The sequence below is a fragment of the Streptomyces hydrogenans genome, assembly GCF_014656075.1.
GTDB classification, from domain to species: domain Bacteria; phylum Actinomycetota; class Actinomycetes; order Streptomycetales; family Streptomycetaceae; genus Streptomyces; species Streptomyces hydrogenans.
Map to the genome: position 1 here is coordinate 1 of NZ_BNBS01000016.1, position 57671 is coordinate 57671.

A 57671-nucleotide genomic window follows, 5' to 3' on the forward strand; every position below is an offset into this window, starting at 1 on the left:
GGCGCGGCGGCGGCCGCGCCGGTCGCCCCGGCCGCCGCGCAGGACGCGCGGCAGACCGGCGTGGCGTTCCCGCGCGACGCGGACGTCGTCGGCGCGGGCCCGAGCGGCTTCCTGTCGAAGACCCGCGGCTCGGCACCGGTGTTCCGCTGGACCCGGTACGCGGACGGGACCTCGACCGTGCTGCCCGGGGCCTCCGCCGCCGGCGGCGGCACGGACCTCGTCGTCACCGGAGACCGGGCGATGCTCACCGTCAGCTCCGTGCTGACGGTCCGCGACATGGCGAAGCCGGACGCGGCGCCGGTCGCCCTCGACCTCGACGCGCTCGGCGACTACCTGTACACGGGGCTGGCCGGCGACACGCTGCTGCTCGGCCGCCACGAGGGCGAGGACGACGTGCAGTACGCCGTCACGCTCGACGCCGAGACGCTCGCCGGGGGCGCGCCGAAGCTCCGCAAGCTGGTCGGAGGGGCCGGGGTCAGCTGCCAGGGCGCCGACGGCGGCTGGACCGACACGGGCTCCGCGCTCTACGACTGCGCGATCGACACGGCCGGGACGAGCGCCAAAATTCTCGTCGATCCCGCCACCGGGAAGGACACCTGGTTCGTCCAGGGACCGGACGAACTGCCCTGGTGGGGGGCCGCCTCCGCCACGCACGCCGCCTGGCGCGAGTCGCGGCGCGGAGGCAGCGGGATCGTCGCCGTCCGCCGGGACGCGCCCACCCAGCAGGTGTGGATCCCGGACGCCGCCGCGTGGACCGACCCGCTGTACCTGGTCGGCGGCTGGCTGGCCTCCGGCGAGCGGGCCCGCATCGAGCAGTCCACGTACCTCCCCGGCACCGACAACCCGACGAAGCGGCCCTTCACCCTCCGGTCGGTCGCCAAGCCCGGCGAGACGTTCACCGCCCTCACCGCCTACTCCTCCGCCGTCGCCGGCCCCGGCGGCTCGCTGCTCGTCCGCGGCGGCACGCCCGAGCACGGCGAAGGGCTGTACCGGATCGCGCCGCGCGCCGACGGCGGCCGCCCCACGGTCGAACTCGTCGCGTCGACGGGGCAGTCGACCCTCGTCACCCTCCTCGGCTCCTCGACGCCGAACGAGATGACCGGCGAGCGGGTCGCGCGCGGCGTCGACCTCGCCTGGGACCTGTCCCGGGGGGACAGCCACGTGTGGCTGACCCTCACCCACCTGCCCAGCCGGACCACCGTGTACGGCGGTTGGGACCCCGATGACTCCTCCACCGGCGAGCCGCGCCGGATCACCTGGCACTGGGACGGCAAGGACCTGGAGTCCCGGGCCTGGGGCGCACCCGCCCGCAACGGCGCGTACGAGTGGAAGATCACCGCCCGCCCGGACGAGGGCATCGGGCCGGAGCTCGTCGCCACCGGCCGCTTCTACGTGACCCGCCCCGCCGCCGCGCACGACTACGACGACGACGGCACCGCCGACCTCCTCACCCGGGACCCCGAGGGCGTGCTGTGGCGCTACGGCACCCGGCCCGCCGCGACCGGCGGCTCCCTCACCGACACCGGCGGCACGCGGGTGGGCGGCGGCTGGAAGGCGTACGACCGGCTCGTCTCCGTCGGGAACGTGGCGGGCGGCTCCGCCCCCGACACAGTCGCCCGCGACCGCTCCGGCGTGCTGTGGCTGTACCAGGGCACCGGACTCAGGAACGCGCCGCTCGCCGCCCGGACGTCGATCGGCGGCGGCTGGCAGGCGTACGACCGGATCACCGGCGGCAGCGACGTGACGGGCGACGGCCGGCCCGACCTGCTCGCCGCCGACAAGTCCGGCGTGCTGTGGCTGTACCCGGGCACGGGCAACGCCAGGGCGCCGTTCGCCGCGCGCAAGCGGATCGGGGCCGGCTGGGGCGTCTACAACGAGCTGACGGCCGCCGGGAACCTCGGCGGCGCCAAGACCGGCGACCTCCTCGCCCGGGACCGCGCGGGCGTGCTCTGGCTGTACCTCGGCAAGGGCGACGGCACCTTCGCGGCCCGCAAGCAGGTCGGCGGCGGGTGGGGCGCCTTCAAGGGGCTCACCGCCGTCGGCGACGCCAACGGCGACGGCCGCGCCGACCTCGTCGCCTGGAACGGCGACGAGACCTTCTACGCCGGCACCGGCGACTGGGCGGCCCCCTTCAAGCGGGGTGCCAGGGCGAGCCTGACGCAGGACTCGACGTACGACTCCGCTTTCTGAGCCGTCACTCCGCCGGGGCCCAGGGAGCGGCCAGCAGCTCGTCGACGCCGCGCCGCTCCCGGGTCTCCGGCGGGGCGTCGGCCGCCCGCCCCAGCGCCACCATCGACACGACGGCCCAGCCCGGTGCGGGGTCCAGCTCCTTGGTGAGCCCCTCCAGGTCGAAGGCCCGGAACTGGTGGGCGGCCAGGCCCATCGCCTGCGCCTGCACCGTCATGTGGGCGACGGCCTGCCCGAGGTCGTAGTCCGCGAACTCGGAGTACAGCAGCTCCGTGGCGCCGACGTGCCGCCGCGCCAGGGTGACGACGAGCAGCCCCGCGTCCACCGCCCACCGCGCCGCACTGGGCGCGAGGTACGGCACCACCCGCGCGTGCCCCGGCTCCCCGGGCCGCCCGGTGAAGAACCCCCACGGCTGCGCGTTCCCCGCCGAAGGCGCCCACCGCGCCGCCTCCAGCAACAGCCGCAGCGCCTCGTCCCCGACGCCCCCCGCCGGATCGAACCGGTACGGGCTGAACCGCCCCGCCAGCAGGGGATGAAGACCGCCGAGCGGTTCCGGGCCACGTCGCATGTGACGGGGCAACTCCCCTCGTACCAGGGCTATTCCCGGTCCTCCCCCGACACCTCCTTCAGCACCGGGAAGCGGCGGGGGGCCAGGGTGAGGAGGGCCAGGAGGGCGAGGGCGGCCGCGGCGGCGGCGCCGAGGTAGACGTAGTCGACGGCGGCGGCCACCGCCCGGCGGAGGTGGTCGGCCGCCTCGGCCGTGAGGGTGGCGGGGGCCTCCAGGGCGCGGGCCACGGCGTCGAGGTCGCCGCCGCCGAGGCGGGCGGCGAGGACGGCGTTGGCCACGGCGCCGAAGAGGGCCGCGCCGGTGCTCTGGCCGACCTGGCGGCAGAAGAGGACGGAGGCGGTGGTGGTGCCGCGCTCCTCGTAGGGGACCGTCGACTGGACGCCGACCATCAGGGGGAGCTGGAAGAGGCCCAGGCAGGCGCCGAGGAGGAGCATCAGGAGGGCGGGCTGCCAGGCTTCGCCGGGGTAGGGGAGGAGCGGGAAGGCGAGGAGCAGGGCGAGGGCGCCGGAGATGCCGAGGACGGCCGTCAGGCGGAAGCCGATGCGGCTGTAGACGCGGTTGGAGAACGCGGCGCTGATCGGCCAGCTCAGCGTCCAGGAGGAGAGGACGAGGCCGGCGGCGATCGGGCCGAGGCCGAGGACCGACTGGGCGTAGGTCGGGAGGAAGACGGTCGGGGCGACCATGAGGAGGCCCAGCGCCCCGAGCGCGAGGTTCACGGCGGCGATGGTGCGCCGGCGCCAGACCCAGCCGGGGATCATCGGCTCCGCCGCCCGGCGCTCCACGACGACGGTGCCCGCGGCGAGGAGCGCCGCGCCGCCCAGCAGGCCCAGGGACGGCGCCGAGAGCCACGGCCAGGCCACCCCGCCCTGCACGAGCGCGGTCAGCAGCAGCGCGCCGGTCGCGAAGACGCCGAGCGCGCCCGCCCAGTCGATGCGGACCGGGGCCGTACGGGCGGGCCTGGCGGGCTCCTTGAGGTGCCGCAGGATCATCCAGAGGGCGAGGGCGCCGACCGGCAGGTTGATCAGGAAGATCCAGCGCCAGTCCGCGTACCCGGCGAGCAGGCCGCCGACCACCGGTCCGGCGATGGACGCCGTGGCCCACACGGAGGACAGCCGCGCCTGGATCCTGGGGCGCTCCTTGAGCGGGTACAGGTCGGCGGCGATCGTCTGGACGGTGCCCTGGAGGGCGCCGCCGCCCAGGCCCTGGACGACGCGGAAGGCGATGAGCGCGGCCATGTTCCACGCGGCGGCGCAGAGCAGCGAGCCGAGCAGGAAGAGGATCGTGCCGGCGACGAGGACCGGTTTGCGGCCGAAGGTGTCGCTGAGCTTGCCGTACACGGGGAGGGTGACGGTGACGGCGAGGAGGTAGCCGGAGAAGAGCCAGGAGAAGACGGAGAGCCCGCCGAGGTCGCCGACGATCTGGGGGACGGCGGTGGCGACGATGGTGCCGTCGAGGGCGGCGAGCGCCATGCAGAGCATGAGGGCGGCGACGACGGCGCCGCGGCGGCGGTCTGCGGGCGGGGCGTCGTGCGGGGCCCGCGGCGAGGCGGTTCTGCCGTCGGTCACTCTGCCGCCTTTCTCTTTCTTCGTACACCTAAATGTGCGCGGACAGAGTCTCACTCCGACCACGGGCTGAGGAACCCCTAGGGGGAGCTCCCCCATGCGAGCCAGGGGACGGTCGTCCCGGCGGAGGACGAGAAGCGGCTTCCCCGCTTCTTAACTTGAACTTACAAACCACCGCATCTGCGAGGAGAAGACCGTGACTTCGGCTGTGACCGTCCCCAGGCACGGGGGTACCGGAGGGAAGACGGCCGTCGCCGCGCGGGCGCGACAGGTCGTCAAGGCGTACGGCGCGGGGGAGACCGAGGTCCTCGCCCTCGACCACGTCGACGTGGACATCGCCCGCGGGCGCTTCACCGCGATCATGGGGCCCTCGGGGTCCGGCAAGTCGACCCTGATGCACTGCCTCGCCGGCCTCGACACCGTGACCGGCGGGCAGATCTACCTGGACGAGACCGAGATCACCGGGCTCAAGGACAAGAAGCTCACCCGGCTGCGCCGGGACCGGATCGGCTTCATCTTCCAGGCGTTCAACCTGCTGCCGACGCTGACCGCGCTGGAGAACATCACGCTGCCGATGGACATCGCGGGCCGCAAGCCCGACCGGGAGTGGCTGGACCGGGTCGTCGAGACCGTCGGCCTCGCCGGCCGCCTCAAGCACCGCCCGACGGAGCTGTCCGGCGGCCAGCAGCAGCGGGTGGCCGTCGCGCGGGCGCTCGCCGCCCGGCCGGAGATCATCTTCGGCGACGAGCCGACCGGAAACCTCGACTCGCGCGCCGGTGCCGAGGTCCTCGGCTTCCTGCGCCGGTCCGTGGACGAGCTGGGCCAGACGATCGTCATGGTCACCCACGACCCGGTCGCCGCCTCCTACGCGGACCGGGTGCTGTACCTCGCGGACGGGCGGATCGTGGACGAGATGGAGCGGCCGACCGCCGACGCCGTCCTCGACCGGATGAAGGACTTCGACGCGCGCGGGCGGACGTCATGACCGTCTTCAGAACCTCGTTGCGGAACCTCCTCGCGCACAAGGGGCGGATGGCGCTCTCCGCCGTCGCCGTGCTCCTGTCCGTCGCGTTCGTGTCCGGGACCCTGGTCTTCACCGACACGATGAACACCACCTTCGACAAGCTGTTCGCGGTCACCGCGTCCGACGTCACGGTCTCGCCGCGGGAGGCGGACCCGACGGACGAGAGCCCGGACACCGGCCGGCCCGAGTCCCTCCCCGCCTCCGTCGTCGCCGAGGTCCGCGGCGCGAAGGGCGTCGCCGACGCGCAGGGCTCCGTCAGCTCGATGGGCGTCACCGTCGTCGACCGGGACAACAAGAACGTCGGGCCCACCAGCGGCGCCCCGACGATCGCCGTCAACTGGAGCCCGTACGAGCTCCGCTCGGTGGAGCTGGTCGAGGGCCACGAACCGCGCGGCCCCACCGACGTCGTCGTCGACCGCGGCACCGCGGACAAGCACGGCCTCGAACTCGGCACCCCGCTCCGCACGATCTCCGCCGACGGCGACTTCACCGCCGCCGTCTCCGGCATCGTCGAGTTCAAGGTCACCAACCCGGGCGCCACCCTCGTCTACTTCGACACCGCCACCGCGCAGCGCCAACTGCTCGGCAAGGAGGGCCTGTTCACGCAGGTCATGGTGGACGGTGAGCCGGGCGTCGCCGACACCGCGCTCAAGGCGGACGTCGCCGCCGCGCTCGGCGACGGGTTCAAGGTCCAGACGGCGGCCGAGGTCGCCGACGAGGGCAGCGAGGACCTGGCCGGCTTCCTCGACGTCATGAAGTACGCGATGCTCGGCTTCGCCGGGATCGCCTTCCTCGTCGGCATCTTCCTCATCGTCAACACCTTCTCCATGCTGGTCGCCCAGCGCACCCGGGAGATCGGCCTGCTGCGGGCCATCGGCTCCAGCCGCCGGCAGATCAACCGCTCCGTCCTCGTCGAGGCCGTCCTGCTCGGCCTGATCGGCTCGGTCGCCGGCGTCGCCGCCGGCGTGGGCCTCGCCGTCGGCCTGATGAAGCTCATGTCGTCCATGGGCATGGAGCTGTCCACCCGCGACCTCACCGTCGCCTGGACGACGCCCGTCGTCGGCCTCGCCCTCGGCGTCCTCGTCACCGTCCTCGCCGCCTACGTCCCGGCCCGCCGGGCCGGCAAGATCTCCCCGATGGCCGCCCTCCGCGACGCCGGCACCCCCGCCGACGGCCGCGCCGGACGGGTCCGCGCCGTCATCGGCCTGCTCCTCACGCTCGCCGGCGGCGGCGCGCTGTGGGCCGCGACCCAGGCCGACAAGGCCGGGACGGGCTCGCTGTGGCTCGGCGCCGGGATCGTGCTGTCGCTGCTCGGCTTCGTCGTCATCGGCCCGGTCCTCGCGGGCGGCGTCGTCCGGGTCCTCGGCGTCGTCGTCCTGCGGGTCTTCGGCCCCGTCGGCCGGATGGCCGAGCGGAACGCGCTCCGCAACCCGCGCCGCACCGGCGCGACCGGCGCCGCCCTGATGATCGGGCTCGCGCTCGTCGCCTGCCTCTCCGTCGTCGGCTCCTCCATGGTCGCCTCGGCCACCGACGAGCTCGACCGGTCCGTCGGCGCCGACTACATCGTGCAGAACCAGATGGGCGCGCCGATCGTGCCGCAGGCGCAGGCCGCCGTGGAGAAGGTCGCGGGCCTCGACCACGTCACCGAGTACCGGCCGGTCGACGTCCGGATCACCGACCCGCGCGGCACCACCTCCAAGGAGTGGCTGGCCGCGACCGAGCCGTCCTACCCGGGCGACCTGCGGCGCGAGGTCACCTCCGGAGACCTGGCCGCCGCGTACGCCCCCGGCGCGATGTCCGTCGGCAGCGACTACGCCACCGGGCACGGCGTGAAGGTCGGCGACACCCTCACCGTCGCCTTCGCCCACGGCTCGACGGCCAGGCTCAAGGTCGCGGCGATCACGGCGGACACCGGCAACGTCGACAACGGCGCCATGTACACCAACGTCACCACCGCCGCCGCGCACCTGCCGGCCGAGCGGATGCCGGCCAGCGCGCTGCTCCTCGCGAGCGCGCGGGACGGGCAGGAGGAGGCGGCGTACGCCTCCCTGAAGGAGGCGCTGGCCCCGTATCCCCAGTACAAGGTCTCCAACCAGGCCGACTACAAGGAGGACCTGAAGGACCAGGTCGGCCAGCTCCTCAACATCGTCTACGGCCTGCTGGCGCTGGCGATCGTCGTCGCGATCCTCGGCGTGGTCAACACCCTGGCCCTGTCGGTGGTGGAGCGCACCCGCGAGATCGGCCTCATGCGGGCCATCGGCCTCTCCCGCCGCCAGCTGCGCAGGATGATCCGCCTGGAGTCGGTGGTCATCGCCCTCTTCGGCGCGCTGCTCGGCCTCGGCCTCGGCATGGGCTGGGGCACGGCCGCCCAGAAGCTCCTCGCGCTGGAGGGGCTCGGCGTCCTGGAGATCCCCTGGACGACGATCCTCACGGTCTTCGTCGGCTCCGCCTTCGTCGGCCTCTTCGCGGCGCTGGTCCCGGCCTTCCGGGCGGGCCGCATGAACGTCCTGAACGCGATCGCGAGCGAGTGACCTCGTGACGCACGCGGTACGGCCCCGGCGCGGACCCCGCACCGGGGCCGTACCGCGTGCGGAGGGGGAGGGGGACGGGTGGTGCGCGGGGCCCGGGCGGGCGGTGGGCGGGTGCGGCGGGGGATGCTCTCCGCGTCGCGGTCGGGTGGTGCGCGGGTTCGGCCGGAAGGCCGCCGTCGGGCGTCCGGCGGTGTGATCCCCCGCGTCGCGGCCGGGCGGTTCGTGGGTTCGACAGGAAGGCCGCCGTCGGGTGTCCGGCGGTGTGTTTCTCCGCGTCGCGGGCGGGCGGTTCGTGGGTTCGGCCGGAAGACGTCCGGCGGGTGTGATCCCCCGCGCCGCGGGCGGGCGGGCGTCGTAGGGTGGAGGCCCCCGGCCCGTGCGACGTGTCGGGCCGTTCGCGTTGTCCGCTCGCCCGGGTGTCCGCCTGTCCGTTCACCCTCGTACGTACCGGGATGGAAGCTCCATGAGCCTGCACGGTCTGCTCGACCTCGTCGTCAAGGACGCGGCCCTCGCGGAGGCGGTGACGGCCGCGTCGGACGGGAACCGTCCGCACGTGGACCTGGTCGGCCCCGCCGCCGCCCGCCCCTTCGCCGTGGCCGCGCTGGCCCGGGACTCGGGGCGCCCGGTGCTCGCCGTGACCGCGACCGGCCGGGAGGCCGAGGACCTGGCGGCGGCGCTGCGGTCCCTGCTCGATCCGGACTCCGTCGTCGAGTACCCCGCCTGGGAGACCCTGCCGCACGAGCGGCTCTCGCCCCGCTCCGACACCGTCGGCCGCCGGCTCGCCGTGCTGCGCCGCCTCGCCCACCCGAACCCGGACGACCCGGCGACGGGGCCGGTCAGCGTCGTCGTCGCGCCGATCCGTTCCGTGCTCCAGCCGCAGGTCAAGGGGCTGGGGGACCTGGAGCCGGTGGCGCTGCGCAGCGGGCGGACGGCCGACCTCGGGGAGGTCGTCGAGGGGCTCGCGGCCGCCGCGTACGCCCGGGTCGAGCTGGTCGAGAAGCGCGGCGAGTTCGCCGTGCGCGGCGGCATCCTGGACGTCTTCCCGCCGACCGAGGAGCACCCGCTCCGGGTCGAGTTCTGGGGCGACGACGTCGAGGAGATCCGTTACTTCAAGGTGGCGGACCAGCGCTCCCTGGAGGTCGCCGAGCACGGTCTGTGGGCGCCGCCCTGCCGCGAGCTGCTGCTGACGGACGAGGTGCGGGGGAGGGCCGCGGCCCTTGCAGAGGAGCACCCGGAGCTCGGCGAGATGCTGAACAAGATCGCCGAGGGCATCGCCGTCGAGGGCATGGAGTCGCTGGCTCCGGTCCTCGTGGACGACATGGAGCTGCTGCTCGACGTGCTGCCGGCCGGTGCGATGGCCGTCGTCTGCGACCCCGAGCGGGTGCGGACCCGGGCCGCCGACCTCGTCGCCACCAGCCAGGAGTTCCTCCAGGCGTCGTGGGCGGCGACGGCCGGCGGCGGCGAGGCGCCGATCGACGTCGGCGCGGCCTCCCTGTGGGGGATCGCGGACGTCCGGGACCGGGCGCGGGAGCTGGGGATGATGTGGTGGTCGGTGTCGCCGTTCGCCGCCGACGTGGACCGCGAGGCCGACACCCTCACGCTGGGCATGCACGCCCCGGAGTCGTACCGCGGCGACACGGCCCGCGCGCTCGCCGACACCAAGGGCTGGCTGGCCGACGGCTGGCGCACGGTGTACGTGACGGAGGCGCACGGCCCGGCCTCGCGGACCGTGGAGGTGCTGGGCGGCGAGGGCATCGCGGCCCGGCTGACGGCCGACCTGGCGGAGGTGGACCCGGCCGTCGTGCACGTGGCCTGCGGCTCGATCGACTTCGGCTTCGTGGACCCGGCGCTGAAGCTCGCCGTGCTGACCGAGACCGACCTGTCCGGCCAGAAGGCGGCGGGCAAGGACGGGCAGCGGATGCCGGCCAAGCGCCGCAAGACGATCGACCCGCTGACCCTGGAGGTCGGCGACTACATCGTGCACGAGCAGCACGGCGTCGGCCGCTACCTGGAGATGGTGCAGCGCACGGTGCAGGGCGCGACCCGCGAGTACCTGCTCGTCGAGTACGCCCCCGCCAAGCGCGGCCAGCCCGGCGACCGCCTCTACATCCCGACGGACCAGCTGGAGCAGGTCACCAAGTACGTCGGCGGCGAGGCGCCCACCCTGCACCGGCTCGGCGGCGCGGACTGGACGAAGACGAAGCAGCGGGCGAAGAAGGCGGTCAAGGAGATCGCCGCCGACCTGATCAGGCTGTACAGCGCCCGGATGGCGGCCCCCGGGCACGCCTTCGGCCCCGACACCCCGTGGCAGCGGGAGCTGGAGGACGCCTTCCCGTACGCGGAGACGCCCGACCAGCTCTCCACGATCGCCGAGGTGAAGGAGGACATGGAGAAGACGGTCCCGATGGACCGGCTGATCTGCGGCGACGTCGGCTACGGCAAGACGGAGATCGCGGTACGGGCCGCGTTCAAGGCGGTCCAGGACGGCAAGCAGGTCGCCGTCCTGGTGCCGACGACGCTGCTGGTGCAGCAGCACTTCGGCACCTTCAGCGAGCGGTACGGGCAGTTCCCGGTCAACGTCCGCGCGCTGTCCCGCTTCCAGACGGACACCGAGTCGAAGGCGACCCTGGAGGGCCTGAAGGAGGGCTCGGTCGACGTCGTCATCGGGACCCACCGCCTCTTCTCCTCCGAGACGAAGTTCAAGGACCTCGGCCTGGTCATCGTCGACGAGGAGCAGCGCTTCGGCGTCGAGCACAAGGAGCAGCTGAAGAAGCTCCGGGCCAACGTCGACGTCCTGACGATGTCCGCGACGCCGATCCCCCGGACGCTGGAGATGGCGGTGACGGGCATCCGCGAGATGTCCACGATCACCACCCCGCCGGAGGAGCGGCACCCGGTGCTCACCTTCGTCGGCCCGTACGAGGAGAAGCAGATCGGCGCGGCCATCCGCCGCGAACTGCTCCGCGAGGGGCAGGTGTTCTACATCCACAACCGGGTCGACTCCATCGACCGGGCGGCGGCCAGGCTCCGCGAGATCGTCCCGGAGGCGCGGATCGCGACGGCCCACGGCCAGATGTCGGAGTCGGCCCTGGAGCAGGTCGTCGTGGACTTCTGGGAGAAGAAGTTCGACGTGCTCGTCTCGACCACGATCGTCGAGTCCGGCATCGACATCTCCAACGCGAACACGCTGATCGTGGAGCGCGGCGACAACTTCGGCCTGAGCCAGCTCCACCAGCTGCGCGGCCGGGTCGGCCGGGGCCGCGAGCGCGGCTACGCCTACTTCCTCTACCCGCCGGAGAAGCCCCTCACGGAGACCGCGCACGAGCGGCTGGCGACCATCGCCCAGCACACCGAGATGGGCGCCGGCATGTACGTGGCGATGAAGGACCTGGAGATCCGCGGCGCGGGCAACCTCCTGGGCGGCGAGCAGTCCGGCCACATCGCGGGCGTCGGCTTCGACCTGTACGTCCGCATGGTCGGCGAGGCGGTCGCGGACTACCGCGCCTCGCTGGAGGGCGGTGTCGAGGAGGAGGCGCCGCTGGAGGTCAAGATCGAGCTGCCGGTCGACGCGCACGTCCCGCACGACTACGCGCCCGGCGAGCGGCTGCGCCTCCAGGCGTACCGGGCGATCGCCTCGGCGAACTCGGAGGAGGACGTGAAGGCCGTACGGGAGGAGCTGACCGACCGCTACGGCAAGCTCCCGGAGCCGGTCGAGAACCTCCTCCTGGTCGCCGGGCTGCGCATGCTGGCCCGCGCCTGCGGGGTCGGCGAGATCGTCCTCCAGGGCCCGAACATCCGCTTCGCCCCGGTGGAGCTGCGCGAGTCCCAGGAGCTGCGCCTCAAGCGCCTGCACCCGAAGTCGGTGATCAAGCCGGCCGTCCACCAGATCCTGGTGCCGCGCCCGGCGACCCGCCCGATCGGCGGCAAGCCGCTCGTCGGCCGCGAACTCCTCGCCTGGACCGGGGAGTTCCTGACGACGATCCTGGACTGAGGGGTCAGGTCCCCGGGGTCCCGTCCGCGCGGTCGGTGAGGAAGCCCGTCAGGAGGTCGAAGTAGTCCTCCGGCGGGAGCGGGCCCACGGCGTCCGTCACGTTGTGCGTCAGGTACAGGGTGGCGAAGCCGTGGGCGAGGGACCAGGCGGCGATGCCGGTGGTGCGGGCGTCGCGGCCGGGCAGGGTGGTGACGCCCGCGCGGAGTTCGGCGCCGGCGCGGGCGCGGGCGGCGGTGAGCTCGGGGTCGTCCGCGCGGAGCAGGTCGGGGGCGAACATGACCTGGAAGTGGGCCGGGTGGGCGGTCGCGAAGCGGACGTAGCGGCGGCCCCGGTCCGCGAGGCCGGTACCGCCCGCGAGGGTGTCCGCGAGCAGGCCGAAGCCCTGGGCGGCGATGGCGGTCAGGAGTCCGGTGCGGTCGCCGAAGTGGTGGGCGGGGGCGGCGTGGGAGACGCCGGCCCGGCGGGCGAGGTCCCGCAGGCTCAGGGCGGCGGGGCCGTCGGCCGCGATCACGTCGAGGGCGGCCGTGAGGACGGCCTGGCGTAGGTCGCCGTGGTGGTAGGTGCTCCGGTCCGTCTTCCCAGGTGTCATGGGAGCAGCCTAGCCCTCATCTAGTCATTGACAAGTTGTCCTCCCGGGCGCAGTCTTGTCAGTGGCTAGATTCGCGTCCGCCGCTCCGGAGGTTCCCCATGGACACCGCTCGCGTACGACAGATGTGGCACCTGCTCGAACCGCTGCACGCCCTGCACTACTACGCCCCCGAGGCGTTCGAGGAGGCCGCCGCGCTCGGCTACGACACCCGGGAGCGGTGGCCCTCCTACTTCGCCTGGCGGGCCGCGCCGCTCGGGGCCGTGGGGGCGGGGAGGGTCGCGTCCGCGTTCTACAGCTTCAGCCCGGCCATGGTCGCGCGGTACGTGCCCGGCGCCTGGGGCACGGCCGCGCCCGCGGAGGTGGTGGCCGCGCGACTGCGGGCGGTGGACCGGACGTACCGCGCGCTGTTCGACGTGACCGGGGTCGAGGAGGCCGCCGGCCGCGCCCGCCGGGCCGCCGAGGCCGCCGACCCGGCCGGGCGGCCGCTCGCCGCCGCCCACGCCGAGCTGCCCTGGGCCGGCGAACCGCACCTCGTGCTCTGGCAGGCCGCGACCCTGCTGCGCGAGCACCGGGGCGACGGCCACCTCGCGGCGCTGCTGGGCGCCGGGCTCGACCCCGTCGAGGCGCTGGTGTCCTTCGCCGCCGTCGGGGCCGCGCCCGAGGCCGTCTTCGCGAGCCGGGGGTGGAGCGCCGAGGAGTGGGCGGCCGCGCGGGAGCGGCTGGCCGGCCGGGGTCTCGTGGACGCCGACGGGGGCGCGACGCCGGCCGGGCGGGAGCTGCGGGCCGCGGTGGAGCGGCGCACGGACGAGCTGGCCGCGGCGCCCTGGGTGGCACTCGGTCCGGACGCCACCGGGCGGCTCGCGGAGCTGCTCGGCGGGCCCTGGCTCGCCGCGATCGGCTCGGGACTGCTGCCCGCCGACAACACGCTCGGGATCGGCAAGATCTGATGAAATGATCGCAATCGGCGCGTTCCCGCCTAGGATTCCCGAGTGCTGACACGTCGAAGGTTCCTCCCCGCCGCCGCGCTCTGCGGGCTCGTCGTCCTCTCCGGGTGCACGCTCCCCGTCGACGGCGGCCAGGAGTCGTCCGGCGGTTCCGCGCCCGGCGCCCGGGCCGCGAGCCCCTTCCGGAACCCGGACGGCACCGAGCCGGGACTCGCGCCGGTGACGGCGGAGGGCGAGCGGGCGCGGGCCCGCACCCTCATCGACGGGCTCGCCACCAAGGGCCGCGGCCCGCGCACCGGGTACGAGCGCGACGCCTTCGGGCACGCCTGGCTCGACAAGGCCGACGGCGTGCCCTTCGCCCGCAACGGCTGCGACACCCGCAACGACCTGCTCCGCCGCGACGGCCGGGAACTCCGCTTCCGGGACGGCTCGGACTGCGTGGTGGTGGCGATGACCCTGGACGACCCCTACACCGGCACCACCATCGACTGGCGCAAGCAGAAGGCCGCCGAGGTCCAGATCGACCACGTCGTGCCGCTCTCGTACGCCTGGCAGATGGGCGCCTCCCGCTGGTCCGACGCGAAGCGGAAGCGGCTCGCCAACGATCCGCTGAACCTGCTCCCGGTCCAGGGCCGGGCCAACTCCGCCAAGGGCGACTCCGGTCCGGCCTCCTGGCTGCCGCCGGCCAAGGGGATCCGCTGCGCCTACGCGGTCCGCTTCGCGCAGGTGGCGGAGAAGTACGAGCTGCCGGTGACCGCCCCGGACCGCACGGCGATGCTGGGGCAGTGCGGCGGCTGAGAGGCCGGGGTCGGGGGCGGGGCGGGGTGGCTCGGCGGGGGCGAGAACCGGGATCGAGACCGGGGAGCGTGGTCCGATAATCGGTTGGTCGGTGATCGAAAGGCTTCTAACCTGCGCGCATGGACCAGGAACTGACGATCACCACGCTCGCCGAGCGGCCCGAGCTCGAAGGGCCGATGTGGTCCATGAAGGACCTCTGGCCCGAGTTCATGATGTACGACCCGATCGGCTGGTCGCACATGGGCCGGATCGTGCGGGACTTCCCCGAGTACGTGCTCGTGGCCACCGACCCCTCCGGCGCGGTCGTCGCCCGCGGCTTCAGCGTGCCCTTCCGGCTCGACGCGGACGGCCGGCGGACGCTGCCCGACCGGGGCTGGGACGAGGTGCTGCTGTGGGCGTTCTCGGACCGGCGGCACGGCAGGACGCCCGACACGGTCAGCGCCATCGAGATCACCGTGGACACCGGCGCCCTCGGGCGCGGGATCTCGCACCGGATGCTCGCCGCGATGCGGGAGAACGCGCGCCGGCTCGGCTTCGGCGCACTCGTCGCGCCGGTCCGGCCCAACGGCAAGCACCTGGAGGCCGGCGCCTCCATCCACGAGTACGCCTTCCGCGTCCGGGAGTCCGACGGGCTGCCGCACGACCCGTGGCTGCGGGTGCACGTCCGCGCGGGCGGTCGGATCGAGGCGGTCGCACCCGCGTCGATGACCGTCTCCGGCTCCCTGGAGCAGTGGCGGGCGTGGACGGGTCTCGCCTTCGACACGGACGGACCGGTCGAGGTCCCGGGCGCGCTCGTGCCCGTCCACTGCGAGGCCGCGCGCGGCTACGCGGTCTACGTCGAGCCCAACGTGTGGGTCCGCCACACCGTCTCGGCCGGCTGACCCCCGGCTGACCCCGCGGCCGGGCCGGAGCCCGTGCCGCGTCGGGTGCCGCGGCGGCGTCAGGACGTCTTGGTCCAGTCGCCGCAGCCGACCGACTTGAAGTAGCCGTCCTTGGCGGTGATCTTGACGATCGCGGTGCCCGTCACGTTGTCGTTCGCGAGGATCGCGTCCATGCCGTGGCCCGCGTCCTTCGAGCGCTCCCAGTAGCAGCCCGCGTCCTTGTTGCCCGTCGACTTGTAGGTGCCCGGCGCCACGTCGACGCCGACCTTGAACATGCCGCCGTCGCCCTTGAGCGTGTCCTTCGGGGTGCCGGCGGCCTTGGCGTCCACGGCCTCCCACGTCTCGCAGCCGGTGGACTTGAAGAACTTGTCGCTCTTCTTGATCTCTACGTAGGCCGTGCCCGTCACGTTGTCGTTCGCGAGGATCGAGTCGAGCTCGCCGGTCGCGTCCTTCGAACGCTCCCAGTAGCACATGGCGTCCTCGTTGCCCGTCGTGCGGTAGAGGCCCGGCTTGAGGTCGGAGCCGACCTCGAAGTCGCCGTCCCCGTCGATCGTGACGGCCTTCTTCTCCTCCGGGGCCTTGGACTCCGGGGCCTTGGAGTCGGCGTCCGACCCCTTCCCGCCCGAGGTCGCCGGGGCCGAGGACTTCGCCTCGGGGGTGGTGCCCTCGTCCCCGCCCCCGCCCATCGCCGCGCCGATGGCGACGACGACCACGACCGCGCCGGCGGCGGTGAGGACCTTGTGGCGGGCGAACCAGCTGCGCTGCGTCTGAGACATGGCTGTGAACACCTTTCGGGTGTCGAGGGATTCCTGTGGACTCCGCGTTTCGATGTCGTAATCACAGCAGCTTCTGTGAACCGAGTCAACCACGTTCACGAGGTTCGACTCGGATCACGCCGTGAACCCCTTCGGTCGGTATGCTCGTCGTGCACAGGTCGTACGAGCGGGAGGACGGAGGGTCCAGGTGCCCGAGGACAGCGCCACAGAGGTCACCGCCGCCGGAATCGCCCGGCTCGCCGGCGTCGGCAGGGCCGCCGTCAGCAACTGGCGCCGCCGCCACGCGGACTTCCCCAAGCCCGTGGGCGGCACCGAGACCAGTCCCTCCTTCGCCCTCCCCGAGGTCGAGCGGTGGCTCCGCGCGCAGGGCAAGCTCGCCGAGGTCCCGCTCCGCGAGCGCGTCTGGCAGCAGCTCGCCGGCCACCCCGCCGGCACCCTCACCGGCCTCGTCCACACCGGAGCCGTCCTGCTGCTCCTGCGCGAGCGGCCCCCCGGCCTCGCCGCGCTCGCGGCCCTCCCCGACCCCCGCTTCACCGACGCCCTGCCCGGCGCCCTGGAAGAGGTCCTGACCGTCCGCTTCGGCGTCCCCAGGGCCGTGTCCACCCCCACCGCCGGCCAGCTCGCCCCCGCCGCCCCGCTGCTCCGCGCCGCCGTCGAGCTCGCGGCCGAACTGGGCGGCCCCCGCCAGGCGTTCGAGTTCCTGCTCGGCCGCCACCTGGACGCGAACCCCCGCCAGTACACGCTCACCCCGCCGCCGCTCGCCGAACTCATGGCCGCCCTCGCCGCGGCCGCGACCGCGAGCGCCGGGGACCCGCCCGCGACCGTCCTCCTCGACCCGGCCTCCGGCACCGGCGGCCTCCTGCGCGCCGCCGCCCACCCCGGCACCCTCGCCGTCCAGGACGCCGACCCCGAGCTGGCCGCCCTCTCCGCGCTCCGCCTCGCCCTCCACGGCGACGCGGACATCCGCTCCGCCGCGGGCGACACCCTCCGCGCCGACGCCTTCCCCGAGCTGCGCGCCGACACGGTCCTCACCCACCCGCCGTTCAACGAGCGCGCCTGGGGCCACGACGAGCTGGCCTACGACTCCCGCTGGGAGTACGGCTTCCCCGCCCGCACCGAGTCCGAGCTGGCCTGGGTCCAGCACGCCCTGGCCCGGCTCCGCGACGGCGGCACCGCCGTCCTCCTCATGCCCCCCGCCGTCGCCTCCCGCCGCTCCGGCCGCCGCATCCGCGCCGACCTCCTGCGCCGCGGCGCCCTGCGGGCCGTCATCGCCCTCCCGGCCGGCGCCGCGCCGCCGTACGGCATCCCGCTCCACCTCTGGGTCCTGGCCCGCCCCGCCGCCGACCGCCGCCCCCCGGCCGAGGCCCTCTTCGTCGACACCGCAGGGCTCGTGCCCGACGCCGGCCGCGACAAGCTCCCCTGGACCACCCTGCAGAACGCGGTGCTCGACGCCTGGGCCGGCCGCTCCGGCGACGACACCCTGGCCCGCGCGGTCCCCGTCATCGAACTCCTCGACGACGAGGTCGACCTCGCCCCCGCCCGCTACCTCACCGCGCCCGACGCGGGCGGCTCCGCCGCCGAACTCGCCGCCGTCCGCGAGCGCCTGGACGCCACCCTGCGCCGCACCCTCACCCTCGCCCCGGACCCCGAGCCCGCCCGCCCCGCGCCCCGCCCCCTCACCACCGTCGGCGAGCTGGCCCGCACCGGCGCCCTCCAGCTCCGCACCGGCGGCGCCGGCACCGCCCCCGCCGGCGGCGAGGTCCCCGTCCTCACCGAGCACGACGTGCTCACCGGCGCCGCCCCCTCCGGGACCCTCCCCGAGGCGCCCCAGGGCCAGGCCGAGGAGCCGGTCCTGGTCCGCGAGGGCGACGTGATCGTGCCCGTCCTCGGCGGCGGCCCCTCCGCCCGCGTCGTCGACGCCGCCACCGCGGGCGCGGCCCTCGGCCGCGGCCTCCAGCTGCTGCGCCCCGACCCCGACGCCCTCGACCCCTGGTTCCTCGCCGGCTTCCTGCGCGGCACCGCCAACAACCGGCAGGCCAGCAGCTTCGCCTCCACCGCCACCCGGCTCGACGTCCGCCGCCTCCAGCTGCCCCGGCTGCCGCTCGCCGACCAGCGCCGGCACGGCGAGCGCTACCGCACCCTCGCCGAGTTCGAGGAGGCCCTCCGGCTCACCGCCCGCCTGGGCGAACAACTGCTCCAGGGCCTCTACGACGGCCTCGCGGACGGAAGCGTTCAACCGGGCTGAGGACGGGGCTAATCTCGTAGCCTGAACAGCCGTCCCTGGGGGGAATTCGCATGTACGGACAGATGCCTGCCGCTCCCGCGCCGAGACCCGGTGGCGGTCCGTCCGCCGGGACCGTCGCCGTCCGCGTGCTCGTGACGGCCGCCGTGGTGCTCTCCCTCGGGCTGCTCGCCTGGGTGGCGATGCTCCGGCTCGCGATCATGCGCCGCACGATCCTCGACTGGGCCCTCTTCTGGCTCCAGCTGGCCGCCACCATCGGCTGCTTCGTGCTGCTCCAGGAGGAGGACCAGAACTCCTGGCAGATCAACGTCGGCGCCGGCCTGGTCATCGCCATGGCCACCGCCGTGACCGCGCACTACCTGGCGGCCGACATCAAGCACCACCGGGCGTCCGCGCCGGCGGCACCGGGGCCGTACCCGTCGCTCCCCCCGCACCCGCACGCGCCCGCGTACGGCTACCCGCCGGTGAACCCGGCCACGGCCGTCACCCTCCCCGGCGGCTACCCCCCGCAGGGCCAGACGCCCAACCCGTACGCGACCCCGACGCCCCACCCGACCCCCACGCCCCACCCGACCCAGGCGCCGACCCCGGCACCGGGCCCGGCCGCCCCCGCCCACTCCCCCCGCATCGACCAGGTCCGCGCCGAGCTGGACGAACTCAGCGACCTGCTCCGCAAGGACGGCGAGAAGTGAACGGACGGGTCGTCGGAGGGCGCTACGAGATCGCCACCGTCATCGGCCAGGGCGGCATGGGCCAGGTGTGGACCGCCTACGACACCCGCCTCGACCGCAGGGTCGCCGTGAAGCTCCTCAGCCCGACCGCCCTCACCGGCCCCGCCACCGCCGCCGACGAACTGCGCCGCCGCTTCGTCCGCGAGTGCCGGGTCACCGCCCACGTCGACCACCCCGGCCTCGTCACCGTCCACGACGCCGGCAGCGACGGCGACGACCTCTACCTGGTCATGCAGTACCTCGACGGCGCCGACCTCGCCGACCACCTCGCCGAACACGACCCGTACCCCTGGGAGTGGGCGGTCTGCGTCGCCGCCCAGCTGTGCGCGGTGCTCGCCGCCGTCCACGCGGTGCCGATCGTCCACCGCGACCTCAAACCGCGGAACGTGATGATCCGCCCCGACGGCACCGTCACCGTCCTCGACCTCGGCATCGCCGCCGTCCTCGACTCCGACACCACCCGCCTCACCCACACCGGCGAACCCATCGGCAGCCCCGCCTACATGGCGCCCGAGCAGGCGATGGGCGGCGCCGTCGGCCCGCAGACCGACCTCTACGCCCTCGGCGTCCTGCTCCACGAACTCCTCTCGGGGAACGTGCCGTTCGCCGGCTCCACCGCCCTCGGCGTCCTCCACCGCCACCTCTACGAGCCGCCCCTCCCGCTCCGCCAGGTCCGCCCCGAGGTCCCCGAGACCCTGGAGGCCCTCGTCCTGCGCCTCCTCGCCAAGGACCCCGCCGCCCGTCCCTCCGGAGCGCACGAGGTGTACGAGGCGCTGCTGCCGCTGCTCCCCGCGCGCGGCGCCCCGTCCGGCCCCCTCGACCCCACCCGCCCGTTCCTGCGCCCGCACGCGCCCTGGCCGGCCGCGCCCCGCCCGGCTCCCCCGCCCGCCGCCGACCCCCGGGTCGCCGTCCCCGCCCAGCCCGCCGCGCCGCCCGCGCCGCCGCTCCCCGGGCAGCCGCCGCGGGGCGCGGACGTGGCCGGAGCCGTCGAGCAGGTGAAGCGGCTCCTCGGCGAGGGCGCGCTCACCCAGGCCGTCGACGTGCTCGGCGGGATCCTCCCGGCCGCCGCCGCCGAGCACGGCGAGGGCTCGCCGGTGGTCCGCATCCTGCGCAAGCAGTACGCGTCCACGCTGATGGACGACGGGCAGTACCGGCGCGCCCTGCCGGAGCTGCGCCGGCTCGCCGCCGACGACCCGGGCAACGTCCAGTTCGGCCACGACATCGCGCTCTGCCTGGAACAGCTCGGCGAGACCGCCGAGGCCCTCGCCGCCTTCCGCGCGGTCCTCCCCGCCTTCGAGCGGGGACCCGCGCAGGACCCCGGCCGGGCCTTCGACATCCGGCGCCGCGCCGCCCTGCTGCTCGTCGCGACGGGGCAGCACGCGGAGGGCCGGGCCGAGCTGAGCCGGCTCCTGCTCGACGCCGAGCGCCTCTACGGCCCGTACCACCCGCTGGCCGACGAACTGCGCCGGGCGCTGGAGCACCAGCGCCAACTCGGCCGCAGGGGCTGACGCTCCCCGCGGTCCCGGACGGGTGGGCCGGCCGGGAACACCGGCCGCCCCACTTGATCGTTTTGGCCGGAATGCGATGGTCGGCGGCGTGAACGGTCCCGTACGGTCGGAGGCGTGACCCTTCCTTCCGTCCAGCTCAACCACACCGTCGTCTACTCCTCCGACCGCGCCGCCTCCGCCCACTTCCTCGCCGGGATCCTCGGCCTCCGCGTGGGCGCCCCCTTCGGCCCCTTCCTCCCCGTCGACCTCGCCAACGGCGTGACGCTCGACTTCTACCAGGCGCCCGAAGGGCCCATCCAGGACCAGCACTACGCGTTCCTCGTCGAGGACCAGGACTTCGACGCGATGATCGACCGCCTGGAGGCGGCCGGGGTCACCTATTACGCGGACCCGGCCCACCGGCAGCCGCGTCAGGTGAACACCCTCTTCGGCGGCCGCGGCGCGTACTTCGCCGACCCGGACGGCCACAACATGGAGATCATGACGGTCCCGTACGCGCGCCCCTGATCCCGGGCCGGCGGCCGGGCGGACACCCCGTCAGCATCACGACTCCACAACGTGAGGGGAAAGGGAAACCCCGTCATCACGATTGTCCGATTTGCGGGTTGTAATGTTCGCGTCTGATCACGTCCACGCCAATCAAGGACCCTTCATGACGACGCCGCCCACCCCCTCCGTGCCCCAGCCCGCTTCCTCGCCCGAAGCCCCCAAGAGCAAGAAGGCCCTGAAGAAGATCGGCGGCATCGTCGTGGCGATCGTCGTCGCCGTGGCCCTGAAGCTCGGCCTTCCGTACCTCACCGGCGACGCGCCGGTGCACGCCAAGGTCGGCGAGTGCGTGGTCGTGACCGGCGCGGAGAACGACCCGAAGGTCGACACGGCGGACTGCTCCTCCGGCAAGGCCGACCTGTACAAGGTCGAGAAGGTCTTCGAGGACACCTTCGACCTGGAGAAGTGCGGCGCGGAGCTCTCCGCGCTGGCGCAGCAGCTCGACTCGGACAAGTTCGTCCTGTGCCTGTCCGAGGTCAAGAAGTAGCCCCCGTCCCACCGGGTGCGGCGAACGGCCGGGAGCGCGAGCTCCCGGCCGTTCGCCGTTTCCGCGCGCGTGACCCGGGGGAGCCGTACGACCCGCACCCGGCGGATCCGTACAACCTTCCGGTGCTCGAAGGGGTCTTGGCAGCGGCGCACGGGCATACGGTTCCGTTCGCCGTCCCCGTCCCGCGGGACCAGAACGGGAGTCCGCCTCGTGAGCCGTACCGCCACCGACGCCCTGCGCGCAGCCGCCTTCGGCTGCGCCACCGTCGCCCTCGTCCTCCTCCTGGCGCACGACCGGGCCGACGGGCCCCGCCGGGACGTCCTGGCGGCGCTCCTCGCCGGCGCGGCGTGCGCCGGGGCGTGGGCGTGGGCGACCCGGCGGGAGCCCGCTCCCGTCCGCGGCCCCTTGCCGTGGCGGGGCCTGCCGTCCGTCCTGCCCCGGAACCCGGTGGACTGGTACACGGTCGCCGGCACGCTGCTCGTGGCCCTCGCGCCCTTCGCGGCGTTCCGGTTCGCCGCCCTCGGCGAGGTGCACGAGGTGACCCTGGTCCTCGGGTGCCTGCCGCTGTTCTTCTGGGGCCTGGCCGTCCTGCCGGTGCTGGGGACGCTGCTGGTCCGCCGGCTGTCCGAGCGCCACCGGCTGCTCGCCCGGGACGCGAAGGCGGGCCGGGTCCCCGCCGTCCGCTTCGAGCTGGAGGACGGCCAGTGGGTGCGGATCATCGACGAGGAGAACCGCAGGCTCGTCGACCCCCGGCCGGACGTCACGCAGATGCTGAAGCTCCGTGACGCGCGCGGCGACTACTACGGCGTCCAGCTCCTGCGTCCGGGCATCCTCGGCCCGAGCCCGGTCGGCCAGTTCTCCCGCTTCACCGCCGAGTTCAGGGGCGGACCCGTCTGGGTCATGTGGCCGGACCGCTGGGAGGCGGTCCTCGCGGTCGCCCGCCGGGGCGGCCCCCTCGCCTACCCCGTGGTCGTCGTCTCCGAGACGGGCGCCATGATCTGGGGCTACTCCGCGATCAGCTGGAGCGACCGCTACCTCACCGACCCGGCGAACCGGCTGGCGACCGTCCCCGGCCTGGCGGCCCGCCCGCTCCGGCCCCGACCCGCCTTCCACGCGCCCGTGCACGGCCGTCTGTTCGCGGGCCTGGGCATCGCCCTGGCGGCCCTGACGCCGCTCCTCCTGGACCTGGTCTCCGGCGCGGCGAGCGCCGCCCTGGGCGGGCTGGCCGCCGTGGCCGTCGCCGTCACCCCCCTCGTCGTCGCCCACGCGACCGGCCGCCACCCCGACACCACCCGCTGGGACGTCCCGCCGGTCCAGGACTTCCGCGTCCCGAGCGCCGGGTCCCCCTGAGGGCGCGGCCCCGCTACTGCATTCGACGGCGGGGCCGGGCGTGTCAGGGGAGGGCGGTGGCGGGCCCGGCGCAATCTGCTCGTATGACGAAGAAGCCGTACCCACTGCTCGGGATCGCCGCCTGCACCGTCGCCGCCACGCTGGCCACCGGCGCCCGCCCCGCCGTCGCCGCGACCGTCGACATCGGCAACCCCGTCGCCGGCGGCAACGGCTTCGGCGTCGTCGTCGAGACCGACGCGCTCCTCGGGTCGACCGAGTCCGAGGGGCCCGTCGCCCTCGGCGGCGACCTCGCGTACGGCGCGGGGTACAACGTGGCGCTCAACCACCCGGGCACGTTCACCGTCGGCGACGACCCCCGCCCGACCTCGCTGCTGGTGGGCGGCCGGATCGACTACGCGGGCAGCAGCCCCGTCGGCGTCCTCAAGGTCCTCCAGAACGGCTACCTGAAGATCGGCGACCTCACCGGCAGCGACGTCGTCACCCAGGACGCGAACCAGGCCACGGTCAAGACCCGGGTCGTCGCCACCGGCACCGGCCACGACTCCACCCCGCGCGTCGAACTCGGCGTCGAGCAGCCCGCGCTCTCCGTCGGCCCCCACCCCGGCCTCATGGACTTCACCGGCCTCTTCGCCACCTACCGCGACCGCGCCGACGCGCTGACGGGCTGCGCGGCGAACGTCGAGGTCCAGGACCCCGGCCGCATCACCCTGGACGGCACCCGCACCAACGTCCTGAGGCTCACCGGCCGGCAGCTCGACGACCTGTCCGAACTGACCTTCCTCGACGCGCCGACGAAGTCGGGCCCGCTCGTCATCGACGTGGACACCACCGCCACCGGGGGCGTCTTCACCTGGAACGTCCCGAACCTGGCGGGCGTCAGCGGCGAGGACGCCCCGTACATCCTGTGGAACTTCGCCGACGCGACCGCGATCACCCTCGCCACCGGCGACTCGGTCGAGGGGACGATCTACGCGCCGCGCGCCCACCTCACCGACCTCGACCCCTCCAACATCGAGGGCGACGTCGTCGTCAAGGCCCTCACGGCCGGGCCGCTGGAGGCCACGAGGGCCGCCGACGTCAACGCCGGCGAGATCCACTACTTCCCCTTCGCGGCCGAACTGAGCTGCGAGGACACCTCGCCGACCCCCTCCCCGAGCCCCTCCACGACGGAGCCGTCCCCGGACCCGTCGACGACCGAGCCGTCCCCGGACCCGTCGACCACCGAGCCGTCCCCCGAGCCGTCCACGACCGAGCCGACGACCCCCGCCCCGGAACCCTCCACCACCGAGCCCGGCGGCTACGGCGACGACGGTGACGAACTCGCCGACAGCGGTGCCGGCCCCGCCGTCTACACGGCCGCCGCCCTCGCCGCGCTCTGCGCCGTCGGCGGAGTGCTGCTGGTCCGGCGGTCCCGGCGCCGCTGAACCGTCGCCAGGCCCGCGAGGGCCGCCACCGAGGCGCCCGCGACCGCCAGGCCGGGCAGGAGGCCCGGAGGGCGGAAGGCACAGGTCACAGTGGTGGCACCGGCGAGCGGGACGGCCAGCAGGCCGCCATACGGCTCCGGCCGCCGACCCTGGCAGGTCCAGCCGGGGATCGCGGGGGCGGCGACGACCGCCGTGCCCGTGACGGGCCCCGGGAAGCGGGCCGTGAGGCCCGAAGCGGTCGGCTCCACCGTGACGGCGGCCCGGAGCCGCAGGGCCGCCACCGCCGCGCGCAGCCGGCCCCGGTCCAGACAGCCGAGCGCGGCCGGGCCCCTGCCGGGCGGGACGCCGGGACGGACGCCGGGGGCGGGCTGGACGCCCAGGGAGGTCATCGCGGCCCGCCGCCTGGGGCCGCCACCGAGGAGCCGGACGGGCGGGGCGGCGCCGAGGCGGGCCTCGCCGGTGCGCTCGGGGGCCCAGAGGAAGACCTCGGTGCCGACCGGGCAGGCGCCCGCCGTGGGGGCGGCGTACACCCGGGCGCCCAGGAGGAGTTCCTGGTTGCGGAAGGGCGACGGGCCGAAGGCGGGCGCGGGGCCCGGGGGCCGCACCGTCACCAGCGGCAGGGCCGCCTCCGTACGTACGACCCCGCCGTCCCGCCGACGGGCGCCGACGCCGAACAGGGCGTCCACCACCGGGTTGTCGAGGCTCTGGAGGTTGCGGCCGCGCGATGTCCAGCCGCCGCCGAGGGCGGTCAGCAGCTCGGTGAGGACGGCGGGGGTGTGGCTGCTGTAGTAGGCGGCGCCCTGGCCGCCGAGGAGCAGCGGATCGTTGCCGGCGACCCGGGGGAGACCGGAGTCGGTGCGGTACGCGGGCCAGCCGTCGGCCGCCGCGAGGGCCGCCGCCAGGCGCTCCTGCTCCGGGCCGTACGGCGGGTAGTCGTCGAGGTGGGCCAGGCGCCCGCGGTCCGCGTACGCCGTCGTCGCGGCGGCCTGGCCGAGGAGCGTGCCGGTGACCAGCAGCGCGGCGAGGACGGCGTGGCGGCGCCGGCGGGGGAGGACCAGGGCGCCCGCCGTCGCGGCCCGGCCGGCGAGGCCGAGGAGGACGGCGGCGCGGGTGGCGAGCGGCAGCGGGACGGCGGCCGCGGTGAGGGCGGGGACCACCGCGCCGCCGCCCGCGAGCGCCCGGCGGCCGGGCAGGCCGTGGACGAGGCCCGCGTGCGCGGCGATCACCAGCAGCCCGGCGAGGACGAAGGTCTGGCGGTACGGGCTGCCGTTCGGCGTGGCGAAGAGGTGCCACACCAGGTGCGTGGGGCCCCACTGGAGGGAGAGCCCCACGCCCAGGACGAGCCCGGTCCACACCCACCGCTCCCGCCCCGGCACGTCCCGCCGGAAGGCGAGCGAGGCAGCCAGCAGCAGCACCGGCGTGGCGACGAACGCGGCGGGCGTGACGAAGCCGTACGTCCCCGGCAGCAGCCGCGCCAGCACGTCCGTCGCGCCCGCCGCCTCGAAGTCCCGTACGACCCCCGGGTACGCCTGCCGCGTCGACAGGAGGACGGGCGCGAGGACCGGCGCGGCGAGCCCCACCCCCAGGGCCGTGGTGACGGCGGCCCGCGCCAGGACCCGGGGGCGCGGGCCGCCGGTGGTCGCGAGGCGGGCGAGGAGGAAGAGGGCCGCGCCGAGGGTCGCCATGTAGGCGGTGTAGAAGTTCGCCGCCCAGCAGACCGCCACCGTCAGGACGGCCGGGAGCGGGCGGCGGCCCTCGCGGGCCCACTCCGCGACCAGGCAGAGCAGCGGGAAGGCGATCAGGCCGTCCAGCCACATCGGGTTGTAGGCGCCCTCCGTCACCGACCAGCCGCACAGGGCGTAGCCGGCGCCCAGGAGGGCGGGCCACCACCAGGCCGGGGCGGTGGAGAGCCGGCGCAGCAGACACGCGGTCGCGGCGGCCGCCAGGGCCGTCTTCAGGACGGTCAGGGCGTACACGGCGTACTCGATGTCGGCGCGCGGGGCCAGGGCCACCAGGGGGGCCAGCGGGCTCGACAGGTAGGTGCCGTAGTCGGGGAGGAAGCTCGTGCCCCAGCCCGCCCGCCAGTCCAGCAGGAGGCCGCCGTCGGCGCGGCCGCGCAGCAGGTCCCACAGGTGGGCGTGGAAGGGGACGAACTGGTTCGCCAGGTCGTTCACGGAGCGGTGGCGCGGGCCGAAGGGGAAGATCCGGGCCGCCGCGTCCCCGGCGCAGACGGCGGCGACGGCCAGGAGCCCGGCCAGGGCGGAGGCGGCGGTGGTGGCGCGGCGCGGGGCGGCGGGGGTCCCGGGGGCCTCGGCGCGCGGGGCGGTTCGCAGGGCAGTTCGCATGGCGGGTCCGAATATCGCAGCGCCGGAGGGGCCGGAGGCGGCGGGCGCGGGGCAGTTCACGCAATGGTCGCCCCGTCGTCACCCCGGTGGGGCGGGCGGGTCACCGGCCTGCCCTTGGGTGTCGGATGTGCTGCTCTCTCTCGTCGTCCCCTGCTTCAACGAGGAGGACGTCCTCGCCCGCTTCCACACCCATGTGACGAAGGAACTCGACGCCCTGGAAGGCGACTTCGAGATCGTCTACGTGGACGACGGAAGCCGCGACCGGACCCTCCCGATCCTGCGGGACCTCGCCGCCGCCGACCCCGCGCGGGTCCGCTTCGTCTCCTTCAGCCGCAACTTCGGCAAGGAGGCCGCGATGCTCGCCGGGCTCCGGCACGCGGCCGGCGACGCCGTCGTCATCATGGACGCGGACCTCCAGCACCCGCCCGAGCTGGTGCACCGCATGGTCGCGCTGCACGCCGAGGGGTACGACCAGGTCGTGGCCCGCCGCACCCGCGAGGGCGACCGGGTCACCCGCACCCTCACCGCCCGCCTCTACTACCGGGCGATCAACCGGCTGGTCGACGTCGAACTCGTCGACGGCGTCGGCGACTTCCGGCTGCTGTCCCGGCGCACCGTCGACGCGGTCCTCGGGCTCGGCGAGTACAACCGCTTCTCCAAGGGGCTGTTCTCCTGGGTCGGTTTCCGGACGACGACCTTCGCCTACGAGAACGCGGTGCGCGAGGAGGGCCGGTCCAAGTGGACCTTCGGAAAGCTCCTCAACTACGGCCTCGACGGCCTGCTCTCCTTCAACAACAAACCGCTGCGCGCCGCCGTCTACCTCGGCCTCCTCCTCGTCTCCCTCGCCCTCGCCTACGCCGGCTGGATCGTCGTCGACGCCCTCGCCCACGGCGTCGACACGCCCGGCTACGTCACCCTCCTCGTCGCCGTCACCGCCCTCGCCGGCGTCCAGATGGTCATGGTGGGCCTGATCGGCGAGTACGTCGGCCGCATCTACTACGAGGTGAAGCGCAGGCCGCACTACCTGGTCGCCGAGACGCACACGGGCCGCGAGAAGGAGGGAGCCCGGGCCGACACCCGGGCGGCGGGTGCCTCGTTGTGGGAGACGGTCGTCCGGAAGTGACCTCCGTGACGCGGTGACGCCCAAGTTGTCTCCGCGAAGTAGTGGCTACGGTCCCGGCGACTCCCTAACATCGATCACCGCAAGGTCGTCCAACTGACGCACGACCAGCCCGGGAGGCTCCTTTGCACCGCCGCGACCGCCGCCACGACAGCCCCGCACGCCGCCGCACCGCGCTTGCCCTCTCCGCCGCGCTCCTCGCCGCGGCCCCGCTGCTCACCGCGTGCGGCGGCGAGGCCCATCCGGGGGCGGCCGCCGTCGTCGGCGGCGAGCGGATCGACGTCTCCACCCTCCAGGCCCAGGTGAAGGCGGCCCGGGACGCGCAGTCCGCGTCCCCGCAGTCCGCCCAGCTGATCGCCGCCACCGGCGACCTCGGCCGGCAGAAGCTCAACGGCCTGATCTTCGACCGGATCCTCGGCAAGGTCGCCGCCGACCAGGGCGTCACCGCCAGCCGCGCCGAACTCCAGCAGACCCGCCAGGCGTTCGTCCGCGAGAACGGCGGCGAGGAGGGCCTGGAGGCCGTCCTGCTCCAGCAGCAGGGCGTCGCCCCCGCCCAGGTCGACGACGTCGTCCGGCGCAACGTCCTGATGACGAAGATCATCGAGAAGCAGGGGATCACCGAGACCCCCGAGGGCCAGCAGAAGCTCCAGGACCTCTTCACCGCCGCGTCGAAGTCCCTCGACATCGACGTGAACCCGCGCTACGGCGCCTGGGACGACACCAGGGTCCAGCTCGACACCGACGCCGACACCGCCCCCTGGCTCCTCAAGGTCAGCAAGGACCCGGCCGCCGCCGGCCCGGAGCAGCTTCCGGGCTGACCCCGCGCCCGGGGTAGGTTCGGAGGGTGACTTCCGAGAACCCCGGCCGCGTCGTCCTGCTCACCGCCAGCCACCGGGTGGCGCCCGGACTGCTGTCCTGGCCCGCCTGGCAGGCGCTGCGGGACGCCGACCGGGTCCTGTGCCCCGACGAGGACCACCCCCAGCTGCCGTACCTGCGGGAGGCGGGCGTCGCCGTCGAGCACGTCCGCCCCACCGCCGAGGAGCTGGTCGCCGCCTGCGCCGGAGGCCGCACGGTCCTCGTGCTGCCCTCCGGCGAGGGCGACCGGGCCCTCACCGACGGGCTCGCCCGGCTCGCCGGCTCCGGCCGCCTGTCCATGCCCGACCTGGAACTGCTGCCCGGCTCGTACGACCTCCCCGGCGCCCGCCTCCTCGACCTCGTCCAGGTCATGGACGTCATCCGCCGCCGGTGCCCCTGGTCCTCGCTCCAGACCCACCAGGGCCTCGCGAAGTACGCCATCGAGGAGTCGTACGAACTCGTCGAGGCGATCGAGGCCGGCGACCGGCACGAGCTGCGCGAGGAGCTGGGGGACGTCCTCCTCCAGGTGGTCTTCCACGCGCGGATCGCCGAGGAGGACGCCGAGGAGCCGTTCTCCGTCGACGACGTGGCCGCCACGCTCATCGAGAAGCTGATCCAGCGCCACCCGCACATCTTCGGCGACGAGACCGCCGAGACCCCCGAGGACGTCCGCGCCCACTGGCTGCGCACCAAGGCCGCCGAGAAGCGCCGGGAGTCCGTCACCGACGGCGTGCCCGTCGGCCAGCCCGGCCTCGCCCTCGCCGCCAAGCTGGCGAGCCGCGTCCGCACCGCCGGCCTCGACGCCCCCCTGCCCCGGGGCGAGGGCATCGGCTACGAACTGCTCGCCCTCGCGGTCCGCGCCGAGGCCGAGGGAGTCGACCCGGAGGCGGCGCTGCGCGCGGCGGCCCGGGCCTACCGGGACGCGATCCGGGCTGCGGAGGGCGTCCAGGGCGGCTAGAACGCGCCGGGGGCCCTCGCCGCCGGGTCGTGCCAGTGCACGGCGGGGGGCTCCAGGAGCCATTCGGCGCGGGAGGCGGGGCGGGTGGTGAAGCGGCCCACCCGGGGGAGGACGTCGTGGCGGGTGCGGGCCGGGTCGGCGCCCAGCTCGGCCAGGACCTCGGAGACCTCGGTGAGGAAGCCGGGCGGACCGGCCAGGTGGACGTCGTGGTCGGGCCAGCGGCCGCAGGCCCGCAGCGCGGTGAGGAGGCGTTCGGTCGCCTGGTCGCGCGGGTGGCGGGGGGCCGAGGTGATGTAGGTGACGCTCAGACCGGGGAGCCGCGCGGCCAGCGCGTCCAGCTCCTCGCGTCCGTACAGGTACTCCCGGGAGCGGGCCACCGCGAAGATCCGGCCCTCGGCCTCCGGGTCGGCGCCGGCCGCCTCCTCCAGGAGCGCCTTGACCGGCGCCCAGCCCGTACCGGCGCATATATAGGTGCGGAGCCCGCCCGGGGCGGTGGCGGCGACCGCCGCGCCGCCGGCCGCGCTCAGCCGCAGCGTCTCGCCCGGCCGGACCCCGGCGACCAGGGCCGTGGACATGGCCCCGCCGCGGATCCGGCTGACGTGCAGTTCGAGCGTGCCGTCCTCGCGGGGCGCGTTGCCGAGCGAGTACGTGCGCCACACCCGCGGGACCCGGAGCGAGCTGACGCCGGCGTACTGGCCGGGGAGGAAGGGGTACGGCCGCCGGGGGCGGAGGGTCAGCACGGCCAGGTCGTCGCCGTGCCGCTCGTGGCCGACGACGTCCGCGTCCCACCAGGCGGGCTCCCCGGCGGCGGCGGACTCGTCCGCGCCCCGCAGCATCAGGTCGGCCACCAGGCCGTACGCCTCCGACCACGACTTCTCCGCCTCCACCGTCCACGTCGACCCGGCGGCGTGCGCGAAGGCGGCGAGCAGGCTCTCGCCGACCGCCGCGTAGAGGGCGGGGGTGGCGAGGAACTTGCGGTGGTCGCGGCCGAGCCGCTCCAGATAGCCGGGCAGCGCCGGGTCGTCGAGCCGGGTGACCACGTGGGTGAGCGCGGCGAACAGCCGGTCGCGCTGCGGGACCATGTTCTCGGGGAAGAGCTCACGCACGCCGGGGTTGCGCCAGAAGAGGTGCGAGTAGAAGTACGTGACGGCGTGTTCGGCCCGTCTCTCGACGACCGCGAACGTGCTTCTGAGCAAGGGGAGGTCCACGCCGGAAATGTAGGGCACGGGCCGTCACGGGGTGATCACCGGGCGGTGATCACGTCAGGTCGGCGGGAGGTCGGCGGAGTGCCGGACGGTACGGTCGGGACGTGAGTGAAGGATCCGCCCCGATGCCCCCCGCACCCGATGTGCCGGGAAAGTCCGATACACCCCCTGTCGCCCCGGCCTCCTGCCCCGCCTCCGGGACCGCGGACGGACGCGGCGACGGCTCCGGCGACCGTGCGGACGGACCCGGCGGCGGCCTCGTGCCCGAGCTGTTCAGCTGGGAGTTCGCGAGCGACCCCTACCCGGCGTACGCCTGGCTGCGGGAGCACGCGCCGGTGCGTCGGACCACCCTGCCCAGCGGCGTCGAGGCGTGGCTCGTCACGCGGTACGCGGACGCCCGGCAGGCCCTCGCCGACCAGCGGCTCTCCAAGAACCCGGCGCACCACGCCGAGCCGGGCAAGACCGGCATCCCGGGCGAGCGCAGCGCCGGGCTGATGACCCACCTCCTCAACATCGACCCGCCGGACCACACCCGGCTGCGGCGGCTGGTGTCGAAGGCGTTCACCCCGCGCCGCGTCGCCGCCTTCGCGCCGCGCGTGCAGGAGCTGACGGACCGGCTCATCGACTCCTTCGCCGAGCGGGGCAGCGCCGACCTCATCCACGAGTTCGCCTTCCCGCTGCCCATCTACGCCATCTGCGACATGCTCGGGGTGCCCGCCGAGGACCAGGACGACTTCCGCGACTGGGCCGGGATGATGATCCGGCACGGCGGGGGCCCGCGCGGCGGCGTGGCGCGGTCGGTCAAGAAGATCCGCGGATACCTGGCGGAGCTGATCCACCGGAAGCGGGAGAGCCTGGGCGATGACGGGACGGAGGACGACCTCATCTCCGGGCTCATCAGGGCCTCCGACCACGGCGACCACCTCACCGAGGCCGAGGCCGTCGCCATGTGCTTCGTGCTGCTCTTCGCCGGCTTCGAGACGACCATCAACCTGATCGGCAACGGCACCTACGCCCTGCTGCGCGACCCGGAGCAGCGCGCCCTCCTCCAGTCCTCGCTCGCCGCCGGCGAGACCGGCCTCCTGGAGACCGGCGTCGAGGAGCTGCTCCGCTACGACGGGCCGGTCGAGCTGGCGACCTGGCGGTACGCGACGACCGGACTGACCATCGGCGGGCAGGTGATCCCGGCCGGCGACCCGGTCCTCGTGGTGCTCGCGGCGGCCGACCGCGACCCCGACCGCTTCGACGCCCCGGACACCCTCGACCTCGCCCGCGCGGACAACCAGCACCTCGGGTACGGCCACGGCATCCACTACTGCCTGGGCGCGCCGCTCGCCCGCCTGGAGGCGCAGACGGCGATCGCCACCCTGCTGACCCGCCTGCCCGACCTGCGACTTGGCGTCGATCCGGGCGAACTGCGGTGGCGCGGCGGGCTCATCATGAGGGGATTGCGCATGCTTCCGGTGGAGTTCACCCCTTCCGCACCCCCGCAGGACAGGTGACGACGGGTCAGAAATGTGATCTTCGCGTGATCGCGAAGCCATCGACTTGTGACGGACGTTCGAATGCGGCTAGTTTCGCGCCAACGTTCGGCCCCACCCCGGCCGTCCCTGCCGTCCCCGCCGTCACGCGAAAGGCCCCGACATGCTTTCCGGAAACGGACGACACCGTCGACCCCGTCAGGCTCCCGCGATCGTCGTCACCGCCGGAGTGACCGGATCCGCCCTGGCCCTGCCGCTGCTCGCCACCGGCTCCGCCTCCGCCGCCGACGCGGCCACCTGGGACCGGGTCGCCGCCTGCGAGTCCGGCGGCCAGTGGAGCGCCAACTTCGGCAACGGCGCCTACGGCGGCCTCCAGATGACCCAGGAGGCGTGGGAGCGGCACGGCGGACTCGCGTACGCCCCCAGCCCCGACCTCGCCAGCCGTGCCCAGCAGATCGCGATCGCCGACAAGGCGCTCGCCTCGGGCAGCACCGACTGGGCCACCTGCGCCCCCATCGCGGGCCTGGAGAACGACGGCCGGGCCACCGGCGTCCAGCCGGGCCCCGCCGTGCAGCAGGAGGACGAGGGCGGCCTGGCGCCGGAGTCGAACCGGACCGGCGGCACGACCGCCTCCTCCGCCGCGCCGGCCGAGGCACCCGCGACCGGGCACACCCCCGGGGCGCAGGAGAAGACGGAGAAGGCGGCGGAGAAGGCGGAGGCGGTCACCGCCCCGGCGAAGTCCGCCACGCCCTCCGTGCCCGCCACGAGCGCCACCCCGGCCCCCACGGGCACCGGCACGGCCACGCCGCCGGCGAGCACCGCCCCGACCGCTCCCGGCAGCACGGCGCCGGGCACCCCGGACGCCTCCACGGGCACGCCGGGCACCCCCGTCACGCCGCCGGACGCCTCGGAGTCCCCGCTGGCTCCCACCACCCCCGTGACCCCCGGTACGGACGCGACTGACGTGTCGTCGGCCACGCCCGGAACGGGCAAGCACCGGGGTGAGGCGGCGCCGGAGGAAACCGGCGTAACGGACACCGATGCCGAATCCGGTCGTCATGCCGCAGCTGAGGACAAGCTCGCCTCAACCCCCGTCAACGCGGACGCAAGCGACGCTTACACCGTGCGGCCGGGTGACAGCCTGTCGGAGATTGCGCGGGAGAACGATCTCGCCGGGGGCTGGGACGCCCTCTACGACGCCAACCGTCAGACGGTCGGGGCCGATCCGGATCTCATTCTCCCTGGTCAGAGCCTTGAGCTGACGACCCCTCCGTCGGAGAAGTGAGGACGTTTCAGGGGCGTATGTCCGATTTTGGGAAAGTGAGACATGGGTCTCTTCGTCCCAACTGGCGTGTCACGTCCGCAAACTTTGCTTCCGTCAGTCCTCACCTGCGCAAACGAGGCCTGACGGAGTGCAAGTAAGGGCGATTTGTCCGTCGTGAGCCTCTTTGAACTTCGAGCACCTGTGTGTCTACGGTCGACACCGCTCGCCACCGCGGGCCCCGTCGACCGAAACGCCGAGTCCTGCCGTCGGCCGCCGGGAATGTCGTCGCGAAAGCGCCGTAGGCAGGAGTGGGGGACCCAAGGTTTGTGCCGGTCCCGGCCGTTGAGACAGACGGCCGACGACCGGCTGGGGGTGAAGCCGCGTGCAAGGACACGCGGCCGGGCGAACTCTTCAAGCCCGAACCCGACAGCTCACCTCACAGGCGTCGGTGAAGAGGAAACTCCATGCTGTTCTCCGGCACGGGCAAGCGTCGTCGTCCCTCCAAGGCCACTCGCGTCGTCGCCCTCGTCGGCGTCACCGGTGCGGCCGTCGCCGCCCCGCTGATGGCCGCCGGCACCGCCTCGGCCGCCACCGCCTCCGAGTGGGACCGCGTCGCCCAGTGCGAGTCCGGCGGCAACTGGTCGATCAACACCGGCAACGGCTACTACGGCGGCCTCCAGTTCTCGGCCTCCACCTGGGCCGCGTACGGCGGCACCGCCTACGCCTCCACCGCCAACCAGGCCAGCAAGTCGCAGCAGATCGCCATCGCCGAGAAGGTCCTCGCGGGCCAGGGCAAGGGCGCGTGGCCGAGCTGTGGCGTGGGCCTCTCCGGCGCCTCCTACGACGGCGGCTCCGCCGAGGCGGCCGCCCCGCAGCAGCAGAGCGCCCCGAAGCAGAGCACCCGGCAGAGCGCCCCGAAGCGCACCACCGAGCAGCCCGCCAACCGCAGCGAGCAGCGCCAGGCCCCGAAGCAGAGCACCCAGGCCGCGCCGAAGGCCGCCGCCAAGAAGACCGTCACCACGCCGACCGGCAAGACGGTCAAGAAGGGCGACGGCGAGTACAAGGTCGCGGCCGGCGACACCCTCAGCAAGATCGCCCAGGCGCAGGGCGTCAAGGGCGGCTGGGCCGAGCTCTTCGAGCTCAACAAGGACGTCGTCGAGAACGCCGACCTGATCTACCCGGGCCAGCAGCTCCACCTGAAGTGAGCCCCGCGGCACCCGTGAGTCCGGCGGCTCACCGGTGCCCGACGACCCTCCCGCGGTGACCACCCCGGTTCCGAGCCCCTCCCCCGTGGCTCCGGACCGGGGTTCTGCCGTTACTGTCCAGTAGATTCCGGGTCTTTCGTCCCCTGCTGCATGCTCTTGGGCCCTTTTTCGTCCCAGGGGACGGGCGGTCGGCTGGCCGGAGCGCCGGAGCCGGTTAGGCTCTTGTCGCAAGGCGAACGAGACCTTGCGACCCATGCGTCACACCTAGCGTCACATCCCAGAAGGAGATGCTCGTGCCGTCCATCGACGTCGTCGTAGCCCGGGAAATCCTGGACTCCCGAGGCAACCCCACGGTCGAGGTCGAGGTCGGCCTCGACGACGGCAGCACCGGCCGTGCTGCCGTGCCGTCCGGTGCCTCCACCGGTGCGTTCGAGGCCCTGGAGCTTCGCGACGGTGACCAGAACCGCTACCTCGGCAAGGGTGTCGAGAAGGCCGTCCTCGCCGTCATCGAGCAGATCGGCCCGGAGCTCGTCGGCTACGACGCCACCGAGCAGCGCCTGATCGACCAGGCCATGTTCGACCTGGACGCCACCCCGGACAAGTCGTCGCTCGGCGCCAACGCCATCCTCGGCGTCTCCCTCGCCGTCGCGCACGCCGCCTCCGAGGCCAGCGACCTCCCCCTCTTCCGCTACCTGGGCGGCCCGAACGCGCACCTGCTGCCCGTTCCGATGATGAACATCCTCAACGGTGGGTCGCACGCCGACTCCAACGTCGACATCCAGGAGTTCATGATCGCCCCGATCGGCGCGGAGTCCTTCTCCGAGGCGCTGCGCTGGGGCACCGAGGTCTACCACACCCTCAAGTCCGTCCTGAAGACCAAGGGCCTCTCCACCGGCCTCGGCGACGAGGGCGGCTTCGCCCCGAACCTCGGCTCCAACCGTGAGGCGCTCGACCTCATCCTGGAGGCCATCAAGCAGGCCGGCTACGTGCCCGGCAAGGACGTCGCCCTCGCCCTGGACGTCGCCGCCTCCGAGTTCTACAAGGACGGCAAGTACCTCTTCGAGGGCAAGGAGCGCTCCGCCGCCGAGATGACGGAGTACTACGAGGAGCTCGTCTCCGCGTACCCGCTCGTCTCCATCGAGGACCCGCTGTTCGAGGACGACTGGGCCGGCTGGAACGTCATCACCGAGCGCCTCGGCGAGAAGGTCCAGCTCGTCGGCGACGACCTCTTCGTCACCAACCCGGAGCGCCTGGCCCGCGGCATCGAGGAGAAGTCCGCGAACGCCCTGCTCGTCAAGGTCAACCAGATCGGCTCGCTGACCGAGACCCTGGACGCCGTCGAGCTCGCCCAGCGCAGCGGCTTCAAGTGCATGATGTCCCACCGCTCCGGCGAGACCGAGGACGTCACCATCGCCGACCTCGCCGTCGCCACCAACTGCGGCCAGATCAAGACCGGCGCCCCGGCCCGCTCCGAGCGCGTCGCCAAGTACAACCAGCTGCTGCGCATCGAGGAGATCCTCGACGACGCCGCCGTCTACGCCGGCCGCAGCGCCTTCCCGCGCTTCAAGGGCTGACCTGCCCGGCACCTGTGGTTACGTACGTCCCCGCACCCGGTCCCGTACCGTGTGCGGGGACGTACGTGTGACCAGGGGAGGCGACACCGCATGGCCGTGAAGAACGGGGACCGGTTCTCCACCTCGACCCGGATCAGGCTGCTCGGTGAGCAGACCGCCGCCCGCGTCTACCGCTCCCAGACCCGCCGCCAGGCCCGGCGCTCCCGGCTCACCGGCCGCGCCGCCTTCCTCGCCCTCGTCGTCTGCTCCCTCGTCGTCGCCCTCGCCTATCCCATAAGGAGCTACGTCTCCCAGCAGGGCGAGATCGCCGACCAGGAGCGCAGGGCCGCCGAGGCCGCCCGGCGGGTCGAGGAGCTGCGGGACGAGAAGGCCCGCCTCCAGGACCCGGCCTACGTCCGCCGCCTCGCCCGCGAGCACCTCCACTACGTGCTCCCCGGCGAGACCGGCTTCACCGTGAACGACCCCGGGGCGGCCGACCGCCCCCGCGCCGACCAGGGCACGGCCGACCGGCCCTGGTACGACAACCTCTGGGACGGCGTCGACAACGCCGACCGCCACTGACCGACCCGACTCAGGATCCACGATGGAAACGCCCCCTCCGCAGACCGAACGCACCGAGCCCACCGAGGCGGACGTCGCCGCCTTCGAGGCCCAGCTGGGCCGGCCGCCGCGCGGCCTGCGCGCCATCGCGCACCGCTGCCCCTGCGGCAACCCGGACGTCGTCGAGACCGCGCCCCGGCTGCCCGACGGCACCCCCTTCCCGACCACGTACTACCTCACCTGCCCCCGGGCGGCCTCGGCCATCGGCACCCTGGAGGCCAACGGGGTCATGAAGGAGATGCAGGCCCGGCTGGCCACCGACCCCGAGCTGGCCGCCGCCTACCGCGCCGCGCACGAGGACTACCTCGCCCGCCGCGACGCCATCGAGGTCCTGGAGGGCTTCCCCAGCGCCGGCGGCATGCCCGACCGCGTGAAGTGCCTGCACGTCCTCGTCGGCCACTCGCTGGTCGCGGGTCCGGGCGTGAACCCGTTCGGCGACGAGGCCCTCGCGATGCTCCCCGAGTGGTGGGCCAAGGGCCCCTGCGTGAACCCGTGCGCGGACAAGGAAGAGGAGAAGGGCGAGTGACCCGGGTCGCCGGAATCGACTGCGGCACCAACTCCATCCGCCTCCTCGTCGCCGACGTGCACCCCGAGACCGGCGAGCTGGTCGAGCTGGACCGGCGGATGACGATCGTCCGGCTCGGCCAGGGCGTCGACCGGACCGGCCGGCTCGCCCCCGAGGCGCTGGAGCGCACCTTCGCCGCCTGCCGCGAGTACGCCGCCGTCATCGAGGAGCTCGGCGCGGAGCGGGTCCGCTTCGTCGCCACCTCCGCCTCCCGCGACGCCGAGAACCGGCAGGACTTCGTCGACGGCGTGGTGGCGATCCTGGGCGTCGAGCCCGAGGTCATCACCGGCGACCAGGAGGCCGCGTTCTCCTTCGCGGGCGCCACCGGCGAGCTGTCCGGCACGGAGACGTACCTCGTGGTGGACATCGGCGGCGGCTCGACCGAGTTCGTCACCGGGAACCGTCAGGTCGAGGCCGCCCGCTCGGTCGACATCGGCTGCGTCCGGCTCACCGAGCGGCACGTCCGGCACGACCCGCCGACCGCCGAGGAGGCCGAGGCGATCCGCGCCGACGTCCGCGCCGCCCTCGACCTGGCCGCCGAGACGGTGCCGATCACCGGGGCCGACACGCTGGTGGGCCTGGCCGGCTCGGTGACCACGGTCGCCGCCATCGCCCTCGGGCTGCCGGAGTACGACTCCGAGAAGGTCCACCACTCCCGCGTCTCCCGCGCGCAGGTCGACGAGGTGGTCGCCCGCCTGCTCGCCTCCACCCACGACGAGCGGGCCGCGATCCCGGTCGTCCACCCCGGCCGGGTGGACGTCATCGTGGCCGGCGCGCTGGTGCTCCAGGAGATCGTCGAGCGGGTCGGAGCGGCCGAGGTCGTGGTCAGCGAGCACGACATCCTCGATGGGATCGCCCTATCCGTGGCATAGCGGGCAGCTATCGAGGGGTCCGGCGGCACCCCGCCGGAGAAGCTTCGTGAAGTTCTTCACAAGGAAAAGGGTCCTGATGGCACCCGAGGGAGGTCTTTGGGGCTCCCGAGGGGGTCCTCAGGACCCTTTCGCAGGTGCGGAGGCCACTTCGCTCGAAGTTTCCATCGTGTGAACGCACCCCCTGGTTCAGCGTTACCGGGGGCTCTCCAGTCCAGTTCAGCAGCGGTGAACAACGTTCACCAGTGCACTCCGGTTCCTTTGCAGGACCATGACGTGGATCACGTGGGCGGCGGAGTGTAGCAGAGCACCCCGGAGAGCTTGTGAAGGGGCGCACGAGGTACCCCCCATCCGTGGGTGGATACTCGATGCCATGAGCACCACGGAGCGTCCCAGGATCCTCATCGTAGGCGGCGGGTACGTTGGCCTGTACGCCGCGCGGCGCATCCTCAAGAAGATGCGTTACGCCGAGGCGACCGTCACGGTCGTCGACCCCCGGTCGTACATGACCTATCAGCCCTTCCTCCCCGAAGCCGCCGCCGGCAGCATCTCGCCGCGCCACGTCGTCGTCCCGCTGCGACGCGTCGTGCGCGGAGCCGAGGTGCTCACCGGCCGGGTCACCACCATCGACCAGGACCGCAAGGTCGCCACGATCGCGCCGCTCGTCGGCGAGGCGTACGAGCTGCCCTTCGACTACCTGGTCATCTCGATGGGTGCCGTCTCCCGCACCTTCCCGATCCCCGGCCTCGCCGAGCAGGGCATCGGCATGAAGGGCATCGAGGAGGCCATCGGTCTGCGCAACCACGTCCTCGAGCAGCTGGACAAGGCCGATTCGACCACCGACGAGGAGGTCCGCCGCAAGGCCCTGACCTTCGTCTTCGTCGGTGGCGGCTTCGCCGGCGCCGAGACGATCGGCGAGGTCGAGGACATGGCCCGCGACGCGGCCAAGTACTACACGAACGTGTCCCGCGAGGACATGCGCTTCGTGCTGGTCGACGCCGCCGACAAGATCCTTCCCGAGGTGGGCCCCAAGCTCGGCCAGTACGGCAAGGAGCACCTGGAGAGCCGGGGCATCGAGATCTACCTCGAGACCTCGATGGACTCCTGCGTGGACGGCCACGTCGTGCTCAAGAACGGCCTCGAGGTCGACTCCAGCACCATCGTGTGGACCGCCGGCGTCAAGCCGAACCCGGCCCTCGCCCGCTTCGGTCTGCCGCTCGGCCCCCGCGGCCACGTGGACTGCAACGAGAAGCTCCAGGTCAACGGCATGGACTACGTCTGGGCCGCGGGCGACAACGCCCAGGTGCCGGACATGGCCGCGATCAAGGCCGGCGTCCCGGCCGAGCGCGCCTGGTGCCCGCCGAACGCCCAGCACGCCCTGCGCCAGGCCAAGGTCCTCGGTGACAACGTCGTGTCCGGCATGCGCGGCTTCCCGCAGAAGGAGTACAGCCACGCCAACAAGGGCGCGGTGGCCGGACTCGGTCTGCACAAGGGCGTCGCCATGATCGTCATGGGCAAGATGAAGATCAAGCTCAAGGGCCGTCTCGCCTGGTACATGCACCGTGGCTACCACGGCATGGCGATGCCGACCTTCAACCGCAAGATCCGCGTCTTCGCCGACTGGACCCTCGGCATGTTCCTCAAGCGCGAGGTCGTCTCGCTCGGCGCCATGGAGACGCCGCGCGAGGAGTTCTACGAGGCCGCCAAGCCCGCCCCGGCCCCCGCCGCGGCCGCCCCGGCCCCGGAGAAGGCCAAGGCGTCGTAACACCCCCGGCAGTACCGAAGGGCCGTCCGTCATCCGTGGTGCGGGCGGCCCTTCGGCGTGCTTTCGGCGCGTTTTGCCGAGTCCTTGCGTCGCGGCGGGATGGGAAACCCCTACCGACGGTGTTCCCTTGGTGACGGACAAGTCTGGGGCAAGGACCACGGAGGTGTTTCACCATGGCCGACGCCGCGACGCGGCTCGCGACGCTCACCGAGGATCTGCTGGGAAGTCCCCTCCCCCTCCGCCTGCGCGCCTGGGACGGCAGCGAGGCCGGCCCGGCGGACGGCGGCCCCGTCCTGGTGATCCGGGACCGCAGGGCGCTGCGCCGCATGATCTGGAAGCCCGGCGAACTCGGCCTGGCCCGCGCCTGGGTGGCCGGCGAGATCGACGTCGAGGGAGACCTCTACGAAGCCCTGGACCGGCTCTCCGGGCTGCTCTGGGAGCGCGGCGGGGAGGGCGTCGGTCTGCTCGCCGCCGCGCGGGGCCCGCGGGTGCGGGCCGCCGCCGGGGCGCTGCTGCGGCTGGCCGGACCGCTGCCGCCGCCGAAGCCGCCGGCCGAGGAGGCCCGCGGCCACGGCGCCCGGCACAGCAGGCGCAGTGACCGGCAGGCGATCAGTCACCACTACGACGTGGGCAACGACTTCTACGCCCTGGTCCTCGGCCCCTCGATGGTCTACTCGTGCGCCCGCTGGGCGGACGGCGGGACGTTGGAGGAGGCCCAGCGGGACAAGCTGGATCTGGTGGCCCGCAAGCTGGCCCTGAAGGAGGGCGACCGGCTGCTCGACGTGGGCTGCGGCTGGGGCTCGATGGCGATCCACGCGGCCCGTGAGTACGGCGCCCGGGTCGTCGGCATCACCCTCTCCCGCGAGCAGGCCGCCTTCGCCCGCAAGCGGATCGCCGAGGAGGGGCTGACCGACCGGATCGAGATCCGCGTCCAGGACTACCGCGACGTGGCCGACGGGCCGTTCGACGCGATCTCCTCCATCGGCATGGCCGAGCACGTCGGGGCCGTGCGGTACCGGGAGTACGCGGACCTGCTGTATGGCCTCCTGAAGCCCGGCGGACGGCTCCTGAACCATCAGATCTCGCGCCGCCCGGAGCCGGACGAGGAGGCGTACCACGTGGACGCCTTCATCGACGCGTACGTCTTCCCCGACGGGGAGCTCGCCCCGATGGGCCGCACCCTGACGACCCTGGAGGCCGCCGGCTTCGAGGTCCGGGACGTCGAGGCGCTGCGCGAGCACTACGCGCTGACGCTGCGCCGGTGGGTGGCGAACCTGGAGGGGGAGTGGGACCGGGCGGTCCGGCTCGTCTCCCCGGGCCGGGCGCGGATCTGGCGGCTCTACATGGCGGCCTCGGCGGTCTCCTTCGAGCGGAACCGGATCGGCGTGAACCAGTTCCTGGCGGTGCGGACGCCCGCGTCGGGGACGGGCGGGCTGCCGCTGCGGCCGCGGGAGTGGACGGAGTAGAGGGAGGGAAGGGGAGAGGGCCGGGGTTCCCGTGGGAACCCCGGCCCTCTGTCGTACCGCGGTGCCTACTCGGCCTTGATGGCGCTGAGCATGTTCAGGCGGGCGGCGCTGCGGGCCGGCCAGAGCGAGGCCAGGACGCCGACCAGGGCGGCCAGGAGGAGGAAGATCCCGACCCGGTCCCAGGGCACGACCAGGCCGTAGCCGGGCAGGCTCGCCTCGAAGGTCTTGCCGATGGCCCAGGCGAGGAAGGTGCCGAGGCCGATGCCGACGACCGCGCCGAAGACCGAGATCACGACGGCCTCCAGGCGGACCATGCGCTTCACCCGGCGCCGGTCGAGACCGATCGCGCGGATCATGCCGATCTCCTGCTGCCGCTCGAAGACGGACATCGCGAGGGTGTTGACGACGCCGAGGACGGCGATGATCAGGGCCATCGCGAGCAGCCCGTACATGATGTTCAGGAGCAGGTTGATCTGGCCGCCGAAGGTGTCGCGGATGTCCTTCTCGTCCATGACGGAGATGGCCGGGTTGTCGCCCATGGCCTTGGTCAGGGCCTGCTCGTGGGCGTCGCTCGGGCCGCCCTCGGTGGAGACGAAGATCTGCGGGATGTACTTCTCGGGGTCGTGCGCGTCGAGGACCTTCGTGTCCACGAGGACGGGGGAGAGGAACTCGCTGTCCTTGTAGATCGCGGCGACCTTCAGCTCGCCCTTCTTCTTGTCCAGGTACTCGACCGGGACGGTGGCGCCGACCTTCAGGCCGCGCTTGTCGGCGGTCTTGTCGGCGACGGCGATCTGGCCGTCGGCGAGCCCGCTCAGCGAGCCCTGCAGGACGTCGACCTTGAGGACCTTCTCGATGGCGCCGGGGGTGACGCCGGAGGCGGAGACGTAGGAGCCCTTGATGTCGAGGGCGCCGGCCTGCTGCGGGGAGACGGCGGTGACGCCGGGGGCCTTCTCCAGGGCGGCCAGGGCCTCCGGGGACAGGCCGCCGCCGCTGGCCATGGAGACCATGTAGTCGGCCTTGATCTGCTCGACGGTCATCTTGTCGAGGGCCTGTCCGGCGCTGACGCCGATGACGGTGAGGCCGGTGACCAGGGTGAGGCCGATGGCGAGCGCGGAGGCGGTGGCGCCGGTGCGGCGCGGGTTGCGGACCGCGTTGAGGCCGGCGAGCTTGCCGGAGATCCCGAACGCCTTCACGAAGAAGGGACGGATCAGGGCGATCACGGGCCGGGACAGGAACGGGATCAGGATGATGATGCCGATGAGGGTGGCGAAGGCGCCGCCCGCGATGGTCATCCGGCCCTCGTCGCCGCCGGCGTTGGCGCCGAGCACGATCAGGGCGGCGCCGAGGGCGGTGATCGCGGCACCGATCGAGTTCCGCACGACGAGCGACTTGGCGTTCGGGGTGGCGTGGACGCTGTTCATGGCGGCGACCGGCGGGATCTTCGCGGCGCGGCGGCCGGGCAGCCAGGCGGCCAGCATGGTGATGACGACGCCGACGCCGAAGGCGGCGAGCACCGGGGTGGTGCCGAGGACCAGGTCGCCGTCCGGGACCTTCATGTCGAAGGCGGCCATGCCGGAGCGCAGGCCCACGGCGAGCCCGATGCCGAGCAGGTAGCCGACCGCGGAGGCCACGATGCCGACGATGCCGGCCTCGGCCAGGACGGAGCGGGTGATCTGCTTGCGCGAGGCACCGACCGCGCGCATCAGGGCCAGTTCCTTGGTGCGCTGGGCGACCAGCATCGTGAAGGTGTTGGAGATCAGGAAGACGCCGACGAAGAGGGCGATGCCGGCGAAGCCGAGGAGCGTCTGGTTGAGGGCGCCGAGGCCGGACTCGATCTCCCGGGCCTGCTCGTCGGCGAGGGCCTGGCCGGTCTGGGCGGTGGCGGCCTTCGGGACGACCTTCAGGACCTCGTCGCGGAGCTTCTCGTCGTCGGCGCCGGGGGCGGCCGAGACGTTCAGGTCGGAGTAGTAGCCGGGCTTGAGGTACAGCTTCTGGGCGACCGGGGCGTCGAAGACGACGAGGCTGCCGCCGGCGTTGACGGCGCCGTCCTCGGTGGTGAAGACGCCGGAGAGGGTGTACTCCTTCACCGGGCCGTTGGTGGCCACGCGGACGCGCTCGCCGACCTGGTAGCCGCCCTTGTCGGCGGTCTCCTTGTCGAGGGCGATCTGGTCCGCCGCGGTGGGTCCGGCGCCGGTGGTGAACGCGAGCGCCGGGTCCTTGCCGTCGGGGCCGGGGGCGAAGTTGACGCCCTTGTTGGACCAGCCGGAGCCGATCAGCTTGCCCTTGGCGTCCGGCACGCCGGCGAAGCCGTCGACGCGGGGCTGGACGCCGGTGACGCCGTCGAGCTTCGCGACCTTGTCGACGGTCGCCTGGGAGAGGCCCGGGTTCTTGGCGGCCTCCTCCGGGTCCGGCCGCAGGCTGACGGCGACGGCCACGTCGTCGTAGCTCTTCGCGGACTGGCCGCGGAAGGCCTGGGAGAGGGTGTCGGTGAAGACGAGGGTGCCGGAGACGAAGGCGACGCCGAGCATCACGGCGAGCACGGTCATCAGCAGCCGCGCCTTGTGCGCGAGGACGTTGCGCAGGGCGGTACGGAACATGGGTGAGGTCCTGGAGGTCCGGGTGGCGGGGGATCGGGTACGAGGAGCGCGCCGGGCGCGTCAGCTCGTACGGCCCTTGGTGTCGAAGGCCTTCATCCGGTCGAGCACGCCGTCCGCCGTGGGCCGGAGCATCTCGTCGACGATCCGGCCGTCGGCCAGGAAGATCACGCGGTCGGCGTAGGAGGCGGCGACGGGGTCGTGGGTGACCATGACGACGGTCTGGCCGAGCTCGCGGACGGAGTTCCGGAGGAAGCCGAGGACCTCGGCGCCGGAGCGGGAGTCCAGGTTTCCGGTGGGCTCGTCGCCGAAGATGATCTCCGGCTGGGAGGCGAGGGCGCGGGCGACGGCGACGCGCTGCTGCTGGCCGCCGGAGAGCTCGGTCGGGCGGTGCTTGAGGCGGCCGGAGAGACCGAGCATGTCGATGACCTTCTGGACCCACGCCTGGTCGGCCTTGCGGCCGGCGATGTCCATGGGGAGCGTGATGTTCTCCATGGCGGTGAGGGTCGGCAGCAGGTTGAACGCCTGGAAGATGAAGCCGATCTTGTCCCGGCGGAGCTGGGTGAGCTGCTTGTCCTTGAGGGTGGACAGCTCGGTGTCGCCGATCCGGACCGAACCGGAGGAGAAGGAGTCGAGGCCGGCGACGCAGTGCATGAGCGTCGACTTGCCGGAGCCGGAGGGGCCCATGATCGCGGTGAACTCGCCCTGGCGGAAGTCCACGCTGACCCGGTCGAGCGCGACGACCTGCGTCTCGCCCGCTCCGTAGACCTTCGTGAGCTCCGCGGCGCGGGCGGCCACGGCGGTGACGCGGGGCACGGTGGGGGTGGTGGTCACGAGGGGACTCCTGTCAGGACGGTCGAGCGGATCGGCGGCAACCCGGTGTCCCGGGAACCACTCCATCGTTTCGAACGTTCTTGTCCAGGTCGTCCGCCCACGTGCCCGTTCCCGGGGCCCTCTCGGGTCGGACCGGGGGTCCCGCTCCTCCTCCTCTGGTATGACGGCGACCCTGACGGCGGACGTGACACACCTGCGGCGAGATCTGGTCAATCCGGGGGTGACCGCTTTGCGCCTGCGACCCCCGTCACAGTTCGGGAAAACCCCTCCCACCTGCACTGACGCACCCTCAGACGTCAATAAAATAAGACAACATCGGTCGCTCGTTCCGCTGAACGAGGGAAGGGCCCCGATAGGCTCCTGTGCCAACGCGGAGCTTCGCGGCAACGCCCGGATGGTGGAATAGCAGACACGGCGAGCTTAAACCTCGCTGGCCTTCGGGCCGTACCGGTTCAAGTCCGGTTCCGGGCACCACCCCGGGCCCAGGTGACCCCTGCGGCCCGGCGTTCCGCCCCTCTCCTCCCTCCCCTCCCTCCCGGGCTCCCGGTGGCCGGTTGAAGATCGAAAGTTGTCGCAAAAGATCCTCCCCGAGCACTAGAGAGTTTCTTTTGCCTACGCATTACCCTTGACGCAAGGCCGCGCAGTGCGGCCGTCCATGGAGGAGTGAGATGAGGAGCAGCAACCCGGTCTTCTCGCGACGGGGGTTCAGCCGCGACAACGGCTACGCGGGCTTCAACGCGCAGCAGCCGCAGGCCGGGGGCCCCGCCGTCGGAACGAACCCCTACGCGACCGGTAACCCGTACGCCGAGGGTGCGACGGCCAACCCGTACGCCACCAACCCCTACGCGCCGCAGGACGTCCAGACGGGCGCCCCGCAGCAGGCGCGCGGCAACGTGATGACGATCGACGACGTCGTGAGCCGTACGGCCATGACGCTCGGCACGGTCGTGCTCACCGCCGTCCTGTCCTGGCTGCTGCTGCCGGTCGACCCCGCGAACCTCGGCAAGTCCTACGGCATCGCCATCGGCGCCGCCCTGGTCGCGCTCGTCCTGTCGCTCGTGCAGTCCTTCAAGCGCAAGCCGTCGCCGGCGCTCATCCTGGGCTACGCGGCCTTCGAGGGCGTCTTCCTCGGCGTGATCTCCGCCGCCGTCTCGACGTACATCGCCGACGGCGTGGTCATCCAGGCGGTCCTCGGCACCATGGCGGTCTTCGCCGGCGTGCTGACCGCCTACAAGATGGGCTGGATCCGGGTCAACCGGCGCTTCACCGGCTTCGTGATGGCCGCCGCCATGGGCTTCATGCTGCTCATGGTGGTCAATCTGCTCTTCGCCGTCTTCGGCGGCGGTGACGGCCTCGGCTTCCGCAGCGGTGGCCTCGGCATCCTCTTCGGCGTCATCGGCATCATCCTCGGCGCCTGCTTCCTCGCCCTCGACTTCAAGCAGGTCGAGGACGGCATCACCTACGGTGCCCCCCGCGAGGAGGCGTGGCTGGCCGCCTTCGGTCTCACCATGACCCTGGTGTGGATCTACCTGGAGATGCTGCGTCTGCTGTCGATCCTCCAGGGCGACGACTGACGCACCCCGTGACTCGGGGGAAGGGCCCGTCCGGCACTCGCCGGGCGGGCCCTTCCGCGTCCCTCCCCGGCGCCCCCGGTAGGGTCGGCCGGGTGCTGGATACGAGTGAACTGACCGCCGCCGTGGAACGCTTCGCCGACCGGCTGCGGGTGGCCCCGCAGAGCCGCCTCCAGCGGGGCGCGGCCGCCGAGGGCCTGGCCCTGGCGAGGGACCTCGCGGTGCGCGCCCAGCGCGCGGAGTTCCCCGACCGGGAGCCGAGGACCATCCCCGACGCGGGCGTCTTCACCGTCGCCGACCAGCTGGCCGTCGCGGGCGCCGACCTCGCCGAGATCCTGAGAACGGCCCCGTCCCCCTCCCGCGAACGGGAGCTGGACGAGGCCGTGAGGCTGGTGCGGGAGGCGCGGGAGCGCGCGGGGCTGTGAAGGGCCCCGAGGGGGCTACAGCGAGGCGATGACGCGGTCCGCGAGGATGTAGACGTTCTCCTCGTCGGACTCGCCGTACGAGAACGTCAGGGCGAAGGCGCCGGAGACGCCCGAGCCGCCGAGGAGGACCGGGCTGCGGCCGGCCCGGAGGGCCTCCGCGAGGCGCTCCGCGGTCTCGCGGTGGCCCGGGGTCATGCAGAGCGTGGTGCCGTCGGCGAAGACGTACACGTCCAGAGTGCCGAGCGGTCCCGGGCGGACGTCCGTGAGGGCCGTGGCCGTGTCGGCCAGCTCCTCCAGGCGCGCCACCGTCCGCTCGTGGTCCGTGACCACCGGCGTCTGCACCGGCACGAAGTCCGGGTGCGAGGGGTGGCGGCGGCGGGCGGCGGCCAGCTCCGCGGAGTCCTCGGGGTACTCGGGGAAGTCGTCCACCGGGTCGACGACGCCGTCGAGCGCGGCGGCCTCGGCCTCCATGGCCTCCAGGGCCATCGCCTCCAGGCCCACGAAGTCCGTCTGGCGCGGCACGAAGAGGCCGGTGGACTCCTCGCCGCCCAGACCGCCGAGGAGGGCGGAGGGCGCGTCGGCCGCGTCCCGGGCCTCCTGCGCGGCCCAGAAGGCCCGCGCCTCGGCGAGCTCGCGCTCGCGCTCCTCGGCCAGCGCCTCCGCGACCGCGGCCCGTATCTCGGCGGCGGGCGTGGTGCGGGCCGCGGGGACCGTCACGCCGCGGCCGGCGGCCAGCTCGGTGCGCAGGGCGGTGACCTCCTGGCGGAGACCCCGCACGTGGTGCAGGGCAGCAGCGCCCACGGCCGTGGCAGCGGCCGTGGTCAGCAGCAGGGCAAGAGACATGGCGCTCACTGACGTACTCCCGATTCGAGTCGATCCCCCGACTTCCTACATCAGCTTGTCGCGGCCCGGGACCCCCTGTCAGTGCATTACGTCACGAAACGGACAGGTATTTCGGCCGGGTGTTTAGTCCCAGAACTACTCTGACCTGCGAAAACGAACTCCCCCGGGATGTATGTCACATCCTGGGGGAGATTCGGTCACGGCTTGGACGCGAGGAGGTTGACGCGTTCGGCCCGTGGAGAGCGGAGGCGGCTCGGCTCAGCTCGGTCACTCGATCCCGTGGCCACACTGAGCGTCGCTTCCGCCGCGGCTCGGCTCAGTCGCTCGATCCCGTGGTCGCACTGAGCGTCGCCTCCGCTGTGGGCAGGTGCCGCCCTCGTTCCTCGGGCGGCCCCTACCCTCCGCCGCGGCTCAGCTCAGTCGCTCGATGACCATCGCCATGCCCTGGCCGCCGCCGACGCACATGGTCTCCAGGCCGAACTGCTTGTCGTGGAACTGGAGGCTGTTGATCAGGGTGCCGGTGATGCGCGCGCCCGTCATGCCGAAGGGGTGGCCGACGGCGATGGCGCCGCCGTTGACGTTCACCTTGTCCAGGTCCAGGCCGAGGTCCTGGTAGGAGGGGATGACCTGGGCGGCGAACGCCTCGTTGATCTCGGCGAGGTCGATGTCGCCGATCGTCAGGCCGGCGCGCTTCAGGGCCTGCTTCGACGCCTCGACCGGGCCGAGGCCCATGATCTCGGGGGAGAGGCCGGAGACGCCGGTGGAGACGATCCGGGCCAGCGGGGTCAGGCCCAGCTCGCGCGCCTTGGTGTCGGACATGATCACGAGCGCGGCGGCGCCGTCGTTCAGCGGGCAGCAGTTGCCGGCGGTGACCAGGCCGTCGGGGCGGAAGACCGGCTTGAGGCCGGAGACGCCCTCCAGGGTGACGCCCGCGCGCGGGCCGTCGTCGGTGGCGACGACGGTGCCGTCCGGGGTCGTCACCGGGGTGATCTCGCGCTCCCAGAAGCCGTTCTTGATGGCCTGCTCGGCGAGGTTCTGCGAGCGGACGCCGAACTCGTCCATCTCCCGGCGGCTGATGCCCTTCATCCGGGCGAGGTTCTCCGCGGTCTGGCCCATCGCGATGTACGCGTCGGGGACCAGGCCGTCCTGGCGCGGGTCGTGCCAGGAGGAGCCCTCGGACGCGGCGACCTCGGCGGTGCGGGCCTCGGCGTCGGCGAAGAACGGGTTGTGGGTGTCCGGCAGCGAGTCCGAGTTGCCCTTCACGAAGGAGGACACCATCTCGACGCCCGCCGAGATGAAGACGTCGCCCTCGCCCGCCTTGATCGCGTGCAGCGCCATCCGGGAGGTCTGGAGCGAGGAGGAGCAGTAGCGGGTGATCGTGCAGCCCGGCAGGTGGTCCATGCCCATCTGCACGGCCACGATGCGGCCCAGGTTGTTGCCCTGCTCGCCGCCGGGGAGGCCGCAGCCCAGCATCAGGTCGTCGATGTCGCGCGGGTCCAGCTCGGGGACCTTGGCCAGCGCGGCCTGGATGATCGTGGCCGTGAGGTCGTCGGGGCGCAGGTCCTTCAGGGAGCCCTTGAAGGCCCGGCCGATGGGGGAACGGGCGGTCGAGACGATCACGGCTTCGGGCATCACGGCTCCAGGGGTCTGGTGGCGGTCGGGCTCACTGGGAAGTTACCCGGACGTACCGCGCGGGGTCACCGGCAACGGCGTGTGACGAGGGCCTCTTTTCTAAGCGCTTGCTCAGGTCCGCGGGGAGTCCTGCGGCAGCGGCTCCCCGCGCCCCTTCCGCACGTCCCCGGGCTCCCCGCTCCCCGCCCCCTCCGCCGCCGCGCCCCCGGGCGCCTCCGCGCCCTCCGGCGCCTCCGTCAGGCGCCGCCGGCGCCGGTGCTTCAGGAGCGCCCAGGGCGCCCGGGCCCCGGTCACCTCCGTACCGGCCTGCCGCGCCGCCGCGGCCGCAGCCTTCGCCACCGGCAGCATGCCCTCGCTGCGGTCCGCCTCCGGGCGGTCCGCTTCCGGCCACACGCCGAGCGAGGCGCACAGGGTCGGCAGCACCGCCATCGCGGCCGTCGCGTACCCCTCCGCCGACGGGTGGAAGAGGTCCACCCCGAACATCTCGCGCGGGTTCGCCGCGAACTCGGGCCCCAGCAGGTCGCCCAGCGACACCGTCCGCCCGCCCTGCTCCACCACCACGATCGTCTGCGCGGCCGCCAGCTGCCGGGAGGCCCGGCGGGCCAGCCAGCGCAGCGGCTGGTAGACCGGCTCGATCGTGCCCAGGTCCGGGCAGGTGCCGACGACCACCTCCGCGCCGGCCGTCCGCAGCCGCCGCACCGCCGCCGCCAGGAGCCGCACCGACTCCGTCGCGGGCATCCGGTGCGTCACGTCGTTCGCCCCGATCATGATCACGCAGACGTCCGGGGGGCCCAGCGGCTGCGCGAGCAGCAGGGACACCTGCCGCTCCAGGTCGTCCGAGCGGGCCCCCGACAGCGCCACGTTCTTCAGCGCCACCGGGCGCTCCGCGACCGCCGCGAGCCCCGAGGCGAGCAGCGCGCCCGGGGTCTGCCCCGCCCGGCGCACCCCCTGGCCGGCCGCCGTGGAATCACCCAGAAGGGCGAGCCGGAGCGGGTCCTCCGTGCCGAAGGCCCTGCCGTACAGACCGTCCGTCGCCGGCGGCAGGGGAGCCGTCCCCGTGCCCACCGTCCGCTTCGCGAGCTGCGCCTCCGCCAGCAGCACCCCGACCGCGGCCACACCGATCAGACCGATGCTCCCGCCGCCGTACGCCGCTCCCGCCGCGATCCGGCGTGCCACCCTCGCCCTGGACATCGGGGGCGTCACCTCCTTCGAGCCGTACAGGTCCTTCAAGCCGTTCAGGGTCTACTGCCCCGAAAGGAGTCCCGACTACGCATACGCTGGCCACACCATTACGGAGACCCCGGAGAACACGGTGCAATTCCACGACTCGATGATCAGCCTCGTCGGCAACACCCCGCTGGTGAAGCTCAACAACGTGACGGCCGGCATTCAGGCCACCGTCCTCGCCAAGGTCGAGTACTTCAACCCCGGCGGGTCGGTCAAGGACCGCATCGCGCTGCGGATGATCGAGGCGGCCGAGCAGAGCGGTGAGCTGAAGCCCGGCGGCACCATCGTCGAGCCCACGTCCGGCAACACCGGCGTCGGCCTGGCGATCGTGGCCCAGCAGAAGGGCTACAAGTGCATCTTCGTCTGCCCGGACAAGGTGTCCCTCGACAAGATCAACGTGCTGCGGGCCTACGGCGCCGAGGTCGTCGTCTGCCCCACGGCCGTCGACCCGGAGCACCCGGACTCGTACTACAACGTCTCGGACCGCCTCGTCCGCGAGACGCCGGGCGCCTGGAAGCCCGACCAGTACTCCAACCCGAACAACCCGCGCTCGCACTACGAGACCACCGGTCCCGAGCTGTGGGAGCAGACCGAGGGGAAGATCACCCACTTCGTGGCGGGCGTCGGCACCGGCGGCACCATCTCCGGCACCGGCAACTACCTGAAGGAGGCGAGCGACGGCCGGGTCAAGGTCATCGGCGCCGACCCCGAGGGCTCCGTCTACTCCGGCGGCTCCGGCCGTCCGTACCTGGTCGAGGGCGTCGGCGAGGACTTCTGGCCGACCGCCTACGACCGGAACGTCACGGACCGGATCGTCGCGGTCTCCGACAAGGACTCCTTCCAGATGACCCGCCGCCTCGCCAAGGAGGAGGGCCTGCTGGTCGGCGGCTCCTGCGGCATGGCCGTGGTCGCCGCCCTGGAGGTCGCCAAGGAGCTCGGCCCGGACGACGTCGTCGTCGTCCTGCTGCCGGACTCCGGCCGCGGCTACATGTCGAAGATCTTCAACGACGAGTGGATGGCCGACTACGGCTTCCTGGAGGACACCTCCACGGCCACCGTCGCCGACGTGCTGCGGCACAAGGAGGGCGTCATGCCCTCGCTGGTCCACATGCACCCGGACGAGACCGTCGGCCAGGCCATCGAGGTGCTGCGCGAGTACGGCGTCTCCCAGATGCCGATCGTGAAGCCCGGCGCCGGCCACCCCGACGTGATGGCCGCCGAGGTCATCGGCTCGGTCGTCGAGCGGGAGCTCCTGGACCACCTCTTCACGAAGCAGGCGTCCCTGGAGGACCCGCTGGAGCAGCACATGTCCGCGCCGCTGCCGCAGGTCGGCTCCGGCGAGCCGGTCGCCGACCTGATGTCGGTGCTCGGCGGTGCCGACGCCGCGATCGTCCTGGTCGAGGGCAAGCCCACCGGTGTCGTCAGCCGTCAGGACCTGCTCGCCTTCCTGGCCAACGGCGGCGCGAAGTAGCACCCCGGAGGGTGTGGCGGGTGTTCGCTCGGGCGTTCGCGCAAACGGTACGAGCGCGTCACGTCCGCGCAGCACCCGCTTAACACGCCTCCGGCAGAGTGTTCCTCGTCGGCGTCACAGAACTTCCGGAGCGGCTCCCGGACCTCTGAAGACGCCGCGGACGCGGAGACCGGCCCTGACCCGGGCCCGTGTCCCCCGCGGGGACCGCCGTCGTCCCGCCCCCCAGCGATGGGGGTGCGGCGGTCCCCGCGTCAGACTTTCCCCGGCCCGTGCGGTCAGAGCTGGGTGATCGGGCGCATCGCCAGGCCCTCGGTCCCGGCCCAGCCGTTCACCCGCGCCGCGTCGTCCACCGAGACCGTGTCCAGGCCGTCGGGAAGGTCGAAGACGAGCGTGCCGCGCAGTTCGGTGCCCTCGCCGGCGACCAGCGTCGCCGTGAAGCGGTCGGACTGGTCGTACTCCGCCTCGCCGCCCTCGTCGTTGCCGAAGACGTACAGGCCGGCGTAGGCCTTGCCGCCGCCCTCGACGACGACGGGCTCGGTGTCCGGCTCGCCGAGCGTCTCGACGATCGGGGCGTCGTTCCCGGCCTTGAGGCGCAGGATCGGCGCCTCGTTGAGGACGCAGGGCGTCTTCGAGCCGTTGGTGACCGTCAGCAGGAAGTGGCGGGGGGTCTCCCCGGCCGGGTCCTGGAGCTCGACCGCGGTGGAGAGCCCGTCGGCCTCGCAGTCCGCGTAGCGCGTGCCGTTGCCGCCGCCGGTCTCGCCGCTGTCGCCGGTCCCGGTGGCCGTCGGGTCGGCGGTGCCGGTGCCCGAGTCGTTCGACGGGGAGGCGGTCGTCGGCGTGCTGCCGTCGGCCGACGCGGAGCCCGAGGGGGTGGCGGTCGACGGGGCGCCGGCGCTCGGCCCCGCGGCGCCGGTGTCGTCGCCCTGGCAGGCGGTGGTCGTCAGCAGGGCCGCGACCACGGCCGCGCCGAGCGCGGCGCCACGCAGACCGCGGCGTCCTGAACGGGCCCTGAACGTGGTGGAGTTCATGTCGTTTCCTCTTCCCCCGGTGGCCGGCCGGGAGCCGGCCCGTCTGTGAGCGACATGGCTATTCTTTCCGCGTGGGGGTGGGGGGCCACCGGCGTCCCGCGTTTGTTACAGCCCTCGGACGAACCGGAAGTCGTGGCGTGACCATGACGCCTTTCCCTGCCGTCCCGGCGTCTCTGCATATCCTTATGCAGACAGGGTCAGGGATGAATGGGATGAAGGGGGACGGTATGAGCGACAGCCCGGCCGGGCGGCTCCAGGCGCTCTTCGAGGGGCACCGGCTCACGCCCACGCAGCGGCGGATCGCCCACTGCATGGTCCGGCGCGCCGCCGACGCGCCCTTCCTCTCCAGCGTCGAACTCGCCGAGCTGGCCGGCGTCAGCCAGCCCTCCGTGACCCGCTTCGCGGTCGCCCTCGGCTTCGACGGCTACCCGGCGCTCCGCCGCCACCTGCGGGAGGTCGCGCCCCCCGAGCGGCCCGCGGCCGCGGCCGGGGAGGACGCCGGGCACAACGAGTACCAGCAGGCCGTCCTGGCCGAGATCGAGAACCTGCGGCACCTCGCCGGGCTGCTCGCCGACCCCGCGCCCGTGGAGCGCGCCGGACGGCTGCTCGCCGGCTCCCGACCGCTGCTCGTCCTCGGTCTGCGCGCCGCCTCCTCGCAGGCCCGCGGCTTCGCCTACTTCGCCGCCAAGGTGCACCCGGACGTCCGGCTGCTCGACGAGGGCGGCTCGATGCTCACGGACCGGATCGACGCGGCCGTACGGGCCGGGGCCACCGCGCTGCTCTGCTTCGCGCTGCCCCGCCACCCGCGCGAGGTCGTGGAGGCGCTGGAGTACGCGCGGGCGGCCGGGCTCACGGTGGTGACCGTGGCCGAGTCCGCCTTCGCGCCCGTCGCCGCCCACTCCGACCTGCTCATCCCGGCCGCCGTCGGCACCGGTCTGGCCTTCGACACCGCCTGCGCGCCGATGCTCCTCGGCCGGGTCCTCCTGGAGGCCATGGCGGACGAGCTGCCGGACGCGCAGGCGCGTCTGGAGCAGTTCGACGCGAAGGCGGCGGAGCGGGGGCTCTTCGTGGAGTGACCCGGGCCGGGGAGGCCCGGTGCCGGGTCAGATGTCCAGTTCGGCCTCGATCTTCTTCAGCTGGTGGCGGGCCATCGCCAGGTTGGCCCGGTCCTTGGACAGGGCCAGGTAGAGGAACAGGCCGTTGCTGCCGCGCGACTTGAGCAGCCGGATGAGGTGGTACTGGGTGCCGAGGGTGATCAGGATGTCCTCGATCTCCTCCTGGATGCCCAGCATCTCCATCGTCCGGACCTTGGCCCGGACCACGTCCGTGTTGCCGGCGGCGGCCACGGTCAGGTCGAGCTCCTTGCCGCCGCCGATGGTGCCGAGTGCCATGCCGCTGGTGTAGTCGACGAGGGCCGCGCCGATCGCGCCCTCGATCGCGGCCGCTTCCTTGAGGGAGGTCTCGGTGTTCGCCATGGTGTCGCTTCCTTCTGGGTCGGTTCGGTTTCTCCGAGTGAGGGGTGGTTGGGTCAGGGGAGGTCGCGGCGGTCCAGCGCGCCGTCGACCAGGGTGCCGATGCGGGCGCTGGAGCGGCGGGCCTCCAGGTGGAGCCGGCCCACGTTGATGCGGGGCTCGGCGAGGAGGGTGAGGACGGCGGAGCCGCCGGCCGCGTAGGTGGCCACGTAGCCGGTCTCGCCGCGGACGAGGAGTTCGCGGAAGCCGCCCTGGCCGGTGGACTCGGTGAGCCGCCGGCCGACGCCGAGGGCGGCGGCGGTCAGCGCGGCCACGCTCTCCGCGGCGCCGTCCACGGTGTCGTGGGCGAGCACCAGGCCGTCGGCGCTGGCCGCGAGGGCCCCGGTGAGCTGGGGCAGCCGGGCGCGCAGGCGTCTGAGCTCGCCGAGCACCTCGGCTTCGGCTGTCATCAACTGTCTCCTCTCGGCGCGCAGGCGCAGAGCACGCCTCATCACAGGTGTGCCTCCAGGGCGTCACGGAGCCGGCGCAGCAGGGCGATGTCGGGGTCGGCCACCGGCGGGACCGGTACGTAGGCCGGGGAGGGCGGTGCGGGGGTGGCGTCGGGGGCCGCGTCGAGCGGGGTCTCGACGAGTCCGGCGGCGGCGAGCCTGCGGACGTCGAGGAGGGTGTGGAAGGCGGGGCGGCCGAGGAACCGGGCCAGCTCGGCGGGGGTGCGCTTGCCGTCGGCGGCGGCGCGCTGGGCACGGCGGCGGGCGCCGACGCCCTGGCCCGGGGCGGCCGGGCGGGGCACCACGGGGGCGGTGTCGACGGCGGCGTACGGCCAGACGGCGTCGAGGAGTTCGCGGCGGCGCAGGGTCTCGCGCTCGACGGCCTCGGCGGAGACCGGGCGGACCGTGCCGAACCAGTGGCCGACGCCGTACCGGAAGCGGGTGGGGCCGCTGGTGGGGGAGAGGGCGAAGAAGGCGGCGTCGAAGACGGCGCCGAGGTGGCAGATCTCCAGCTCGCCGTCGCGCAGCCGGCCGCTGTCGACGAGGAAGCGGCCGACCGCGCGGTGGGCGCCGGCCCGGTCGACCGCCTCGTCCCAGCCCTCGCGGGGCAGTCGCCCGGCGGTGGTGAGCAGGACGTCCATGCCGGGGGAGGCGGGGCTCTCGGCGTGCACGACGCGGCCGTCGACGAGGTAGAGGGTGCCGTGGTCGCGGAGCAGGGCGCCGGTGGCACGCTCCGCCGCGAGCCGCACGAGCATGGGGGAGACGCTCATCCCAGGACCAGCCGCTCGGCGAGGTCGCCGAGGCGGATGCGGGCGAGGGCGAGGTTGCCGGTGTCGCGGTCGAGCCAGAGGTGGAGGAAGACGCTGCTGTCGAAGGAGGTCCGGACGAAGCGGAGGACGTGGTAGCCGGCGCGGGTGGTGACGATCAGGTCTTCTACGGGCGGCTGGCCCTCGGCCTCCTGGGCGCCGTCCGGGTCGTCGGCCGAGGCGGTGAAGGAGTCGAACTCGGCGGCGGCGCGCGCCAGTTCCGCGGTCTCCGCGGCCGTCGTCTCGTGGTCGCCGACCGGCGACTCGCCCGCCGTCCCGAGCGCGAGGCCGCTGTTCCAGTCGACCAGGGAGGCACCGCGAGCACCCGGCAGGGTCATGGCCTCCATGAGGCACTCGTCGATTCCGGGCACGCGGGTTCCCCTCCCGATACGGCGTGCGAGCAACGGCAGTGACGGTGACGTTACTGAACGGCGCCTCCCCGGGAGGGGGTTCTGGCATTTTCCATCGGAACATGCCCAAGCGCGGCCGGAATCAGGTAGAGAAGCGTCCGGCGGACGCCGTCAGTAGTGGCTCTCGACCGTCCTCGCGATGTCGTCCAGGTCCTTCGCGAGCGCCTTGGAGACGGCCTTCGCGCCGAAGCGGGCGAGGAGGCGGGCGACGGGGTTCTGCCGGCGGCCGGGCGCCGGCCGGGCGGAGAAGGTCATCCGCAGCACGCTGGCGTCCGGCCCGTCGGTGCGCAGCGAGAGCTCGGAGACGTAGTGCATGCCGTGCGAGTCGGCGACCGTCACGTACCGGTCGGGCGGCTCGCACTCGGTGACGGTCATCTCCTCCGTGGCCTCCTTGCCCAGCATCCTCCGGGTCTCCCGCCAGCGGGTTCCCACGCCGAAGCCGCCCTCGGTGAGCACCTCGACCTTCTGGACGCCGGACAGCACCCGGGGCATGTCCGGCAGGTCGGTGATCGACTCCCAGACGCGGCCGGGCGAGGCGGCGACCCGGCGCTCGACGACGACGGTGGTGGTGGTCATGGCTCCATCGAAGTGGCTGTCCCGGCCCGCCGCTACCGGACGAGCGCGTCGGCGTGCGCGCCGCCCGCCTCGGCGACGATCTCCTCGGGGGTCTGTCCGGGGCGGACGGTCGCGAAGGAGACCGTGCCGTCGTCGGCGACGGTGAAGCCGTGCACGGCCGGGCGGGGCAGGCTGTTGTAGGCGTAGTGGTGGGCGAAGGCGTACGCGCCGGTGTCCGGGACGGCGATCACGTCGCCCGGGTGGAGCGGCGGCAGCGCCCGGCCGGCGGCGAGCAGGTCGCCGGCGAAGCAGGCCGGGCCCGCCACGTCCTGGACGGTGGTCACGCCGGTCCGGGGGCGGCCCCCGGAGTCGTACGCGAGGATCCGCAGCGGCCACGCCTCGGGGGCGTAGACGGTGCGGGTGGCGAGCTGGACGCCGGCGTGGGTGACGGCGATGGGGCGGCCGCCGGAGGTCTTGGTGTACTCGACGCGGGTGAGGACCGTGCCGTGCTTGGCGAGCAGCGAGCGCCCGAACTCGGTGACCAGGCGGTAGCGCCCGTCGAGGAGGCCGGGGACGGTGGCGGCGAGCAGCCGGGCGTAGTCGGCGTAGGAGGGGGTCTCCTCGTCGGAGGCGAAGTTCACCGGGAGGCCGCCGCCGATGTCGAGGGTGTCGATCTGGGCGCGGCCCGCCTTGGCGTTGATCTCCTCGGCCAGCGCGTACGCGGCCCCGACGCCTTCGGCCATCAGGGTGAGCGGCACGCCCTGGGAGCCGGTGTGGGTGTGCAGCCGGGTGAGCCAGGGGCGGTCCAGGTACGCCTGGACGACGGCCTCGCGGGCGCCCTCGTCGCGCAGCGCGACGCCGAACTTGGAGGTGGCGGTGGCCGTGGAGAGGGCGCCGATGCTCC

48 protein-coding genes, 1 tRNA gene and 1 riboswitch (1 of these 50 running past the window's edge) are annotated in these 57671 nt (G+C 73.5%); of the genes, 31 read left to right on the top strand and 18 right to left on the bottom strand.

The features are described 5' to 3' along the window. Positions 1 to 2190: FG-GAP repeat domain-containing protein (locus tag IE321_RS09585; RefSeq protein ID WP_190222492.1), on the top strand; the 2190-nt coding region annotated here is incomplete at its 5' end. Between the two features lie 4 nt (positions 2191 to 2194). On the opposite strand, the gene IE321_RS09590 is transcribed toward IE321_RS09585, so the two are convergent. After that, complete coding sequence (locus IE321_RS09590) at positions 2195 to 2755, bottom strand: nitroreductase family protein (RefSeq protein ID WP_190222493.1); 561 nt, start codon at positions 2753 to 2755, stop codon at positions 2195 to 2197. Positions 2756 to 2784: 29 nt separating this feature from the next. Then, positions 2785 to 4320 carry an MFS transporter gene (locus tag IE321_RS09595; protein ID WP_226651579.1) on the bottom strand — a complete coding sequence of 512 codons (1536 nt, stop codon included), beginning with the start codon at positions 4318 to 4320 and terminating at the stop codon, positions 2785 to 2787. 193 nt (positions 4321 to 4513) lie between these two features. Here IE321_RS09595 and IE321_RS09600 point away from each other — a divergent pair, with 193 nt between their 5' ends. From IE321_RS09600 to mfd, 3 genes are all read left to right on the top strand, one after another. Next, the gene (locus IE321_RS09600) at positions 4514 to 5302 is read left to right on the top strand and encodes an ABC transporter ATP-binding protein (protein WP_190222495.1); all 789 of its coding nucleotides are present in this window, start codon (positions 4514 to 4516) and stop codon (positions 5300 to 5302) included. Next, positions 5299 to 7872, top strand: coding sequence for an ABC transporter permease (locus IE321_RS09605; protein WP_190222496.1), 2574 nt, complete (start codon positions 5299 to 5301; stop codon positions 7870 to 7872). Before IE321_RS09600 ends, IE321_RS09605 begins: the two co-directional genes overlap by 4 nt. A 463-nt stretch (positions 7873 to 8335) precedes the next feature. Continuing rightward, positions 8336 to 11863 (top strand): transcription-repair coupling factor, encoded by a 3528-nt coding sequence (gene mfd, locus IE321_RS09610; RefSeq protein ID WP_190222497.1) that lies wholly within the window; start codon positions 8336 to 8338, stop codon positions 11861 to 11863. Positions 11864 to 11867: 4 nt separating this feature from the next. On the opposite strand, the gene IE321_RS09615 is transcribed toward mfd, so the two are convergent. After that, a complete protein-coding gene (locus IE321_RS09615) occupies positions 11868 to 12452 on the bottom strand; it encodes a TetR/AcrR family transcriptional regulator (protein WP_043227361.1) in 585 nt (194 codons plus the stop codon). 98 nt (positions 12453 to 12550) lie between these two features. Between IE321_RS09615 and IE321_RS09620 the strand changes: the two genes are divergently transcribed. The 3 genes from IE321_RS09620 (at position 12551) to IE321_RS09630 (ending at position 15075) form a co-directional block, all read left to right on the top strand. Beyond that, entirely contained in the window at positions 12551 to 13399 is an 849-nt protein-coding gene (locus IE321_RS09620; protein ID WP_190222498.1) for an SCO6745 family protein, read from the top strand. Between the two features lie 42 nt (positions 13400 to 13441). Next, positions 13442 to 14194, top strand: a complete 753-nt coding sequence (locus tag IE321_RS09625; RefSeq protein ID WP_190222499.1) for an HNH endonuclease family protein — start codon at positions 13442 to 13444, stop codon at positions 14192 to 14194. A gap of 119 nt (positions 14195 to 14313) precedes the next feature. Beyond that, the gene (locus IE321_RS09630; RefSeq protein ID WP_190222500.1) at positions 14314 to 15075 is read left to right on the top strand and encodes an N-acetyltransferase; all 762 of its coding nucleotides are present in this window, start codon (positions 14314 to 14316) and stop codon (positions 15073 to 15075) included. A 59-nt stretch (positions 15076 to 15134) separates the two neighbouring features. Here the strand turns inward: IE321_RS09630 and IE321_RS09635 are convergent, their stop codons facing one another. Further along, positions 15135 to 15851 (bottom strand): Rv1352/Rv1906c domain-containing protein, encoded by a 717-nt coding sequence (locus IE321_RS09635; protein WP_190222501.1) that lies wholly within the window; start codon positions 15849 to 15851, stop codon positions 15135 to 15137. 187 nt (positions 15852 to 16038) lie between these two features. On the opposite strand from IE321_RS09635, the gene IE321_RS09640 reads away from it, so the two are divergent. From IE321_RS09640 to IE321_RS09670, 7 genes are all read left to right on the top strand, one after another. Beyond that, entirely contained in the window at positions 16039 to 18096 is a 2058-nt protein-coding gene (locus tag IE321_RS09640) for an N-6 DNA methylase (protein WP_190222502.1), read from the top strand. A 50-nt stretch (positions 18097 to 18146) separates the two neighbouring features. Continuing rightward, positions 18147 to 18785: a hypothetical protein gene (locus tag IE321_RS09645; RefSeq protein ID WP_190222503.1), complete on the top strand. Its 639-nt coding sequence runs from the start codon at positions 18147 to 18149 to the stop codon at positions 18783 to 18785. Beyond that, positions 18782 to 20332: a serine/threonine-protein kinase gene (locus IE321_RS09650; RefSeq protein ID WP_190222504.1), complete on the top strand. Its 1551-nt coding sequence runs from the start codon at positions 18782 to 18784 to the stop codon at positions 20330 to 20332. Before IE321_RS09645 ends, IE321_RS09650 begins: the two co-directional genes overlap by 4 nt. A 114-nt stretch (positions 20333 to 20446) precedes the next feature. Then, positions 20447 to 20839: a VOC family protein gene (locus IE321_RS09655; RefSeq protein ID WP_043229795.1), complete on the top strand. Its 393-nt coding sequence runs from the start codon at positions 20447 to 20449 to the stop codon at positions 20837 to 20839. Between the two features lie 145 nt (positions 20840 to 20984). Further along, positions 20985 to 21365 carry an LppU/SCO3897 family protein gene (locus IE321_RS09660; protein WP_190222505.1) on the top strand — a complete coding sequence of 127 codons (381 nt, stop codon included), beginning with the start codon at positions 20985 to 20987 and terminating at the stop codon, positions 21363 to 21365. A 210-nt stretch (positions 21366 to 21575) separates the two neighbouring features. Continuing rightward, complete coding sequence (locus IE321_RS09665) at positions 21576 to 22715, top strand: hypothetical protein (RefSeq protein WP_190222506.1); 1140 nt, start codon at positions 21576 to 21578, stop codon at positions 22713 to 22715. Positions 22716 to 22798: 83 nt separating this feature from the next. Beyond that, entirely contained in the window at positions 22799 to 24139 is a 1341-nt protein-coding gene (locus IE321_RS09670) for a choice-of-anchor A family protein (protein ID WP_190222507.1), read from the top strand. Here IE321_RS09670 and IE321_RS09675 read toward each other — a convergent pair. Then, on the bottom strand, positions 24064 to 26484 hold the full coding sequence (locus tag IE321_RS09675) for a YfhO family protein (RefSeq protein WP_190222508.1): 2421 nt from the start codon (positions 26482 to 26484) through the stop codon (positions 24064 to 24066). The two genes, IE321_RS09670 and IE321_RS09675, sit on opposite strands and share 76 nt — an antisense overlap. A gap of 127 nt (positions 26485 to 26611) precedes the next feature. On the opposite strand from IE321_RS09675, the gene IE321_RS09680 reads away from it, so the two are divergent. The 3 genes from IE321_RS09680 to IE321_RS09690 all read left to right on the top strand — a co-directional run bounded on the left by IE321_RS09680 (position 26612) and on the right by IE321_RS09690 (position 29417). Continuing rightward, complete coding sequence (locus IE321_RS09680) at positions 26612 to 27607, top strand: glycosyltransferase family 2 protein (protein ID WP_043229804.1); 996 nt, start codon at positions 26612 to 26614, stop codon at positions 27605 to 27607. Positions 27608 to 27729: 122 nt separating this feature from the next. Continuing rightward, on the top strand, positions 27730 to 28422 hold the full coding sequence (locus IE321_RS09685; RefSeq protein WP_190222509.1) for a SurA N-terminal domain-containing protein: 693 nt from the start codon (positions 27730 to 27732) through the stop codon (positions 28420 to 28422). Positions 28423 to 28448: 26 nt separating this feature from the next. Then, on the top strand, positions 28449 to 29417 hold the full coding sequence (locus tag IE321_RS09690; protein WP_043229806.1) for a nucleoside triphosphate pyrophosphohydrolase: 969 nt from the start codon (positions 28449 to 28451) through the stop codon (positions 29415 to 29417). On the opposite strand, the gene IE321_RS09695 is transcribed toward IE321_RS09690, so the two are convergent. Beyond that, positions 29414 to 30625, bottom strand: a complete 1212-nt coding sequence (locus IE321_RS09695; RefSeq protein WP_051842671.1) for a globin domain-containing protein — start codon at positions 30623 to 30625, stop codon at positions 29414 to 29416. The genes IE321_RS09690 and IE321_RS09695 overlap by 4 nt on opposite strands. A 122-nt stretch (positions 30626 to 30747) precedes the next feature. On the opposite strand from IE321_RS09695, the gene IE321_RS09700 reads away from it, so the two are divergent. The 9 genes from IE321_RS09700 to IE321_RS09740 all read left to right on the top strand — a co-directional run bounded on the left by IE321_RS09700 (position 30748) and on the right by IE321_RS09740 (position 41411). Next, complete coding sequence (locus IE321_RS09700) at positions 30748 to 32124, top strand: cytochrome P450 family protein (RefSeq protein ID WP_190222510.1); 1377 nt, start codon at positions 30748 to 30750, stop codon at positions 32122 to 32124. A gap of 142 nt (positions 32125 to 32266) precedes the next feature. Further along, positions 32267 to 33388: a transglycosylase family protein gene (locus tag IE321_RS09705; RefSeq protein ID WP_190222511.1), complete on the top strand. Its 1122-nt coding sequence runs from the start codon at positions 32267 to 32269 to the stop codon at positions 33386 to 33388. 263 nt (positions 33389 to 33651) lie between these two features. Beyond that, positions 33652 to 33827, top strand: a riboswitch (cyclic di-AMP (ydaO/yuaA leader). A 4-nt stretch (positions 33828 to 33831) separates the two neighbouring features. Then, positions 33832 to 34572: a LysM peptidoglycan-binding domain-containing protein gene (locus IE321_RS09710; RefSeq protein WP_190222512.1), complete on the top strand. Its 741-nt coding sequence runs from the start codon at positions 33832 to 33834 to the stop codon at positions 34570 to 34572. Positions 34573 to 34859: 287 nt separating this feature from the next. Next, positions 34860 to 36146: a phosphopyruvate hydratase gene (gene eno / locus IE321_RS09715; protein ID WP_043229812.1), complete on the top strand. Its 1287-nt coding sequence runs from the start codon at positions 34860 to 34862 to the stop codon at positions 36144 to 36146. A gap of 90 nt (positions 36147 to 36236) precedes the next feature. Further along, positions 36237 to 36707: an FtsB family cell division protein gene (locus IE321_RS09720; RefSeq protein WP_043229813.1), complete on the top strand. Its 471-nt coding sequence runs from the start codon at positions 36237 to 36239 to the stop codon at positions 36705 to 36707. A 22-nt stretch (positions 36708 to 36729) separates the two neighbouring features. After that, on the top strand, positions 36730 to 37272 hold the full coding sequence (locus IE321_RS09725) for a DUF501 domain-containing protein (RefSeq protein WP_190222513.1): 543 nt from the start codon (positions 36730 to 36732) through the stop codon (positions 37270 to 37272). Further along, positions 37269 to 38183: a Ppx/GppA phosphatase family protein gene (locus IE321_RS09730; RefSeq protein WP_043229815.1), complete on the top strand. Its 915-nt coding sequence runs from the start codon at positions 37269 to 37271 to the stop codon at positions 38181 to 38183. Before IE321_RS09725 ends, IE321_RS09730 begins: the two co-directional genes overlap by 4 nt. Positions 38184 to 38553: 370 nt before the next feature. Next, on the top strand, positions 38554 to 39945 hold the full coding sequence (locus IE321_RS09735) for an NAD(P)/FAD-dependent oxidoreductase (protein WP_043229816.1): 1392 nt from the start codon (positions 38554 to 38556) through the stop codon (positions 39943 to 39945). Positions 39946 to 40118: 173 nt separating this feature from the next. Continuing rightward, positions 40119 to 41411: a class I SAM-dependent methyltransferase gene (locus IE321_RS09740; protein WP_190222514.1), complete on the top strand. Its 1293-nt coding sequence runs from the start codon at positions 40119 to 40121 to the stop codon at positions 41409 to 41411. Between the two features lie 65 nt (positions 41412 to 41476). Here IE321_RS09740 and IE321_RS09745 read toward each other — a convergent pair whose 3' ends face one another. Further along, positions 41477 to 44008, bottom strand: coding sequence for an ABC transporter permease (locus IE321_RS09745; RefSeq protein ID WP_190222515.1), 2532 nt, complete (start codon positions 44006 to 44008; stop codon positions 41477 to 41479). 60 nt (positions 44009 to 44068) lie between these two features. After that, positions 44069 to 44839: an ABC transporter ATP-binding protein gene (locus IE321_RS09750; RefSeq protein ID WP_190222516.1), complete on the bottom strand. Its 771-nt coding sequence runs from the start codon at positions 44837 to 44839 to the stop codon at positions 44069 to 44071. A 388-nt stretch (positions 44840 to 45227) separates the two neighbouring features. On the opposite strand from IE321_RS09750, the gene IE321_RS09755 reads away from it, so the two are divergent. The 3 genes from IE321_RS09755 (at position 45228) to IE321_RS09765 (ending at position 46835) form a co-directional block, all read left to right on the top strand. Next, a tRNA-Leu gene (locus IE321_RS09755) sits at positions 45228 to 45313 on the top strand. Between the two features lie 194 nt (positions 45314 to 45507). Beyond that, positions 45508 to 46413: a Bax inhibitor-1/YccA family protein gene (locus IE321_RS09760; RefSeq protein ID WP_043229820.1), complete on the top strand. Its 906-nt coding sequence runs from the start codon at positions 45508 to 45510 to the stop codon at positions 46411 to 46413. A gap of 92 nt (positions 46414 to 46505) precedes the next feature. Continuing rightward, a complete protein-coding gene (locus tag IE321_RS09765) occupies positions 46506 to 46835 on the top strand; it encodes a hypothetical protein (protein ID WP_190222517.1) in 330 nt (109 codons plus the stop codon). A gap of 15 nt (positions 46836 to 46850) precedes the next feature. Here IE321_RS09765 and IE321_RS09770 read toward each other — a convergent pair whose 3' ends face one another. From IE321_RS09770 to IE321_RS09780, 3 genes are all read right to left on the bottom strand, one after another. Then, entirely contained in the window at positions 46851 to 47678 is an 828-nt protein-coding gene (locus tag IE321_RS09770; protein WP_284714435.1) for a hypothetical protein, read from the bottom strand. Positions 47679 to 48089: 411 nt separating this feature from the next. Continuing rightward, on the bottom strand, positions 48090 to 49310 hold the full coding sequence (locus IE321_RS09775) for an acetyl-CoA C-acetyltransferase (RefSeq protein ID WP_043229823.1): 1221 nt from the start codon (positions 49308 to 49310) through the stop codon (positions 48090 to 48092). 111 nt (positions 49311 to 49421) lie between these two features. Further along, on the bottom strand, positions 49422 to 50501 hold the full coding sequence (locus IE321_RS09780) for an SGNH/GDSL hydrolase family protein (RefSeq protein ID WP_226651583.1): 1080 nt from the start codon (positions 50499 to 50501) through the stop codon (positions 49422 to 49424). Positions 50502 to 50622: 121 nt separating this feature from the next. Here IE321_RS09780 and IE321_RS09785 point away from each other — a divergent pair, with 121 nt between their 5' ends. Then, the gene (locus IE321_RS09785; RefSeq protein WP_043229848.1) at positions 50623 to 52008 is read left to right on the top strand and encodes a cystathionine beta-synthase; all 1386 of its coding nucleotides are present in this window, start codon (positions 50623 to 50625) and stop codon (positions 52006 to 52008) included. Between the two features lie 275 nt (positions 52009 to 52283). On the opposite strand, the gene IE321_RS09790 is transcribed toward IE321_RS09785, so the two are convergent. Further along, positions 52284 to 53036 carry a DUF4232 domain-containing protein gene (locus IE321_RS09790; protein ID WP_190222518.1) on the bottom strand — a complete coding sequence of 251 codons (753 nt, stop codon included), beginning with the start codon at positions 53034 to 53036 and terminating at the stop codon, positions 52284 to 52286. A 227-nt stretch (positions 53037 to 53263) separates the two neighbouring features. Between IE321_RS09790 and IE321_RS09795 the strand changes: the two genes are divergently transcribed. Beyond that, positions 53264 to 54112 carry a MurR/RpiR family transcriptional regulator gene (locus tag IE321_RS09795; RefSeq protein ID WP_190222519.1) on the top strand — a complete coding sequence of 283 codons (849 nt, stop codon included), beginning with the start codon at positions 53264 to 53266 and terminating at the stop codon, positions 54110 to 54112. A gap of 27 nt (positions 54113 to 54139) precedes the next feature. Here the strand turns inward: IE321_RS09795 and IE321_RS09800 are convergent, their stop codons facing one another. The 6 genes from IE321_RS09800 to IE321_RS09825 all read right to left on the bottom strand — a co-directional run. Further along, positions 54140 to 54511: a hypothetical protein gene (locus tag IE321_RS09800; RefSeq protein ID WP_043229824.1), complete on the bottom strand. Its 372-nt coding sequence runs from the start codon at positions 54509 to 54511 to the stop codon at positions 54140 to 54142. A 53-nt stretch (positions 54512 to 54564) separates the two neighbouring features. Continuing rightward, positions 54565 to 54999: a roadblock/LC7 domain-containing protein gene (locus IE321_RS09805; protein WP_079022404.1), complete on the bottom strand. Its 435-nt coding sequence runs from the start codon at positions 54997 to 54999 to the stop codon at positions 54565 to 54567. Then, positions 54999 to 55766 (bottom strand): transcriptional regulator, encoded by a 768-nt coding sequence (locus tag IE321_RS09810; protein ID WP_190222520.1) that lies wholly within the window; start codon positions 55764 to 55766, stop codon positions 54999 to 55001. Before IE321_RS09810 ends, IE321_RS09805 begins: the two co-directional genes overlap by 1 nt. Beyond that, positions 55763 to 56173 (bottom strand): hypothetical protein, encoded by a 411-nt coding sequence (locus IE321_RS09815; RefSeq protein WP_043229830.1) that lies wholly within the window; start codon positions 56171 to 56173, stop codon positions 55763 to 55765. The genes IE321_RS09810 and IE321_RS09815 overlap by 4 nt, the downstream gene beginning before the upstream one ends. Positions 56174 to 56323: 150 nt before the next feature. Continuing rightward, positions 56324 to 56788: an SRPBCC family protein gene (locus tag IE321_RS09820; RefSeq protein ID WP_190222521.1), complete on the bottom strand. Its 465-nt coding sequence runs from the start codon at positions 56786 to 56788 to the stop codon at positions 56324 to 56326. Positions 56789 to 56820: 32 nt separating this feature from the next. Beyond that, a protein-coding gene (locus IE321_RS09825; protein WP_190222522.1) for a type III PLP-dependent enzyme domain-containing protein crosses the window boundary here: on the bottom strand, positions 56821 to 57671 show its 3' portion. The gene runs 565 nt beyond the window's last position; only the last 851 of its 1416 coding nucleotides appear in the window; the start codon falls outside the window, past its right edge; it ends in the stop codon at positions 56821 to 56823.

Bases quoted from the DNA above. Each gene is read 5' to 3' on its own strand.
- IE321_RS09800 (WP_043229824.1), bottom strand. From the start codon at position 54,511: ATGGCGAACACCGAGACCTCCCTCAAGGAAGCGGCCGCGATCGAGGGC.
- IE321_RS09770 (WP_284714435.1), bottom strand. From the start codon at position 47,678: ATGTCTCTTGCCCTGCTGCTGACCACGGCCGCTGCCACGGCCGTGGGC.
- IE321_RS09745 (WP_190222515.1), bottom strand. From the start codon at position 44,008: ATGTTCCGTACCGCCCTGCGCAACGTCCTCGCGCACAAGGCGCGGCTG.
- IE321_RS09735 (WP_043229816.1), top strand. From the start codon at position 38,554: ATGAGCACCACGGAGCGTCCCAGGATCCTCATCGTAGGCGGCGGGTAC.
- IE321_RS09675 (WP_190222508.1), bottom strand. From the start codon at position 26,484: ATGCGAACTGCCCTGCGAACCGCCCCGCGCGCCGAGGCCCCCGGGACC.
- IE321_RS09725 (WP_190222513.1), top strand. From the start codon at position 36,730: ATGGAAACGCCCCCTCCGCAGACCGAACGCACCGAGCCCACCGAGGCG.
- IE321_RS09790 (WP_190222518.1), bottom strand. From the start codon at position 53,036: ATGAACTCCACCACGTTCAGGGCCCGTTCAGGACGCCGCGGTCTGCGT.
- IE321_RS09820 (WP_190222521.1), bottom strand. From the start codon at position 56,788: ATGACCACCACCACCGTCGTCGTCGAGCGCCGGGTCGCCGCCTCGCCC.
- IE321_RS09615 (WP_043227361.1), bottom strand. From the start codon at position 12,452: ATGACACCTGGGAAGACGGACCGGAGCACCTACCACCACGGCGACCTA.
- IE321_RS09620 (WP_190222498.1), top strand. From the start codon at position 12,551: ATGGACACCGCTCGCGTACGACAGATGTGGCACCTGCTCGAACCGCTG.
- mfd (WP_190222497.1), top strand. From the start codon at position 8,336: ATGAGCCTGCACGGTCTGCTCGACCTCGTCGTCAAGGACGCGGCCCTC.
- IE321_RS09635 (WP_190222501.1), bottom strand. From the start codon at position 15,851: ATGTCTCAGACGCAGCGCAGCTGGTTCGCCCGCCACAAGGTCCTCACC.
- IE321_RS09590 (WP_190222493.1), bottom strand. From the start codon at position 2,755: ATGCGACGTGGCCCGGAACCGCTCGGCGGTCTTCATCCCCTGCTGGCG.
- IE321_RS09630 (WP_190222500.1), top strand. From the start codon at position 14,314: ATGGACCAGGAACTGACGATCACCACGCTCGCCGAGCGGCCCGAGCTC.
- IE321_RS09780 (WP_226651583.1), bottom strand. From the start codon at position 50,501: ATGTCCAGGGCGAGGGTGGCACGCCGGATCGCGGCGGGAGCGGCGTAC.
- IE321_RS09775 (WP_043229823.1), bottom strand. From the start codon at position 49,310: ATGCCCGAAGCCGTGATCGTCTCGACCGCCCGTTCCCCCATCGGCCGG.
- IE321_RS09670 (WP_190222507.1), top strand. From the start codon at position 22,799: ATGACGAAGAAGCCGTACCCACTGCTCGGGATCGCCGCCTGCACCGTC.
- IE321_RS09710 (WP_190222512.1), top strand. From the start codon at position 33,832: ATGCTGTTCTCCGGCACGGGCAAGCGTCGTCGTCCCTCCAAGGCCACT.
- IE321_RS09740 (WP_190222514.1), top strand. From the start codon at position 40,119: ATGGCCGACGCCGCGACGCGGCTCGCGACGCTCACCGAGGATCTGCTG.
- IE321_RS09805 (WP_079022404.1), bottom strand. From the start codon at position 54,999: ATGAGGCGTGCTCTGCGCCTGCGCGCCGAGAGGAGACAGTTGATGACA.
- IE321_RS09645 (WP_190222503.1), top strand. From the start codon at position 18,147: ATGTACGGACAGATGCCTGCCGCTCCCGCGCCGAGACCCGGTGGCGGT.
- IE321_RS09700 (WP_190222510.1), top strand. From the start codon at position 30,748: ATGCCCCCCGCACCCGATGTGCCGGGAAAGTCCGATACACCCCCTGTC.
- IE321_RS09705 (WP_190222511.1), top strand. From the start codon at position 32,267: ATGCTTTCCGGAAACGGACGACACCGTCGACCCCGTCAGGCTCCCGCG.
- IE321_RS09720 (WP_043229813.1), top strand. From the start codon at position 36,237: ATGGCCGTGAAGAACGGGGACCGGTTCTCCACCTCGACCCGGATCAGG.
- IE321_RS09760 (WP_043229820.1), top strand. From the start codon at position 45,508: ATGAGGAGCAGCAACCCGGTCTTCTCGCGACGGGGGTTCAGCCGCGAC.
- IE321_RS09660 (WP_190222505.1), top strand. From the start codon at position 20,985: ATGACGACGCCGCCCACCCCCTCCGTGCCCCAGCCCGCTTCCTCGCCC.
- eno (WP_043229812.1), top strand. From the start codon at position 34,860: ATGCTCGTGCCGTCCATCGACGTCGTCGTAGCCCGGGAAATCCTGGAC.
- IE321_RS09605 (WP_190222496.1), top strand. From the start codon at position 5,299: ATGACCGTCTTCAGAACCTCGTTGCGGAACCTCCTCGCGCACAAGGGG.
- IE321_RS09795 (WP_190222519.1), top strand. From the start codon at position 53,264: ATGAGCGACAGCCCGGCCGGGCGGCTCCAGGCGCTCTTCGAGGGGCAC.
- IE321_RS09810 (WP_190222520.1), bottom strand. From the start codon at position 55,766: ATGAGCGTCTCCCCCATGCTCGTGCGGCTCGCGGCGGAGCGTGCCACC.